Raw genomic sequence first — 57,671 nt, 5'->3', positions numbered from 1 at the left:
GGTTGAACAGATGGAAACTGACGGAATCAAAGAAGCGGTGTCAATCGTATTGGCACCCCATTATTCTTCATTCTCCGTGAAATCATATAATGAACGCGCGAAGGAAGAAGCCGAGAAGCACGGTATTTCCATGACATCGGTCGAAAGCTGGTACAAACAGCCGAAGTTCATCGAATACTGGGCGGATAAGATTCGCAGCACGTATGCAGGTATGAGTGATGCAGAACGTGAAAAAGCATGCCTCGTCGTTTCGGCGCACTCCTTGCCTGAAAAGATCAAGCAATTCGGAGATCCGTATCCGGAACAATTGGATGAGACAGCGAAATTGATTGCGGAAGCGGCAGAAATCGAACAGTACGCAGTCGGCTGGCAAAGTGAAGGGCAGACGGGAGAGCCATGGCTCGGACCTGACGTCCAGGACTTGACGCGCGACTTGCATGAGCAGAAAGGCTATGAAGCATTCGTCTATACACCGGTAGGCTTCGTTTCGGACCATTTGGAAGTCCTATATGATAATGACCACGAATGTAAAGTTGTATGCGACGAAATCGGTGCATCCTATTACCGTCCCGCAATGCCGAATACGGATCCGCTATTCATTACCGCAATGGCGGATGCGGTGCTTGAGCAATTGAAGGAAGCCTGAGGGCAGCTAGGAAGTGATGACATGAGTGGACAAAAGAAAAGAGTCGTCATCGTCGGTGGAGGGATCACCGGGCTTTCCGCAGCATTTTATTTGCAAAAAGCGGCCCGTGAACAGAACTTGCCGATCGAAGTGACACTGATCGAAGCGACGAACCGGCTGGGTGGAAAAATCCAGACGGTCCGCCGTGACGGCTTTGTCATCGAACGGGGACCGGACAGCTTCCTCATCCGAAAGAAAAGCATGGACACATTCGCGAAGGATGTAGGCATTGGCGACGATCTTGTGCGCAATGCGACGGGGCAGGCGTACATCCTCGTGAACGGCCGGCTGCAGCCTATCCCGGGCGGCTCCGTCATGGGCATCCCGACGAAGGTCGGCCCGTTCCTGAAATCTGACCTGTTTTCATTGGCAGGAAAACTGAGGGCGGCAGGGGATTTCGTCCTGCCGCGTTCAGGGGTTGAAGGGGACCAGTCACTCGGCCACTTCTTCCGTCGCCGATTCGGACCGGAAATCGTTGAAAACCTCATCGAGCCGCTATTATCGGGAGTGTATGCAGGCGATATCGATCATATGAGCTTGCAATCGACGTTTCCGCAATTTTACGAAGTGGAAAAGAAACACCGCAGCCTCATCCTCGGCATGAAGAAGACGACGCCGAAGCAAGTTCCTCAGAAGGATGGACATGGCGCCTCCCAAAAAGGGGCGTTCCATTCGCTTCGGAACGGGCTTGAATCAATTGTCGAGGCGGCGGAGCAGAAGTTGGAACCTGGAACAGTACGGAAAGGGATCCGCATCGAAAGCATTTCGAAGCAGGGGAATCAAAACGTCTTGCAGCTGAATACCGGTGAAACGATCGTGGCCGATTCCGTCATCTTGACGACCGGTCATATGGCGGCAAGCCAACTATTCGCCCCACACCGACTACTGCAAGGACTGAAGGAAATCCACACGACATCCGTTGCGACAGTCGCACTCGCATTTCCTGCAGAAGCGGTCGTCCAAGATACGGAAGGGACAGGTTTCCTCGTTTCCCGTAGCAGTGATTACTCCATCACCGCCTGCACATGGGTCTCCCGGAAATGGCCGACGTCGACGCCGGAAGGGAAAGTCTTGCTGCGCGCATTCGTCGGGCGTCCGGGAGAAGATGCGATCGTCGATTTGCCGGATGACGAAATCGAGCGGATCGTCCTCGAAGATTTAGGGAAGATCATAACAATCAAAGGCAAGCCGGACTTCACGGTCATTACACGCTTCAAAGATGACCGGCCGCAATACCGGGTCGGGCATCGCCAACGTATAGATGCCGCCCGTGCAGAACTGAAAAATGCTTTCCCGAACGTCAAATTGGCAGGCGCCTCTTATGACGGAGTCGGACTGCCGGACTGCATCGATCAAGGCAAAGCGGCTGTGGAAGAGGTCATTGCTGATTTGATTACGAAATAAAATCGAAAGAGTCCGCCCCGCGCGGACTTTTTCAATTGGAAGGAAGTATATATGAAAAAACTGCTACTACTACTAAGCACAGCTCTCCTATTATCTGCTTGTTCCATCGGAAATGATTGGGACAATCCAATGCCGGAGGAAGGCTTCCTCATCATTGCGCATCGTGGCGCATCTGCATACGAACCGGAAAATACGTTGCCTTCCTTCGAGCTTGCGGAAGATCTCAATGCGGATTATGTCGAGCTTGACATCCATTTGACGAAGGACGGAGAACTGATCGTCATGCATGACGATGACGTGAAACGGACGACAGAAGCTACCGGAAAAATTAAGGACTTTACATTAGCCGAATTGAAAGAACTCACTGCGAACGAGGAGAAAGGCGAGAAAGTCACCGTCAGCGGCCGAGACGAAGAGGAGGCTTACGAAATTCCGACATTGCGGGAAGTGGTTGAACAGATGAAAGGAGACCTTCGCTTTGTCATCGAATTGAAAGATACAGAGCAATACCCAGGCATCGAGGAGGAATTGGTCCGACTCATGAAGGAGCAGCAGTTGATCGGTTCCGACGCCAAAGGGTATCCGAAAGCGGTCATCCTTTCATTCGATAAGACGGCATTGAAGCAAGTGCATAAGATTGACCCTGAGATTCCGCTGATTCAATTGATTTCCTTCGATGAAGGGGAGGAAGCGGCACTAACGAAGAAGGAATTGAAGGATATTCTATCGTACGCTTCAGGCATCAACGTGAGCTACGAAGCATTGACGCCTCCTTTCGTCAACACAATGCACGGCGAGGGTCTCGCGGTATATGCTTACACGGTGAATGATGCCGAAGCCGCCTTGCGGTTGAAAGCGATGGGCGTCAACGGCATTGCTACGGACGAACCCGATATTTTGGACGAATAAAACAGTCGGTGAGTGATCATAAAAGCCGGTAAGTGATCATAACAGCTGGTGAGTGATCATAAAAGCCGGCGAGTGATCATAAAAGCTGGCGGGTGATCATAAAAGCCGGTGGGTGATCATAAAAGCTGGTAAGTGATCATAAAAGTTGCTTCATACAAAAACAGGACTGCTACGGGAAGGCGATTAATCGACTTTCCGGGCAGTCCTATTTTGTATTATATGATGTTGCACTCATCGCATTTATTGCTGTAGCATTCATGCTGTTCCTCAATCTCTTTTCCGCATTCGGCACAGGTTTTTGCAGGCAGGTTCTTGAAAAACTCAATGACATTCTCTAGCATCGGTATTCCCTCCTGTCTATTTGTACTAATACTGAGTAGGTAATTGGGCTAGTGTGGTATAACAGCATAGGTAAAAAAATTAGACGATATTGCACTCGTCACATTTATTACTGTAGCACTCATGCTGTTCTTCAATTTTCTCTCCACAAACGTCACAGGCTTTAGCAGGCAGGTTTCTGAAAAATTCTACGATACTCTCGACCATTTCATCTTCCTCCTCTTGTTCTATAACTAAATTTGTTAGAATGATTGTATTATAACAGCAGATCAAATGTCAACACTTTTCTGTTCATTTCGGATAAAATAGAAGTGAATTCATTTACATAGGGAGCGATTATTGTGTATTTCGTTGATAATAAAGGCATTACCGATCCGAGGATCAACCTTGCGATCGAGGAGTATGTATTGAAAAACATGGACATCGACAAAGATCCGTTTCTGCTGTTCTATATCAACGAACCGTCAATCATCATCGGGAAGAACCAAAATACTGTCGAGGAAATCAATACCGAGTACGTCGATGCGAACGGCATCCACGTCGTCCGCAGGCTTTCAGGCGGAGGCGCTGTGTATCATGACTTAGGGAACCTCAACTTCAGCTTCATAACGAAAGATGACGGGGAATCGTTCCGCAACTTCAAGAAATTCACCGAGCCGGTCATCAAGGCATTGGGCGAAATGGGTGTCAAGGCGGAATTGCTTGGCCGTAATGACATCCTCGTCGAAGGGCGGAAAGTTTCGGGCAACGCACAATTCGCGACACAAGGGCGCATGTTCACCCACGGGACGTTGATGTTTGATACGGAAATCGAGCGTGTCGTGTCTGCATTGAAAGTGAAGAAGGACAAAATCGAATCGAAAGGGATCAAATCGATCCGCAGCCGTGTCGCAAACATATCGGAGTTCATCGAAGGACCGATGACGATCGAACAGTTCCGCATGGAGATTCTGAAGTCCATTTTTGGCGGCGAAGAGAACGTACAGTATTGGGAACTGACCGACGAAGACTGGGACAACATCCGGGCTTTATCCTCAGAGCGCTACGGCAACTGGGACTGGAACTACGGCAAATCTCCGAAATTCAATATGCAGCATTCTCACCGCTTCCCTGTCGGCGGGATTGATGTGCGCCTGCAAGTCGAAAAAGGGAATATTATTAATGACGTCAACATTTTCGGCGACTTTTTCGGCGTCGGTGATGTGGCGGTAGTCGAAGATAGTCTGAAGGGCGTCCAATACGATCGCGAATCAATTACGAAAGCACTCGACGGGATTGACATTCCGACCGTTCTTGGCGGAATCACGAAAGAGGAATTCATTAATTTAATCTATTAAGTTGAAAACCGGTGCAAAGCCGGTTTTTTCTTATGCCGTAGTATATGCGGAATTGGCTGGAGGGGTGTAGTCATCTCAGTTTTGAACGGAAGTGAGAGTTGAGTGGTGATAACTTCTGTCTGAGTGGTGATAAAGTCTTTCTAAGTGGTGATAACCCTCTCCCAAGTGGTGATAAACTCCGCCTGAGTGGTGATGAATTCGAGAATCGGTGGTAAAGTCGCCCGAATCGGTGGTAATACGTTGAGAATCGGTGGTAAAGTCCCTAGAATCGGTGGTAACGGGCCAAGAATCGGTGGTAAACCCTCGAGAATCGGTGATAAACCATTTTCAAACACCGCCTCCCCGCCCGCCGAGCGTGCATTCCATTTTTGCGATATAATAGTTGGAATAGCGAAGGGGGAATTTGCGATGAGGAACCATCGTATCTTCATTGTTGAGGACGATAAAAAAATTGCGAGGCTGTTGGCGGATACGCTGCGCAAATATCAGTATGACGTAGCGATTGTCGAGGATTTTGATAATGTGGAGGAGGAATGTTCGGCGTTCGATCCGCATTTGATCCTGCTCGATATCAATCTGCCTTCGTATGACGGCTATTATTGGTGCCGGCAGCTTCGGCAGACGACGACGTGCCCGATCATTTTCATCTCCGCGCGTTCAGGCGATATGGACCAAGTGTTTGCGCTCGAGAACGGAGGGGATGATTTCATTACGAAACCTTTCCATTACGAGATCGTCCTTGCGAAGATCAGAAGTCATTTGAGAAGGGCGTTCGGGGAATACGCACCTAGCCAGGGGGAGCGCACGGTGAAGCTCGGTTCACTTGAGCTGTTCATCGAGCGGATGGAGTTGCATTTGCGTGATGAGGAGATACCGCTTCAGAAGAAGGAGTGTGTCATCCTTGAGCTGCTGATGGATGCGTCGCCGAAAGTCGTTTCACGGGAGACGCTGCTCGAAGAATTATGGGACGATCAGTCATTTGTCGATGAAAATACGTTGAACGTGAACATGACACGCGTGCGGAAAAAGCTGACCGATTACGGAGTGCAGTCTGTCATCGAGACGGTCCGCGGGTCAGGCTACCGTTTCCTCGTTGCGCCGGAGGAATCATGAAGCAGATTGTTTTATTCCTGAGAGAGCATTTATCCTGGATCATTTTCGAGGTGATGCTTGTCACTTTCATCCTCGTCCTTTATTGGCTGGACGGCTTCCGCGGGATCAATACGGCGATCTACTCGATCATTATGAGCTTGCTGCTGACGGGGGGCTTCCTCATCGGGAAATTCATCACCAGGCGACCGTATTACGAAGCGATCTTGCGAAAACCCGAGAAGATGGAAGATGCGCTCATCCGCAATATACAGACGACGGAGCAACTCCAATCGACAAAGTTCATGCGCGATTTGTATACATTGTATCAAGCCGAAGTGCAATCACTGTACGCATCGCAGCACCGTCAGTTACAGTTTGTCAATCAATGGGTGCATCAAATGAAGACGCCGATCTCTGTCATCAACTTGCTGTTGCAGGAAGACGGCGAACTCGACAAGCGCAGCCTGCGCGAGGAAGTCGATAAAATCCAGCGCGGACTTGATGTCGTACTCGTCAACGCGCGGCTTGAGACGTTCGAGGAAGACATGCAGATCGAACAAGTCGGCTTGAAGAGTCTCATTCAGCATATCGTGACGGACCATAAGCGGCTGTTCATTACAAATGGCGTCTTTCCGGTCATTTCAATTGATGAATCGCTCATCGTTGCGACCGACGAGAAATGGATGAAAATCGCCATCGGGCAGTTCATTACAAATGCTGTGAAATATACGTTTGAAAAAGGGAAGCGCCTCTATGTGTCGGCGAAACAAACAGCTATCGGCTTCGAGCTGACTATCCGCGATGAAGGTGTCGGCATTCCGGCATCAGATCTGATGCGGGTGACGAAGGCGTTCTTCACAGGTGAAAATGGCCGGCTGACCGGTGAATCGACAGGGATGGGGCTGTACATCGCGGATGAAGTCTGTTTAAAGCTCGGCCATCCATTGACGATTGAATCGGAAGTGGGGCAAGGGACTACTGTCAAGATTCTGTTTACAAATGGAGAGATAGGTGAAACGGATGAAGAACTCGATCGTGAAATTGGAGCAAGTGACGAAGATCTATGAAGGAAAAGTGATGCACCGCGCGCTGAATCGCCTTGACTTCGAGGCGGAAGCGGGGGAATTCATCGCCATCATGGGGCCTTCCGGAAGCGGAAAAACGACTTTGCTGAACATCATTTCGACAATCGACATGCCGACATACGGACGAGTCATGATTGACGGCATCGAGCCCGAGGCGTTGAATGCGAATGAACTGGCGCTGTTCAGGCGGCATAATTTCGGCTTCGTCTTCCAGGACATCAATCTGCTTAAAAGTTTGACAGTGGAAGAGAATCTCGTGCTGCCGCTCACATTGGACGGGCTGCCGATCATGGAAATGCAGAAACGGGTCGACCGGCTGGCGGGGCAATTGAGCCTGCAGGAGATCCTCAACCGTCGTCCGGATGAACTGTCAGGCGGACAAGCTCAACGGACTGCTGTCGGACGGGCGTTGATCCATAACCCGAAGCTCATTCTTGCTGACGAACCGACAGGGAATCTCGATTCGAATTCGGCAAAGGAAGTCCTTGAATTGCTCAGTCTTGTCAATGAAACCGAGCGGACGACGATCATCATGGTGACGCATGACCCGATTGCGGCGAGCTATTGCGACCGCGTGCTGTTCATCAAAGACGGCGAGTTTTTCAATGAAATCTACAAGGATGAGCGGCGCCAGACGTTTTTCCAACGGATTTTGAATGTGCTCAGTCTACTTGGAGGGAATGTCAATGACTTGCGGATGCTGTAACAGGGACATGCGAATAGAGAGGAGAGCATCATGACATTTCGCCAGTTCGCTTTCCGGAATGTCATGCGCAACCGTAGGATTTACGCCGCCTTTTTCATGGCGAGCGTTTTTTCGGTCATGGTGTTTTTCCTTTATTCCATGCTGCTGTTCCATCCGTCGATTGAAGGCAGTGCACTGCAGGACATTGCGGTGCTCGGCATGGGCATCGCCGAAATCATCCTTTACATATTCACGATGTTCTTCCTGTTTTATTCGATGCGGGCGTTCTTGCAAGCGAGGACGAAGGAGTTCGGAATCCTCCTCCATTTAGGGATGGAAAAACGGCAATTGCACCGGCTCATTTTCATCGAAACATTTATTATCGGAGCCGCATCGATCGGGGTAGGTACCTTTTTAGGATATATGTTTTCGAAATTCTTCTTCATGGTCGTAAAGAGGATCATCATGTTGCCCGCGCTTCCCTTGTATTTATCATGGGAACCGTTCGCATTGACGGTCGGCGCGTTCCTGAGTCTGTTCATCATCATTTCATGGGTCGCTCCAGTTTCCATACGGACAGACAACCTTGGTGAACTGATCCGCGGAGATGTCCTTGGCATGGAGTCGCACGGTTTTTCAAAAGTTCGCGGGGTAATCGGCCTCGTACTTCTCGCACTATCCTATACGATGGCCGCTTTCACGTCGAACAGCATCGTCATCGATCTAATCTTTCTGCTGCCGCCGCTTGCTACGCTCGGCACGTATTTCTTTTTCACGGATTCATTACCATTTGTCCTCCATCTGTTCAAAGTGCGGAAAGAGTTCTATTGGCGGCATTTCCGCCTGCTCGCGATTTCCGAAGGCGTCATCCGGCTGAAAGAGAATGCCCGGATGTTTTTCATCGTGACGATCGTATCGACGGTCGCCTTCATGTCGGTCGGCATCCTCGCATCGCTCACGTCATTCGCCTCCCAATACCGGGAAATGAACCCGCTTGGCCTTGTGTACGAAAGCTTTCCGGGCAATGAACTCGAGCAGGAGCACATCAACCGGCTCGGGTATGAACTGAGGAAAAACGAAATCGGATACACATATGTACGGTTTCCGGTGCTGGAACAGCGATCTTCATTGACGGATAATGACGTCATGATCATCAGGCTCTCCAGTGTCAACAGGCTGTCGAAGTCGTTCGGCAATCACGCGTTTGAACTGAAGAAAGGGGAGGCGCTGTTCCTGCCGCCGACCGCTTCCACATTCGAGCAGCTGAACAGGCAATCCGTCGAAACGGTGCTTGAGGAAAGCGGCATTGAGGTGCAAATCAATGGCGCTTATCCGTACCAATTGTTCCCGGCGCATGCAATCGGCACGAACACGATCATTTTGAACGACGCCGACTACGACAAACTGGCATTGCTCGTCGAGCCGTCGTCCGTCTATCACGCATTCGGCATCCCGGAATGGCAAAAGACGAAAAACATCGGACTGACAATCGAGCATTCCGTAACGGAATCGATTATTAAAGGGACGCGCGGGAAACTTCATTTCAACTTCGATAATCCCGGCCTGAACTATTCCGTCATGCGGACGACATTCACATTGCTACTGTTCATCGGCCTATTGCTCGCAGGCGTTTTCCTACTTGCCGCGGGAAGCTTCATCTATTTCCGCCTCTATACATCGCTCGACAGCGACCGCAAGCAATTCGACGTGCTCCGGCGCATGGGCATTACTGACAAGGAATTCAAGAAAATCGTCAACCGGCAGCTCATCCCCCAATTTTTCGTCCCATGGGGCGTCGCGCTCGTCCATAGCTCATTCGCGTTCCTGTCGCTGCAAGTCATCTGGGACGCACTCGCGGAAATTTCCATCGTCCGCGAACTGATCATGGTGCTCGTCGGCTTCACAGCTTTGCAAATCATTTATTTCTACCTTATCCGCTGGCGTTATCTAGCGCATATCCGGACACCGGAGTAGAATTGGAATGAAAAGCGCATAATTGCCTCGAAAAGTCCATAAATCGTTGCAAATACGCATAAATCCCGCCAGAAACGCATAAACGCAAAAAACGACGCATATTACGAAATTTGAATGCCTTCCCTCAACTTTTAGGGGAAGGCATTTTTTTAATGTTTTCGTGAAATAAAAATAGAGCTTCCACCAAATTATGATTACAACAGTTTTCTAAAAGTATTGTGAACTTTTAATTTTTCTTATATAATAATAGTTGGGTTTACTGAATGGTGGTTCATTCAAACAAAAGGGAGGATGTTCAGTATGAATTTGGTTTCACAAGTTTATGAAACATCGAAGCTGCAACCTGGGAAAACGGCTTATCACTTCATGGGGAAAGACACTTCGTATGCCGAGTTCGACCAGTCCGTGTCCATGTTTGCGTCTGCATTGCAAGATTTAGGAATTGAAAAGGGAGATCACATCGCATTGTTGTTGGGGAATACACCGCATTTCCTCATATCGCTCTATGCGACGATGCGGATCGGGGCGACAGCGATTCCGGTTAATCCGATTTATTCGCCTGATGAAATTTCATACATTCTACATAACAGCGATGCCAAAGCGGTCATCGCGATTGACCAATTACTTCCGCTCGTCGAAAAATCCGCGACGCTCTTTCCTTCGATCGAGAACTATATCGTCTGTGAAATGAGCACAGATGTAGGTGAGAGAGTGGCGGCGCTAGCAGATAAAGCAAAAGCGAAAGTCCAACTGTTTTCCGAGCTCATCGCAACAGGCCGGCCGGATCTCGAACCGATTGATGTTGACGGAAATGAAACCGCTATCATTCTCTATACGTCCGGAACGACGGGCCGTCCGAAAGGCGCGATGCTGACGCATGAAAATCTGTACTCGAACGCGAGAGATGTCGGAGACTATTTAAGGTTCTCGGAAAACGACCGTGTTGTTGCGACGTTGCCCGTATTCCACGTGTTCGCACTGACCGTCGTCGTGAACGCGCCGTTGTTGAAAGGTGCGACGATCTTGCTTATTCCGAGATTCAGCCCAGCGGAAGTGTTCGAATCAATCAAAGAACAGAAGGCGACTATATTCGCAGGCGTGCCGACGATGTACAATTTTCTCTATCAATACCCGGAAGGCGATCCGGCCGATTTCAACACAATCCGCATCGCAATTTCGGGTGGTGCATCCCTGCCGGTCGCGTTGCTTCATAACTTCGAGAATAAATTCAATGTACGGATTTCAGAGGGGTACGGCCTGTCCGAAGCGTCCCCGGTCACATGCTTCAACCCGCTGGATCGCGAGCGGGTGCCAGGATCGATCGGTACTAACATCATCAATGTGGAAAATAAAGTCTTCAACGAATATGGCGAGGAAGTGCCAGTCGGCGAAGTCGGCGAACTCGTCGTCCAAGGGCCGAACGTCATGAAAGGCTATTACAAAATGCCCGAAGAAACCGCTGCTGCCATCCGCGACGGCTGGCTGTACACAGGCGACTTGGCTCGGCAGGACGAAGACGGGTACTTCTATATCGTCGACCGCAAGAAAGACATGATCATCGTCGGCGGCTACAACGTCTATCCGCGCGAAGTCGAAGAGGTTTTATTCACCCACGACGACATCGTCGAAGCAGCAGTCATCGGCGTGCCCGACACCGATTTCGGAGAGGAAGTCCAAGCGTTCGTCGTCCTGAAAAAAGGCGCTGTCGCGGATGCTGAAAAGCTGAAGGCATTCTGTGCCAATCGTTTGGCGAGATACAAAGTGCCGAAAACGATTGATTTCCTCGATGAACTGCCTAAGAATACGACCGGCAAAATTTTGCGACGTTCATTGAAAGAACAAGTGAGACTTTAAATAGTAGAGCCCTTCCACGTTACGTGGAAGGGCTTGTTTATTTCCCGCAAGGGCTCAATAAATCTAGCGAATTTGCCTTTTGGAAAAACTGAATGCATGTGTATGAGCGCATTTCGGGGAGAGCTGAGCAACCTCTGTGTAAGAATTTAACTATCACTAAAGTTCACTACGACATCTATTCTAACAAAAGAGAACTTTTGTGTTAACTTGTGTTATAAAGTGTTTGACTTATGTTAAATAATGTTTTACTATGTTAATAGAAACTCTGTTTAGAATTTTTGAACTTCGAATAAGGTGGGATTTTAATAAGAGTATATTATATATTTTCGATAAAATGGTTTCTGACTATCTATGATAACTTGTTGTTTATCTTTGTTAAAACCGATTGACTGTAAAATGAAGTCAAGCCTATAATTAACATTATTAAGATTGGAATATTACCACTTAATAATACTTAGTGATTTGGGCGGTGTGAATACATGCTTTCTTCAGAAAGAAAAATGCTGGTTATTGAGTACATTAATAAGAACGGTACGGTCACAATTCAAGAACTTGCAAGCGAATTTTCTGTGTCAGAAATGACTATTCGTAGGGATTTGGAAGATTTAGATAAACAAAATATTATTAAGCGTATTTACGGTGGAGCTATGAAAATAGAAGAACCGTTTCGCATCAAATTACCGTTTGAAGAACGCAAAGACCAGTTTTTAGAGGAAAAGAGAAGAATTGGGAGAGTAGCCGCTTCACTTGTTATGGATAGGGATACTATATTACTTGACTCAGGTACAACCTGCTTAGAGACTGCCAAACATCTTGGTGACAAAAACAATTTATTTGCCATTACGAACTCAATACCTAATGCGATTGAACTTTCCACTAATAAAAACTGTGATGTCTTTATGATGGGAGGGTTTATCAAAGAATCAAACCAGCTTAATTTAGTGGGGAGTCATGCAATTGATATTCTAGATCAATTTTCCGTTGACAAGTTATTTTTGGGAGCAATGGGAATCCATGAAAAACGGGGTTTGGTTTATTACGAGGTCGAAGAGACTTTAATTCGAAAAAAGATGATAGAAATCGCGAAGAAAGTATACGTAGTTATTGATTCCTCTAAGTTTGGAAGGGATGGACTTTTTTCAATCGGATCTTTTTCTTCTATAAATACAATTATCACAGATGACAAAATATCAGAAGAACAAATTGATTTTGTTACGTCAAAGGGAATTAAATTAATTATTGTAAGTGAAAATGACACCGAGTCGATTTCATAACTTGGATAGTAAACTACAATTTAAAATACTATTCTATCACTTGATAAAACTATTAAAACTCAAGGGGGAACGTCTAAGATGAAATCTTACAAAGCCGCAATTGTTTATGCACCGGGAGACATTCGCTTGGAAGAAATTGAAAAGAGTCCATTGAAATCTGATGAAGTTTTTATCGAAGTACACAAGGCGAATATATGTCCAACAGACTTAAGGGGATACAGAGGGGTTAAACAACTAGATCAACCGGAGAAGGTTGGGCATGAATTTGCGGGTTACATAGTAGAAGTTGGTAGTGATGTGACCCAATTTAAGGTTGGGGACAAAGTGACAGCGTTATCATGGACGCCGTGCTACCATTGCCAAAAGTGTACCCGAGGTAAGTATTCTGCTTGTGAGAATAGAAAGATGAACATGGGTGGATTTGGAGAATATATTGCACTGAAAGAGAGTGTTGTATATAAAATTCCAGAACATATGTCACTAGAATTGGCATCTTGTACGGAACCATTAGCTAGTGTGTTAAAAGCAAATATAGAAGTAACACCTGTACAGGCAGGAGATACAGTAGTTGTATATGGGTTAGGTCCAATGGGGCAACTCCATTTACAAGTAGCAACATTATTAGGAGCTACCAAAGTAATTGGTATTGATTTGCTAACAAACCGTTTAGAAATTGCTTCTAAATTAGGGGCTGATCATGTGATTAATCCTAGTAAAGTAGACCCTATTGAGGAAGTTCTTCGTCTAACTGACGGGGAGGGAGCGGATATAATCATGGTGGCTGTTGGAGGAAGAGCAGAGGCCCCTTGTACAGAAACTGCTATTAAAATGGCCGCATATGGTGGTAAAATTAATATTTTTACAGGTACTTATCCGCACAAAAGTATCGAATTAGATCCAAATTTAGTCCATTATAAAGAATTAATTATTACTGGGACACGCTCATATAACCCAAAGATGTTTGAACTTGCTCTTGATCTATTAGCCAATGGAAAGGTTGACGTAAAGCTTATTAGAGAACCAGAAATTTCATTGGATGATATCAAAACAGGTTTTGAAATTCATGGAACAAAAGATGCAATGAAAGTAGCCGTAAATATACGTTAACTTAGTGAAAAGGTATGAAAATATTTGTTTTATAGGAGTTTCTTTTGTAAATAGGGACAAATGCGTTTCCTATTATCATAATACTTTAAATCTTGGAGGAGTTAAGATATGAGTAAAGAACGTGTGTTTGCAACGTATCACATTGAGACACCTTATGATCTTGAATTTGCAGCGAAAGTCATGGCAGGAGAGCAATCTACAGGTACGTTTATTGCTGTTCCTGGAGAGACAGAAGAACTTAAGGATCAACATGCAGCAAAAGTTGTGTCAGTTGAGGAGTTAGAACAAGTTTCAACTCCATCTTTACCCGGTTCTAAACCACCTAAAGGAGAGGTAGGGCCAATAAAATATCGTAGAGGAAAGGTAGTGTTATCTTTTCCTCTACATAACATTGGGCCATCCATTCCAAACCTATTATCGACTGTAGTGGGGAATCTGTATGAACTTCGCGAAATTAGTGGTTTACGACTTATGGATCTGGAATTACCAATTGCGTTCTTGGAGAAATACAAAGGCCCTAAGTTTGGAATTGAAGGTACAAGGAAATTAGTCAATGTTTATAACCGACCATTAATTGGGACGATTGTAAAGCCGAGTATTGGATTAACACCAGAGGATTTACGCAAAGTTGTAAGAGATTTGGCATTTGCCGGAATTGACTTTATTAAAGACGACGAACTTAATGCGAATCCACCATATGCTCCTTTGAAAGAACGTGTGAAGGCTGTAATGGAGGAAATTGATAGAGTAGCAGATAAAACAGGCAAGAAAGCCATGTATGCCTTTAATATAACTGATGACATAGACCAGCTAGAACGTAACTATGAAACTGTCGTAAATGCAGGTGGAAATTGTGTAATGGTGAGTATTAATAGTATTGGACTCGCTGGGGTTGCCCATTTGAGGAAGTTCAGTGAGGTTCCCATACATGGTCATCGTAACCAATGGGGAGCAATGACGCGCGATCCGTATTTGGGAATGGAATTTACCGCCTATCAAAAAATGTGCCGCTTAGTAGGCGTCGATCATTTGCATTGTAATGGAATTAACAGTAAATTTTACGAGTCAAATGAGTCAGTTATCAAATCAGTTAAGGATTGTATAACACCAATGTTTGATGGCTATACAGCTATGCCTGTTTTGTCCTCTGGTCAATGGGCAGGGACTGCAGAAGTATCATATAAATCAATGGATACTGTTGACGTAATGCATTTAGCTGGTGGAGGCATTATTGGACATCCGGGTGGTACGGAAGCTGGCGTGAAAAGCATGATCCAAGGATGGGAAGCAGCTATTTCAGGAATTTCAATAGAAGAATATGCAAAAACACATGTTGAATTAAAGCAGGCCATTGATAAGTTTTCAAAATAAAAATTTAAATCACGACAGGATTTGTACAGTTTTATTCGGAGATATAGGGGACAGCGAGTTTGTGAAAAAATGAGACTTTGACGTCTTTTAGAACTATCGATATTCTCAATTGGTGATTTTGTTTTTCGGGGAAATTAAAGCGCTTACAAAAGGGGTGGGGTTATGAAGTTAAAAGCAACAATGGAAAAAATACCGGGTGGATTAATGATTGTTCCTATGTTTTTTGCTGCAATACTAAATACATTTGCTCCAGGTTTATTAAGGATTGGGAATTTCACACAAGCCCTATTTGTTGATGGTCTTCTCACTTTAATTGCCCTTTTCTTGCTCTGTTCTGCAGCGCAAATTAATGTCAGAAATGCAGGTCGAGCAGTTGGAAAAGGAGCAACGCTGTTAATTTTAAAATGGGTAATTGGAGCAGCTATAGGTTTAATAGGATTTATTTTTGCTGGACCAAACGGATTATTTCTTGGAATTGCCCCACTAGCTATTGTTGCAGCAATGACAAATAGTAACGGAGCATTATATGTGTCACTTGTGAGTCAATATGGAAAAGAAGATGATAAAGCGGCTTACGGTCTATTAGCACTAAACGATGGTCCATTCTTAACAATGGTTGCTTTGACTATTTTTGGTGCAATGGGATTTGTAGAAGGTCTGTTTTCTATAGTTACATTCATCGCGGTAGTACTGCCAATTGTCCTTGGGTTTGTACTGGGTAATCTAGATGAAGATATGCGTGAGTTTTTGACAAAAGGTAGTGATGTATTAATTCCATTTATGGCATTTGCAGTAGGAATGACAATCAATCTTAAGGTAATTGCTGAAGGTGGATTATCGGGAATATTTCTTGGAATTCTAACAGTTATATTAACTGGAGGCGGCGGTTATTTTGTGTTTAGAGCATTTGGTTGGAATCCGCTTGTTGGTGCTGCAGAAGGATCAACGGCTGGAAATGCAATCGCCACTCCTGCAGTAATCGCAGCAGCAAGTGCATCGTTTGCAAGCACGGCAGAAATTGCTACAGTTCAAGTTGCAGCAAGTACAGTCACTACAGCTATTCTTTTACCAATTTTTATTTCTTTTTTAGCCAAGAGATTAGAGAAAAAGTATGGTGAAGGAGTAATTAATCCAAAAGATATCGTTCAGACTATAGAAAAGTAGAAAGATATTATTGTTAGTGGAGAGGAGGATATGGATGAAAATTGGAATTATAGCAGATGATTTAACGGGCGCAAACGATACAGGTGTAAAATTAGCTCAAAAAGGGATTAAGACATCTGTTGTTTTTCAACTAAACTTGGAGATGATTGGAAGCCTTCATTCCATTGTTTATGATACAGATACTCGATATTCTGATACACAAGATGCATTTAATGCAGTTAAACAAGCTTCAATTTTTTTTAAGAAAAATGGTTTTGAGTTTATATTTAAAAAAATGGATTCCACTATCCGGGGGAATGTTGGGATTGAATTAGATGCTTTATACGAAGTGTTTAAACCTGATTTTATTATAATAGCACCAGGATTTCCGAAAAGTGGAAGGGTATTGAGAGAAGGCCAAATTTACTTAAACGGAATAAGGCTTGATCAATCCGATTATGCAGAAAGTCCAACGGATGGAGCTTTTGACTATGATTTAGTACAGAAACTAAAAAGACAATCAAAATATAAAACTGCTTTGTTTACAACAGATGACTTAAATGAGGATATCTATGACAAATTAAATAAGAAATTCAAGGAGCAAATTCCATTTCTCGTGTTTGATTCGGAAGAAGAGAATGATTTAAAAGAGATTGCAGAATATATTAGTCAAAGTCATTACAATGTTATTTGGTGCGGTTCATCAGGTTTAATAAATTATTTGCCAGAGGCTTATAATTTTAAAACAAAGAATGAGCAATCGCTACCAATATCACGCAATGGTAAATCTCCTACACTAACAATTATAGGAAGTTTTAATGATGTTACTTTAAAGCAATTGAAGATATTATTAAAAGAATCAAATACCCGAGGCTTTAAAATTGATGTTCCGCGTCTCCTTGAAAACAGCATTGAAAAAGAAAATGAAATAAATAGAATTGCAATAGATTGTCTGAAAAAGGCCGAAGAAGGTTATAACATTGTAATCTATGCATCTAGTGATAAATCAGAGGTAGTACAAGCGTTAGAGCTAGGAAGAACAAGCGGCAAAAACGCTGCAGAAATTTGTTCAGAGATTGCCGATGCTCTGGGTAGGATCACTCTACAGTTAACTAGTAAGAAAAAATTTTCTGGCTTGGTTATGACAGGTGGGGATACAGCGAAAAAAGTCTCAAATCATTTAAATGCAATAGGCATTGAGCTAATAGACGAATTATCCTCCGCTATCCCAATAGGTAGAATCATAGGGAAACAAAACATTAGCACAATTACAAAAGGCGGAAGCATAGGAGATGAAAATTCTCTAGTCTCCTCTGTTGAATTTCTTCGAGGGAACAAAACAATATATAAGTGAGTAAAGGTTGCACGAACATAATTATGAAAAAGTCTGGACTTGAAAGAGTCCAGACTTTTTCATAAGCAGCTTAAAATTTCAGTGGTTTATTGGCGGGAACCCTATGAGCGTGTTAGTAATTTATATTATTTATCCAGATATATGAACGCCACTACCCAAAATAATAAGCCGAAATCTCCCGAATGAAGTCCTCCTCCAATTCACCTTTCTTTTTCACAAGAATAAACGTCGAAACAGTAGGCAACTGGAACAAATCAAAATGCGGTCGCATAAGCCGGCCTTCCGTCAGTTCGCGCCGGACGATCGAGTGGGGGAGGAACGAGACGCCGAGCCCTTCCTGGATGAACCGTTTCGCAATATGCGCCTGTGTCACCTTCATCGTGCGTACGCCCGGCACATGCTTACGCAAAACGACAAGCAAATCCTCCCAATAGACCGGATGATGATGCGTCAGCAAATAATTCCCGATCAGCATCTCCTCCACATCAACCGGCGGGCCACTTTCCTCGTCGTAACTATCCGTCGGTGTAATGAAAACAATCGGATCGTCATAGATTCGGATTGACTCGATGCCTTTCAGAGCTGCGTCCAACGCCGAAATTCCCAAATGGACTTCGCCAGCATCAACGAGACGCTCAATCTTCTCGGATTCCTCGACCCGTATCGTCAGCTCCACATCGGCATGCTTTTCCATGAACGTTCGTAATAAATAAGGCAAAATGGTTTCCGCCATAAGCGGCGAAATGGCGATTGTCCACATTCGGCGGTAGCCTTGCGCGAATGCGTGCATCCGATTCACACTATCATCCAACCCCGCCAACAATTTCGCAGCCTCCGCATAAAACAATCTACCCGTATCTGTCAACGTGACCCGATTATTGATCCTATCGAAAAGCCGGACGCCTACATGATCTTCAAGCAGCTTGATATGTACCGTGACGGTTGGCTGCGACAACAACAATTTTTCTGAAGCCTTCCTGAAATTCAATGTCTCCGCCGCCACGACGAACGTACGTAACCATTGCGTGTCCACCGCCGCACCCCCTCTTGATTAATAAAACTAATCAAATCATTCAAAAACATTTAATTTACCTAATTATACCTCCCGCTTATACTAAAAGAAAAGGAGGAATGGTCATGTTTCAAAAAGGCTTGAAAGATGTCGTTGCAGTACACACAAAAATTGCATCCGTAGAAGGGGATATCGGCGAACTCCGATACCGCGGGATCCAGGTCGGCGAGCTGATTGCCGAGCATTCATTCGAGGAAATTGCGCACTTCCTCTGGAACGGAAAATTTCCGGACGAAACCGAATCAAATACTCTTCACGAAGGAAGGGATTTGCCTGCTCACGTAAAACTGATCATCGACGCCCTCCCGCCCGAAACACCGGTAATGGACGCGATGCGCACTGCAATATCCGCATATGCTCACTACAATTTCACGAATCAAACAATCAAACAGCAAGCGCACCATCTGACCGCGGCACTTCCATCGCTTATCGCGAGACACTACCGCAATGTGAAGGGTCTTCCGGTCATCGAACCCGACAAGAACCTAGCACACACTGCCAACTACTTATGGATGCTCACAGGAACAAAACCCTCCAACGTCCACGTCGAAGCGCTCGAAACCTACTTGAAACTGACGATGGAGCACGGCATGAACGCCTCCACATTTGCAGCGCGTGTCACGATTTCAACAGAATCGGATCTAACAGCGGCGGTCACTTCTGCGCTCGGTACAATGAAAGGCCCTTTGCATGGCGGCGCCCCTTCAGCGGTAATTGAACTGCTCGAAGAAATCGGCACGCTAGAAAACATCCGACCCGTCATCCAGCAGAAGCTGCAAAACGGCGAGCGGATCATGGGGTTCGGCCATCGCATCTACAAAACCGAAGACCCCCGATCGATTTTATTACGAGACAATTGCGAAAAGCTCGCAGGACAAGACGGATGGCTGGACCTCGCGACAGCAGCCGAAACAGAAATCATCTCACTGCTGGAAACATTCAAGCCAGGCCGCAAACTGTACACAAACGTCGAATATTACGCAGCTGCGATCATGCGGGCAATCGATATGCCGCCCGAACTTTTCACTCCGACATTCAGCGTGGCAAGAATGGTCGGTTGGACAGCCCACGCGATCGAACAACTGAGCGACAACACAATCTTCCGCCCGCAATCCGTCTATATCGAAAAAAATCATGAAATAAAAAGGGGAAGCTCCTTAGGGTGTCGAAATATGTAGAATAGATAATTGAAGGGGGAATTCCTATGAGAAACCTACAAACAGATGATTTATTCAAACTGCAATCCGTCACGAACCCGCAACTATCGCCTGACGGAAAAGAAGCGCTGTTCATCAAAACGCATATCGACAAAGAGGAAAACAAATATATCGCAAACCTGTACCATATCGACCTCGAGACGAAAGAAACTTCACAATGGACATACGGAACACACCGCATCAGCTCGCCAAAATGGTCGGCGGACGGCAAGCAGATCGCTTTTTTGTCGAATCGCGACGATAAAAACCAGCTGTACATCCTTTCCGCCCGCGGAGGCGAAGCGAAGAAACTTACATCGTTCGATAACGGAGTATCCAACTTCGAATGGTCGGCATGCGGCAAGAAAATCTGGTTTGACGCTTCGGTGAAGGAAGGCAAGACGTTCACGGATAAAGAGGAGAAGGATGAAAAGAAGAAGCCGGAACCTGTCCGTGTGACGAAGATGAAGTATAAAATGGACGGCATCGGTTTATTGCCGCAGGATTCATTCAAGCAAATCGGTGTCATCGACCTTGAAACTCAAGAAGTAACGCAGTTTACGGAAGGGAATCACCAGCATACGCTACAGGCGGTTTCGCATGACGGCAGCAAGCTTGTCATCGGCGTGAACCGGGATGAGGATTTGGACTGGGCATTCCGTCAGCCGCTCCATTTGGTCGATGTGGAATCGAAGGAAGAGACAGTCATCGTCGATGAGGAAGGCTATTATGGCGGCGCGAGATTTTCGTTAGACAACAATTATATCGCATTTATCGGCTCGGATCGTACGTTCCAAAACGCTACACATAGCAATTTGTATGTGTACGATACGCCACGCGGCAATACGATCAACATTACGGAAAGCGTTGATGCTCCGGTCGGCGACTATACGGTTGCAGACCACCAGCAAGGGGCAAGCGCGCCGAGTGTAGTTTGGACGAAGGACAATGACCTGTACTTCCAGCTCTCCGCAATGGGTGACGTCCGCCTTTATTTCGCAACGCTCGAAGGGGAGCTGTACCCGGCATCCCAGGAAAATGAGCATGTGTATGGCTATGACGTGAACCGGGAAGGCGATTACGCATTAGTCGCAGCGAGCGACCCTATAAATCCGGGCGAAATTTATCAATTGACGATTGCGACAGGCGAAAGGAAAGCCGTCACTTCATTCAATAAAGACTATTTGCAAGAAGTCAAACTCGTAGAACCGGAATCAATCTTCTTCAAAGGGGCTAAGGATTGGGACGTGCACGGCTGGCTCATGAAACCGGCTGACTTCAAGGAGGGGGAGAAGTATCCGCTCATCGTCGACATCCATGGCGGTCCACACGCGATGTTCGGCAACACATTCTTCCATGAAATGCAGCTGCTTGCCGCAAAAGGATACGGAGTGCTTTACATCAATCCGCGCGGCAGCCACGGCTACAGCCAGGAATTCGTCGATGCCGTCCGAGGAGATTATGGCGGAGGCGACTATGAAGACATCATGGCGTCAGTTGACCATGTGTTGGCGGAAAATGAATGGATCGATGAAGATCGCCTCGGCGTAACTGGCGGCAGCTATGGCGGGTTCATGACGAACTGGATCGTCGGCCATACGAACCGCTTCAAAGCGGCTGTCACACAGCGTTCGATCTGCAACTGGATCAGCTTCTTCGGCGTATCGGACATCGGCTACTACTTCAGCGACTGGCAAATTGCCGCCGACATGAAAGACGTCGAAACGCTCTGGAAGCATTCTCCGTTGAAGTATGCAGAGAACGTGGAGACGCCACTGTTGATTCTCCACTCGGAAAAAGACTTCCGCTGCCCGATCGAGCAGGCGGAGCAGTTATATATTACATTGAAGAGCATGGGGAAAGAGACAGAATTTGTCCGCTTCCCGGATGCAGACCACAACCTATCGCGGACCGGCGCACCGAATCTGCGTATTGAACGATTGAACGAGATTACGGGCTGGTTCGCTAAGTATTTATAAGAACCGGAGGAGTTTGTTTGACTTATACACGAGACGGCGTAACAATTCGCCCGATAAAAGAAGAAGATTTGCACCGCATGTGGGAATTGACGTTCAAAGAGGAAAATCCCGAATGGAAGAAATGGGACGCCCCGTACTACCCGCATAAAACAATAACGTATGAAGCGTTCCTCGAACGGAAAGACAATATCGTCGCAAAGGACGATTACTGGGGAATTGAAGTGGGCGGCGAGCTCATCGGCATGGTGAGTTACTATTGGGAGCACAAGCCGTCCCTTTGGCTTGAGATGGGCATCCTCATCTACGAGCCGAAATACTGGAGCGGCGGCTACGGAACGAAGGCACTCACGATGTGGATCGATCATTTATTCAATGAAATGCCGCTCGTCCGCGTCGGCCTCACGACATGGTCCGGCAACGAGCGCATGATCCGCGTCGCCGAAAAGCTAGGCATGACGATGGAAGCGCGTATACGTAAAGTCCGATACTGGAACGGCGTCTATTACGACTCCATCCGCATGGGCATGCTGCGTGAGGAATGGGAAGCGCAGAAAGCTAAATGTGATGGTCGAAATTGAAACAATTGGCGAAAGGATTTCTAAGTGAACGGCTTAGAGGGCGAATCGAATACAATTGGGTTATCATCGAATAAGCCACGACCAAACCGGGACGTTCCGTGTCACTTGACGGCAAGGAGATTTTTCGAGCATCCGATATCCCTTACGACATTGCTGCCACAACTCGAGTTCAGGAATTAACTGAGGAGAGGGCACTCTCGTTAAAATGGGATTCCAATTGGCGGAAAATGTGGGAATCCAATGAGCTTAAGCAACTTCACGCCGCCTATGATGACGCAGAAATCGAAGTGAAAGAATCCGATGTGTATCCGGCAAGTGAACTAACGGGGCTTCTGTTTGATTACATCCATCTGCCGTTTGAAAAAGCACTTACCCATGAGCACCCTTTTATCCGAGCAATTGCCTTGATTGATAGAAGGCTCGGGAAGAGAAGATGGAAGACCATTGATGTTACGAATGAAGCAGGGCTTGTCAAAAGTTTCTACGGGGTTCGAATTAATTGGAATAATGAAAGTGAAAAGAACAAAACTTCCCCTGGATTGGGCTAACGGGTTCGTTTGATGGGGAGAAGATATTAAAAAAACATTGAGTTCAGGGACACAATTCACATATGAATTGGTGTCCCTGTTTTTGTTGTTGCATCTACATTTAGATGCTTTATATTGATAAATTGGTACCACAATTGCCAAAGGAATTAGCAGCAGCGCACAAATTTATGTGCCTTTGTTATTACCGTTGTTAAAACACTTGCTAATTGGATAATGGAAAGAAAAAAATAGAAGGAAGATGAGAAAACTATGCTAAAATATATTAAAGATTGCGAAATAATGTTCTTCAGCTAACGAAGAAAGTTTAGGTTAATATGGTGTTTGTTTTATCATTAAACAATATAAATAGATGACCAAAGAAAAGAAGTAATACAATTTAATAGTAGTTTTGAGAACCGTATTATAAGTAAATGAGGTTCTCTCTTCGCTTAAACTAGGCTTTTTAATTTAGAGAAGAACTACTTGCATGTTCACTTTGTAGGTTGGTTTATTAATTCCTCATAAATTAATAAAAATGATTATCATAGGAACAATGTTTTTGAGTCAACTTGAAATAACGACATTTTTATAATAGTTTGATGTGGTTATTTGGATTTTTAAAGAAATAAAACTGGTTTTCAAATACAAGGTTGAAGTTAATTTTGGCATTAAAACTACCACGATTATTGTTGAAGTTTCGTACAAAAGGTTTTTACATATACTTTGAAATGAGGTTTATAGAGTGATACAACATATTCATATTCAAGGATTTAAATCACTGAAAGATATTTATGTGAATGGAACAGATAATATTCAAAGCTTTATAGGGAAAAATGGGTCCGGTAAATCTAATTTCTTTAAAGCCATTCAATATTTCTTTGAGAACTTAATTGAAGAAAATTACTCAGAGGATTATTATGATCAAAACAACCCGTTCAATTATGAAATGAAAATTGAAATTCGGTTTAATTTAAATGGATTGATTAATTCAAATAAAAGGGTTGCTGAGAATAAATATATCGGTAAGATTAATAAATCCTTAACTGAATTGATGGAAGAAGATTCAATAACTTTGATATTAACTCAAACTAAAAGGAAAGGTCTAATATGGAATCTACCGTATAAATATAGATACTTAATTCATAACTCACACCCATTTTATTTCATAAGTACCCATGAAACAGATTTTCAGAAATGGGATTTCGTGTGGGAAATCATTGGTAGTTTGGGGAATATATTTGATTATGAAGAATCAACTAGTTTTGACAAAGTATTTAGTGGAAGGGCAGCAGAGAATTTCGGGGAAAATATAAACTATATTGAAGAGGTGTTTGAAAGGTCGGGGTATAGCTTACAAAAGGAATCAAATCGATCTCAATTATCCTCCCTTTATAAATTAGCTTTAAGAGGCTCTAAAGTGAATCAACATGGTTTTGAATTGAAATATTTTTCTTCTGGAACTAATTCTTTAAATTACTTAAAGCTAATGATTACACTGGTAGAAAAATTAGAAAAGGAGAAGTTGAAAAGTCCAATTATTATTATTGACGAACCGGAATTGGGTTTGCATGCTCAATATATAGATGAATTGAAAGAGCTACTCTTTTCGACAGAAGGAATCCAATTTTTTGTTAGTACACACTCAGCACGTTATTTGGCTGAAGCAATGAGGAATGAAAAATCGGTTTACAAGTTTTACTTTGAAAACGAATATTCGGGATTGATTAAAATACCGAAACTGACGGATTCTAGATCGAGAATAATTTTTTCTGAAAATGAAGCAAGCCTTTATCTTTCAAGTTTTATACTATTTGTAGAAGGTCAAAGTGAGTTGGAGGTCTTTAGTAATCCACGAATTAGAGCGTTATTCCCGATTTTGAAAAAGGTAGGCGTTTCACAAACATTAACAAATTCTGTTTTGCTTCAGTCTCTAAATCCAACTAAAATGAACTTGCCAATTCCTTTTTTATTAGTGGCAGATATAGACAAGGTGTTAGGAAATAAAAATCATCAGGATCAAGAAAAGAAAGAGACTTTTAAAGTACTAATTAAGAAAAAAGAAGAATATAGCCCCTTAAATAAGGACTACAAAAGAAATTTAATATTAAATTTCATAAGCAATAGATGGCTATTTGATATAATTCATAAAAGAATTTTATCTTACGAGAATAATGAATTTCAAATAGATGTAGAGTTAGGTACTATAAATGAGCAATCAAGGGAGCAATATGAAAAAATGATTCAAGACTTAAAGAGGTATTATGAATACTTCGGTGTTTATTTAATGTTTCCGACATTAGAAGCAGCATTGATAAATGAAAAAAATATGCAAGACTTTATAAGCGTTTTTAGTATAGATATTTCTGATCAGGAAATCCCTGAAAGAGAATTACTATTTAAACTACGTCAACTAGTTGGTGGAAACTCAGAAGACTTGAAAAATCGGAAATTAATTAAAAGTAACCATAGTTTTTCTAAGACAAGTGGTTGGATTACAGTATTCATTAATGCAGTTTTTGATGATATTGAGAAAGAAAAATCAACAAAAGATAAAAGAAGTAAATTCAAAGAGAAATTTCCAGATATTTATGGTATTATTAATAAGATTGATAAGATGATTTAGAATGAGTAGCCATTAGCTTGTTGAGGGACAATCAAAAAGCCTAACAAACTCTTTGAGCATCAGTCTGGACTCCAAGCAGATAAATTTTCACTTTTGCGCATGTTAACGCGCTTCACGTTTAGTTGCGCTATCGCGCGGAATTATTTTCAGACGTACTCATTCTAATCTATCTTTTAAGGGTGACGATTATGGAGAAAAGTGTTTATAGCAAGCAGGACTTTGTTGGAAGTGTATTAAATAAAAGTAATCAAGAACTATCTGCTATAGATCATTCAGGGTATATTCCAGTCAAATTGAAACAAAGCAATGGGAAAGTAAGACTTATCTATAGACTTCCTGATAATAATATATTAGCTAATATTCAAGAAAAATTAAACCAGAACTTCTTCAACACTTTTTATTTTAGTAATGCGGCGCACGGTTTTGTTAAAGGGAAAAGTTACCGTACCTTTCTAGAGCCCCACAAAGCTGACCCTTATGAGCAAAAAGATAAGTTGTTTTTGAAATTGGACATCAAAGATTTTTTTCCGAGTATTACTAAAGATCTTATTAAGGGGAGTCTAGCCGAGTATATTAAAATAGAAGATACAGGACAGAAAGAAGAAGTATTAAATTGGACAGTTAATGCAATAACTTTAGGTGGAAAACTTCCAATGGGTGCAAGAACATCGCCCGTAATATCCAACTTAGTTTTTCGCCGGATAGACGCTAGGATTCAAAAGTACTGCTTTGATACAAATATTACATATACACGTTATGCAGACGACTTATTGTTTTCAAGCTATCAAGATATCTGTCATAATGAAAGATTTATTAATTTAATTATTGGGATTCTAAGAGAATATAATATGGAATTAAACTTCAACAAGATTCGCCGAGGTGTTGGAACCTTTTCAACTAACGGTTTTGTTATTTCAGATACGTTAAGATTGTCACGTAAAAAATTAGAGGAAATTAGAAGAGTACTTTTTGTTTTGGATGTTTTATTAAATAATAGAATAACTCAAAAGACTCTTTTAGAACAAATAAATGAAGAACTAATTAAAAATTCATCGACAAAGCGTTTTTATTCACTATCGCATATAAATAATTTTTTGGCAGGACAACGAGCATTTTTGATTGCCTGGATTCCTAATCAAAACTCGAAATTTCAAACTCAATCTAAAAAGTTGATTAAAAGAATAGATAGTCACTTAGAAGGACTATCCGAATATAATGAATTAAATTTATAGTAGCATAGATTAAAGCTATAAATTCGTCAACGCGATTCACCCAAAGACGGTCCAATACACGTTTAAATTAATTTAAATTTTAAAATATATTAAACTCGATCAATAATTCTAATTTTTATTTTTCGCCTATTTTATTTGGAACTTATTGAGGTAGACGATATAGAGTTAGAAAAACAGAGTGGCGGCCTTACGTCCTTAAAGTGCATACAGTAGCAAAGAAAGCATTTCTTTAAGAAATGCTTTCTTTGCATTTGGTCAAAATATCGACTAAATGATTGTAAAGTGATTTTGACCTGTTGAATTAACTAGTGAAATTAACATTTGACTTGTCTTCTTTCACTGCCGAATTTTCCATCCTAGTTCTTTACTATGCTTAAATTGTTTTCTCGATATCCACTGAAAGTTATTGCGGGGACTTGTTTGATTATATTTTTGGAAATTGAACTTTCGAATGGCTTTTCATTCAGTCAACTATATTGGAGCGATTCTAATACATTACATAACGAGCAATTGAAAACGATGAAGTAGAGGAAGTTATTAACTATGAACTATCAAATTTGAATAATTAATACCAATCCCGTTTTTGTAATTAATAGTCCATCCAACTATTAGAATTAGCGTAAGCTAATTCCGTAGCTCTTTCAATATCTTAAAGAGGAATAGTAGGGGGATTTGAGATGAAAGCGATCATCTCTGAAACATATGGAACACCGAATACGCTTAAAATAAGCGAGGTAGCAACACCGACGCCTAAGTCAAATGAAGTGCTAATTCGAGTTCATGCATCGTCACTTAATTTTGGTAATATTGTCTTAATAACAGGGAAGCCCCTGCCAGTCCGACTGGCATTCGGCATAACTAAACCGAAATACCGTATTCCTGGTGGGGATATGGCTGGAATTGTGGAGACTATAGGTGCGAATGTCACTCGAATTCAAGTAGGGAATGAAGTATATGGAGACTTATCCGGCAGTGGATGGGGTGCTTTTGCAGAATATGTAGCTGTCGACGAAAAGGTATTGGCATTGAAACCTCGTAACCATTCGTTTGCAGAAGCGGCCGCCGTGCCCATGGCAGCAACTACAGCGTTGCAAGCAATCAGAGATAAAGGAATGGTACGAGCTGAACAAAAAGTGTTGATTCATGGGGCTTCAGGTGGTGTAGGAACATTTGCCGTTCAAATTGCGAAAGCATTCGGAGCTGAAGTGACAGCAGTGGTAAGTACTCGAAACGTAGATATTGCGCGGTCCCTTGGTGCTGACCATGTAATTGATTACAAAACAGTGGACTTTACTAAAGATGATCAGACCTATGATGTGATCCTCAGAGTGACTGGATCGCATTCGATCTCCACATATAATAGAAAGCTGAAGAGGAATGGAGTATTTATTAATGTTGGCGGCGATAGTAATCAAATGTTTCAAACCATGCTCAATCAACGTGGTTCTCTATGATTGGAAAAAAGAAATTCATCATCTTTTTGCAAAGGGCCAATCAACAGGATTTACTGGCGCTGAACGAGCTGATTGAAGAAGGGAAAGTAAAGCCGGTTATTGATAGAACCTATTCAATAGAAGAGGTTCAGGAGGCATTTCAGTATTTTGAAGAGGGCCATTCACAAGGAAAAGTGATTATTACAATTTAATATAGGGTGGGGAGGCACAGAGTGTTTCCCTCTTTTTTTAGTAAGGCCGGCTTAGATTGTGTTGCGCTTCGCGTTGATTTCGTTGCTCACTTCATTGGTTGTGTTACATTCGCGAATGGTTTCTTTGCCCATAAAACAATAATGAGTGATTACTCACTCCCCAACGGTCACTTCTTAGAGTATAATAAAGTGAGTAATCACTCACTACTAAAGAAGAGGTGACAATCGATGAACGAACGCGAAGTATGCGTCTCCATCCGCAACGTCTCAAAAAGCTTCGGCAAGCATCAAGTCCTTGAAGACATCAACCTCGACATTTACGAAGGCGAGATCTTCGGCTTGCTCGGACCTTCCGGAGCGGGAAAAACGACGTTGGTAAAGGAGTTGGCGGGACTTGATGAGCCGTCGGAAGGGGAGAATCATTTATTCAACGCGAAAATGCCTTCTTTGAATCTCATTAAACGGATCGGGTATATGGCGCAATCGGACGCTTTATACGAGGACTTGTCAGCGAAAGAAAATCTCCAATTCTTCTCTGAACTGTACGGATTGAAAGGGCAGAAACAAGCGCAGCGCATCAAAGAGGTAATGGAGCTCGTCCAACTTTCCGGCGATATGACAAAACTCGTATCGAACTACTCCGGTGGAATGAAAAGACGCCTCTCCCTCGCCATCGCACTTCTCCACGAACCCGAACTGCTCATCCTCGACGAGCCGACCGTCGGAATCGATCCAGTTCTACGAAAAAGCATTTGGAATGCATTCACGGATTTGAAGGCGCAAGGGAAAACGCTTATCGTCACGACCCACGTCATGGACGAAGCCGATAAATGCGACCGGCTCGGACTGATCCGCGATGGAAGACTGATTGCAGTCGGCACGCCAGCCGAACTGAAAGAACAGACAGCTTCGACAACAATCGAGGAAGCATTCCTCGTCTTCGGAGGTGTGGAACGATGAGAGTGATGGCATTGGTGAAACGGATCCTCCGTCAACTCGTCAGGGACAAACGGACAATCGGCCTCCTCATCTTCGCGCCGATCCTCGTGCTGACGATGCTCTATTTCGTCTTCAACGGCGACGACTATACACCGCAAATTGGGTTGGTAGATGTGCCGGAAATGCTCGCCGACCAACTCGATACGGAAGGGGCACGAGTGACGATCTTCCAAACAGAAGCGGAGGCGAAGAAGAAGCTTGCTGCACAGGAGCTTGACGGCTATCTAAAAATCGAAGGCAACAAACCGTCCATCGTCCTTGAAGGAAGTGATCCGAGCGTAACAGGTGCCACGATGAAATGGCTGCAAAATGCCTTGCCGAAAGCGACGCAAGCCGTCGACTTACCAGAACCGAAAATCGACTACTTGCACGGATCAAGCGAAATGGGGCAGTTCGATTATTTCGGTCCGGTCCTGCTCGGATTTTTCGTGTTCTTTTTCGTCTTCCTAATTGCTGGTGTTTCATTCCTGCGTGAACGGACGACAGGAACACTCGAACGGCTACTCGCAAGCCCTTTGCGCAAAGGGGAAATCGTCGCCGGTTACGTCCTCGGCTTTGGACTTTTCACGACGATCCAGTCTACAATCATTACAGCGTACGCGATTTATGTGCTTGGTATGGTCATGGAAGGAGCCTTCATCTATGTACTCCTTATCATCCTCATCCTTGCGTTGACTGCACTGACGCTCGGCATCCTACTTTCATCATTCGCACATAACGAGCTGCAGATGATGCAATTCATCCCGATCGTCGTCGTGCCGCAAATCTTCTTTTCGGGCTTGTTCAACTTAGAGACGATTGCCGAGTGGCTCAGCTGGATGAGCCACTTGACGCCTCTCTATTACGCCGCCGAAGCATTGCGGGATGTAATGGTGAGGGGCGCCGGATTTGGCGATATTATGATAAACGTGCTTATACTTGCAGGATTCTGCCTGCTGTTCATTGCAATAAACATCGCCGTGCTAAGCAAGTATCGCCGAATATAAGGAGGGCATAATGACAGACGAAAACAATCTGCTCGACGAAATGCTTCAGGAAGACGACAACCTGACAGAAAAACAAAGACAAATTCTCGTCGCAGCAACAGAAATGTTCGCGGAAAAAGGATTCGCCTCCACATCGACGAATGAAATCGCAAAAAAAGCGGGCGTCGCGGAAGGCACCATCTTCCGCCACTACAAGACGAAAAAGGAACTGCTGTTATCCATCGTCACCCCGATGATGGTCAAAATGCTCGGTCCCATCATCATCAAAGACTTGAACAAAGTGCTCGACAAAGACTTCGAGCATTTCGAAGACTTCGTGCGTGCAATGATCAAAAACCGCCAGGAATTCCTCGAGAAAAACTTGAAAGTCGTTCAGATCTTTCTCCAGGAAATCCCGTTCCACTCTGAACTACGTGACCAATTCATCGAACACATCGGAAAAAAGGTGATCAGCCGCCTCATCCAAATCGTCGAGCACTATCAATCGAAAGGCCAGATTGTTCAACTGCCAGCAACGACTGTCATCCGGCTAACCGCCTCGACAATCATGGGCTACTTCGCCACCAAGTACATCATCGACCCGAAGTGGAACGACGACGAGGAAATCGATCACATGATACATTTCCTTAAAAAAGGCCTCACTCCTGAGGAATGAAAAAGAAGGTCCCGCACCTTCTTTTTTTGTTTGAATTAAACCGAAACGCGCATAAATCCGCTAAATCATGCATAACCGCTCCCACGTACGCATAACTTCATTTCGAATCGTGTCTACATATCCCTATTCAACATTATTTTAACTAATATCAATAATTATTTATTGATATTCGATAAAACATGAGCTATAATCAAATCATACTAAACATGTGAGGTGCTTTTGATGAAACGAGGATCAACATTATTTTTAAGGATGGCAGTTTTCCTAATTGGAGCTCCAGTTCTTGCTTTAGCTATATTCGGGATCTATTATTTATTGAAAAATCCAGCCAACCCGGACTATGCACATATACTCTATCCAATCGTGATCGGCATGTATATCTCTGTCATACCTTTTTTCGGAGCGTTGTTACAGGCTTTCAAACTGCTCAGCTACATCGACAAGAACCAGGCTTTCTCAGAGCTTTCGGTTACAGCTCTTAAAAAAATTAAACTCTTTGCAATTACGATCAGCGGTGTGTATGTGATTGTACTGCCATTTATGGCAATGGTAGCGGAGCTGGATGATGCGCCAGGCCTCATCATCATCTCAATGGTTCCTATTTTTGCTCCGTTTGTAATCGCGGTCTTTGCTGCTCTCCTTCAAAGACTGCTGCAGGAAGCTATTACGATAAAATCTGAAAATGATTTAACGGTCTGAGGTGAAGATAATGGGGATTATAATAAATATTGACGTAATGCTGGCCAAAAGGAAAATGAGCGTAACAGAACTTACGGAGAAGGTCGGAATCACAATGGCGAACCTCTCCATATTGAAAAATGGAAAGGCAAAAGCGATCCGATTTTCAACGCTAGAGGCGATTTGCAAGGCGTTGGACTGTCAGCCTGGAGACATTTTAGAATACAGAAACGATGAAGACACAGAAGAATAATCAACTTACAAAAAGTCGGTTCCTACAATAAGGGGATTCGGCTTTTTGTTATGAAAAAGAATCACGCATAAACGCCAACATCCACTCATAAATCGCCGCAACTACTCATAAAGTCCCGTCACAATAATGCTCCTTTCCTACAATTCGCATATTTTACCATCGGTGTTACAATGAATGGAAATTAATTCTTCACAAAAGGGGGTACGAAACATGCCAGTATACAACGTAATGGAAGAAGTCGTTCATAACGTACTCCAACAATACGAAAACGACCTCCGTCTCACATGCCATTGTGAACGATGCAAAGACGACATCATGGCCATCGCGCTCAACGAAATCAAGCCGCGCTACATCGTGAACGATAAACTAAATCCAGTCATCCGCGTAGAACACGTCGCAGACCGGCAAAGCGCCACGAACATCCTCTCCACCGTCGTGAAGGCTGCCCGCATCGTCTCCGCATCACCCCGCTGCGAAAACGCAAAAAAAGAGTAGGCCGGGAAAACTCCCAAAGCCTACTCACTTCGATAGAAATACGGTCCCCCGCGTCCACTCCCAACATCACTTCCCTTTGAACTCCGGTTTCCGCTTCTCCGCAAATGCCGCTAGCGCCTCCAACCGGTCCTCCGTCGGAATCGTCAGCTCATACGCCTTCCGCTCAATCGCAAGCCCCGTCTGCAAATCGGCGTTCATGCCATGCTTAATTGCAAATTTCGCCTGCTGCAGCGCTATCGGTCCATTCGCAAGCAGCTCCCCGACAAAACGGTCCACCACTTCCAATAAAAAGTTTGCGGGAGCGACGCCGGTCAACATCCCGTACAATTGCGCATCTTCAGCCTTCAGCCGTCTCGCCGTCAATATAAGCTCCATAGCCTTCGATTCCCCTATCAGCCTAGGCAGCCGCTGCGTACCGCCGGCGCCCGGAATGATGGCAAGTCCCGTCTCCGTCAGCCCCATGACCGCCGAATCCGCCGCGAACCGGAAATCACATGCAAGCGCAAGCTCCATTCCGCCGCCGAACGCATAGCCATTCAACACCGCAATTGTCGGTTGCGGTAGATTTTCCACCATCGTGAACACTTCGCCGATCTTGTAAATATTCCGCCTCACTTGCGAATCGGACAGCATCCTCCGCTCCTTCAGGTCAGCCCCCACGCTGAATGCACGGTCCCCAGCTCCCGTAAAGACGACAACTCGGATATCCGGATTAATTCGGATTGACTCGATGACTTGTCCTAGTTCCGACAGCATATCGTAATTGAATGCATTCATCGCTTCCGGGCGGTGCAATGTTACCTTTGCGATATGCCCCTTTTGTTCAAACATAAGTGTTTCCATCATAATTCCTCCCAATTCCTATGACTTTCTTCCAACATATCATTTTCCCTAACTCCTAGCTATTAAAATAGTTAGAAAATTTATAGTAAAAGAGAACCACTTTTGGTATACTGTTTGCATTGAGAGGTGAGAAAATGGAGTACCTTATATTTGTAGGCAGACAGCCCATATTGGATAAGGAAGAGAGCATTTTTGGCTACGAACTGCTTTACCGTAATAGTGAACAGAACAGCTTCCCGAACATCGACCCCGAACAGGCGACCATCCAATTGCTCGTCAACACGTTCCTGTCGATCGGCGTAGATCAGATTTCAGGAAAATCCAAGTCATTCATCAATTTCACCGGCGAGCTGCTCATTAAGGACATCTTTTCAAGCTTGGAGCCGGATAGCGTCGTCATCGAGATTTTGGAGGACGTTGAAATCACCCCGGTACTCATTTCGAGAATCAGGGAAATTAAGCAGGACGGGTTTCAACTTGCGCTCGACGACTTCATTGTACAAGACCAATATGCCTTACATACAGAACTATTCGAGCTGATCGATTACGTAAAAGTGGACTTCCTTGCCGTGGACGACAACGGTAGGCGGGGCATCGAGAGGTTCATTAAAAAATATCCGCATATCAGGATGCTTGCGGAAAAGATTGAGACCGAAGAGCAGTTCCAAATTGCCAAGAATAGCGGATATGATCTGTTCCAAGGGTATTTTTTCGCAAAGCCCGAAATCATCAAAGGCGTCGAAATCCCATCGAACCTCAATCTGCATATGCAAATAATCAGCAAGCTGAATGACAGCGACCCTAACATCGATGAAATTGCCAATCTCATACTCCATGACATCTCACTGACATACAAACTGCTGCGCTTAATCAACACGATGAATTTCAACGCCCCGAAAAGCGTTGGTTCCGTCAAACAGGCAATCGTCCTGATCGGCTTGCGCGAGCTGAAGAAATGGATGCGGATATTGATGCTGCTGGATATTAGCGACCATTCATCGAGCGGCCGCGTCAAAGCACTTGTTTCCTACTCGATGTCACGAGCGAAAATGTGCGCGCTCGTCGCAATCCGTACGGGGTATCCGAATGGCGACGAACACTTCTTTGTCGGCCTGTTTTCGTTGCTTGACGCCATCATGAAGCGCACTTGGGACGACATCCTGCCGATGTTCCCGTTTTCCGAGGAAGTAGCGGAAACGTTGCAGGGCAAAAATACCGACATGACGCCGTACTTGGAACTTGCGATCGCGACGGAGCGTTTTGATATGGAGAATATCAATAAAATCAGCAAGCGATTCGGCTTGTCGAAAGAGGAGATTATTGCGTTCTCCAATAAAGCGAACCATTGGGCGAGGCAGCTTGAAAGATGAACCGAAAGGGATTTTCTTTTCACCTGCATTTCCAGTAGAATATGATGCAGGAGTTGATTAGTAGTGAAAACAGCAATTGTAACGGATAGTACGGCATATTTGCCGCCTTATATAGTGGAGGAACTTGATATCCACGTTATCCCGTTGACCGTAACGATCGATGGAAAAGCCTACGAAGAGGAAGTCGACCTGAAGTCGGCAGAGTTCTACGAGAAAGTGCGCGGCGAAGGTCCGTTGCCGAAAACATCCCAGCCGCCGGTCGGAAAATTCGTCGAGCTGTTCGAATCATTGAAAGCGGATCATGACACGGTCATTTCAATCCACCTATCGAGCGGCATAAGCGGTACATACGCAGGCGCAGTCCAAGCGGGGGAAATGGTGGAAGGCATCGACGTCCGCGAGTTCGACTCGGAACTGTCCTGCTATATCCAAGGATTTTACGTCATCCGGGCAGCCGAAATGGCGAAACAAGGAGCCGCTCCAGACGAAATCATGGCGGAGCTCGCGGAAATGAAAAAGACGATGCGCGCCTATTTCATGGTCGACGATCTCACGCATCTGCAGCGTGGCGGCAGACTATCGAGCGCACAAGCATTGATCGGCGGCCTGCTGCAAGTGAAGCCGATCCTTCATTTCCACGACAAAGTGATTGTCCCCTTCGAAAAGATCCGTACACGCAAAAAAGCGATGAAACGAATTGCGGACATGCTCGCGGAAGACGCCGAAAACATGCCGCTTGAAGCCGCTATTATCCACGCCAACCAGCCTGAGGAAGCGCAGATTTGGAAAGCGGAACTCTCCGAGCGCCTGCCGGACGTCAAGTTTTCGATCAGCCATTTCGGTCCGGTGATTGGCACACATTTAGGCGAGGGATCGATGGGGCTTGGATGGGTGAAGCGGAGATCGTAAGGGGTATAGCGCCCATAATTTACATGAAGTGATCATAAAACCGTCCAGGCGCTCATAAAACCTTCCAGGCGCTCATATAACGTAATAGGTGATCATAAATTTGTTTACGCGCTCATAAAACGCTGCAAGTGATCATAAATGCCATTCGCGCGCTCATAAACCGTGATAAGCGATCATAAACGCCGCCTCCGCGCTCATAAATGACGCAACCGTTAGTTGGTCAAAGGCATTATGCGCGGTATTATGCGTGAATCAACAGAAATCTAACCGCGTACTACTACAACAAAACAAAATTGGGGGTGTGTTCATGACAAAACCATTCAATCCGGCTATCCGGGATTTCCTGGACGGCCGAATTTGGCTGCGCATGCACACCCCTTTTCCGTGCGAAGAAATCGATGCGCTACTCGATGCGGGTGATATTCAAGTTATCAAAGGTATCGAATCGAAACCTTCCTTCCTGAATCAAAAACGCCACCTATGCAATCGGTGTGAAAACGAAGACAGCACACGTTTCACGACATTCAATTGCGCCAAATGCGAAGGACCTTGTACTTATTGCCGACAGTGCCTCAAAATGGGGCGCGTCTCATCTTGCACTGAACTCATCATCTGGAAAGGCGAGAAACCGGAATATCCAACGAACCATACAATTGCCTGGCAAGGTACACTCACACCGCATCAGCAAAAAGCATCTGATGAACTGATCGAAAGCCAAAACAAACGGGCTTCCCATCTCATCTACGCAGTCTGCGGATCTGGAAAAACCGAAATCCTGTTCCCACCCATACATAAGCTGCTCACTGAAGGTAAACGAGTCTGCATCGCCGCGCCCCGCGTCGACGTTATACTCGAACTGGAACCTCGCCTCCGCGCAGCATTTCCGGATACAAAAATAGAAGCGTTATACGGTGGCGCAAAACCAACGATGGAAGCATCCCAGCTTGTACTAGCGACAACCCATCAGCTGTACAGATTCCGGCACGCATTCGACGCCGTCTTCGTCGACGAAGCGGACGCCTTCCCATACAAGGCGGATGCGACGTTACAAAAGGCTGTCCAAAAAGCAGTCAAACCGGGCAGCCCTGTCCATTACGTCACCGCTACCCCATCAGATAAGCTTTTATCGGAAATGAAAAAGACGGGGTTCGTCTCGATCATAAACCGTCGCTACCACGGCCATCCATTGCCCGTCCCGAAATTCATTCCGTTATGGAATTATGAAAAGCAGATCCGAAAAGGGAAGCTGCCACAAAAGCTCATCGATTGGACTGAGAACCGACTCGCCAGAAAAGAACCGTTTCTCATCTTCTTCCACCATATCGGCTTGATGGAGGAGGCGGAGCCTTTATTCCAGCTTATTGATCCGCGCATACGCTCCGTCCATGCGTCGCACCCGGAGCGGAAAGAGCATGTTCAAGCACTGAGGAATAAAGAATTGCCTGGCTTGCTCACGACGACAATCCTCGAACGCGGCATCACAATTCCGAACGTCCAAGTTGCTGTCGTCGGTGCAGAACAGCAAATCTTCGACAAAGGTGCCCTCATCCAGATTGGCGGTCGTGTAGGACGTTCTGCGGATTATCCAACAGGCGAATTCATCCTTTTCCATAACGGCATCACATACGCGATGGACGAGGCAAAGGCCGAAATCGATAAATTGAATAAAGGAGGCGTCCGTACATGAACTGCCTCCTTTGCGAACAGAAACTCGCCTCCAGTCCAAGTTGGCAATTATTGCTTGCCATCGAAAATACATCATTAATTTGTGAAGACTGTTCAAAAAGCTTTGAACGTGTCGACATAAAAGAGGAAGACGATGTGGTCGATCAAGTCACTTCCATCTATACATACAACGAACCGATGCGCGAATATCTACACCAATTCAAATTTCTGCAGGACGTTGCGCTCGCCGGTGTCTTTGCGAATGAACTGCGTACGGAGCTTGCCAGGAAAGATGACATCATCGTGCCCATTCCGATGCATCCGCAGAAGAAGATCGAGCGTACATTCGCACACGTCGAGGAAATGCTGACGGCGGCGCGCATTCCATTTGAGGATCTCCTCATCAAGAAGAACACCGAAGTGATGGGGGAGAAGACGAGGGAAGAACGGCTTGCCATGCGCAATTTATTTTCAATCAAACCAGGAAGCGACGTGAAAAATAAGACCTACATACTCATCGATGACATTTACACAACAGGCACGACGCTCCGCCACGCCGCAACCGTACTAAAGGAAGCAGGCGCTGAACGGGTGGAAGCGGTCACGCTCATTCGTGCAGAAAGATAGGAGGAACCAAAAATTATGGCAGAAATAAGAAATTGTCCGTCCTGTGATGGAATTTTTAACTACACGGGACTTCGAGATGTATGTCCACTCTGTGCGCGGGAAGAGGAAGAAATATACGATAAAGTGCATAAGTTTTTAAGAAGACGGGAAAATCGTTCTGCAACAGTTGAAAGGATTGTACAAGAAACGGGAGTATCTACAAGGCTGCTCTTTACATGGGTCCGCAAAGGCCATCTTCACCCCGCAAAATTCCCGAATCTCTGCTACCCATGCGACAATTGCGGAAATTTAATCACGTCAGGGAAAATATGCGACAAATGCACAAACCACCTTAAAAAGGATTTGGACATCGTAGAGGCGGCAGAGGATACAATTGTAAGGAATGAAACCTATATGGCACATGGAAAGATGAGAAATGAAATAAAATCCAACTCATAATCGCTCCAAAAACGCATACATCATTTCAGAAGTCCATAAATCTCACAAGATACGCATAAATCATTCCAGAGAAGCATAAACCGACTTGCAAAGGTCGGTTTTTTCCTATTTTTAAGGGGACAATAAGCAGGAATACCCAAGGAAAATAGCTCACTTCTTGTTTTCCTTCAAAAGACCCTAAACGTTGTCACAAATCTGCCGAAATAAGCAGTAAGAGTAAATTGAAACATCGAAAGGAGCGAGAGAAATGAAAATCAATAAAATCAACATCCCGGCGATCAATCCGTATAAGACGAACCAACTGAAAGCGGAGCAGGCAAAAGAACAGGCGAAAATCAAAACGGATAAACTCGAAATCTCATCCGCAGCGAAGCAGCTCTCCGAAACGTCACCGATTACAACGGAACGGAACGAACGCGTGCAACAGCTGAAAGCTCAAATCGAATCAGGGAACTACAAAGTGGAGCCTGAAACACTCGCTGCCAACCTGATCAAGTACTACAAAAAATAATGAAGACGAAGGCAGGAGGGCATATCCATGTCAATCGAAACAATTCTATCCATCCTCGACAACTTGGAAAAACTGCATAAGAGCCTGCTTCGCATTGCAAACGAAAAAACAGCGCTCATTAAAAACGGCGATATCCATGGTATCGATCAGCTGATGAAAGACGAACAAGCACATCTTGCAGCGATCGTTCAAATGGATAACGACCGGCAAAAAGCGGTCATCGCATACCTCAAGGGACAAGGACGTCCTGTGCCGATGAACCCGACACTCGCCAACTTGATCGAAGCAACACCACTTCCTGAAAGCAACAAACTTACGGAGGCGAAGGACCGTCTCCTGCATGCGATTCATGAATTGAAATGGCAAAATGAGTTGAACCAAAAACTAACCTACCAATCTCTTCAATTTGTGAATCTGTCGCTGGACATGGTTCGACCAAGTACGGAATCGCCAACCTACTCAAAAACAGGCATTAACGGCAAAAAAGAGACGAGGAATATACCGAACTTCGACTCGCAAGCATAGGAGGAACAACATGCGCTCCACATTCATGGGACTTGAAACAAATAAACGCGGACTCTACGCACAACAATCCGGCCTTTACACGACCGGCAATAACATAAGCAACGCCAACACACTCGGCTACACACGCCAACGAGTCAATATGCAGGCAACAACTGGCCTCGCATCGCAACCAGGACTATTAGGGACCGGTGTACAAGCAAGCTCCATCCAACGTATCCGGGATTCCTTCGTTGACAATCAATTCAGACAAGAATCCAACAAACTCGGCTACTGGGAATCAAGATCAAAAGCCATTTCACAACTAGAAGATATAGTAGGAGAACCGTCGGAATATGGTTTGCAAAAATCACTAAGTGAATTTTGGTCATCCCTACAAAATCTTTCAACAAACCCGTCAGACAGCGGGGCAAGAGCAGTCGTCGTTCAACGCGGGCAGAATGTAGCAGAAGCCTTTAACCATATACACAGTTCATTGACAGAAGCTCAGGCAAATGTAGGGAAAGAAATAAGCTTTGCAACAAAGAACATAAACTCCTTATTGAAGCAAATTGGCGACATGAATGGCGAAATTTCTAGAGTCGAAGCAAGCGGTTATTTGCCGAATGAGTTATATGATCAGAGAGACTTGTTGCTAGACGAGTTGTCTACTTATTTGCCGATTGAAACGACATATGAAAAAAACGGTGGAAATGCTTCTTCGATTTCTGAAGGTATGGTTACCGTATCTTTAAAATTGAAAGACGGTAACAAAATTGAGCTGGTGAAAGGTAAAGAGCCTTCTGGAACAGACTCTATGGATCCTATTAAACTCATTTATTCGGAAAAAAATTTAATACAAGGTATTAAGATAAATGTTGCGGGTGAGATCAAGGCTACTGACGAGACTGACGAGACTGATGAAGTTGCCGAGTCTGTAATTAGTCATTCTGACTTCTTGAATTCAGGAAAATTAAAATCTTTAATGGATTCATATGGTACTGCTGATGGAAACGGACTTTATCCGGAAATGATTAATGACTTGAACAAAATGGCAAAGGCATTTGCATTTAAGTTTAATGAAGCACATATCGATGGAGTGGATCTTGATAATACTCAAGGAAAGCCATTTTTCATTGCGAAAGAAAATGAAGAAATCACTGCGGGGAATATATCTGTATATCAATCAATTATTGACGATCCAAGAAAGATTGCAGCATCCAATTCAGTGGGCGAAATAGGAAACGCAGAAAACGTAAAAGACCTTTTAGAGACTCTTTCCTTTCCAATGAACGATTTGAAAGTTATTATCGGAACACTTGGGGCAAGCGGTCAACAAGCCGAACGCATGGCTATTAATACCGCAACTCTCCAAGGGGCTGCATCCAATCGCCGCGACTCCATTAGTTCCATTTCATTGGACGAGGAAATGACAGACATGATCAGATTCCAACAAGCCTACAATGCATCCGCGCGTATGATTACGGTGATCGATGAAACACTCGACAAAATTATTAACGGAATGGGCATCGCTGGTAGATAATAAGGGGGGACGCAAGCAATGCGCGTAACACAATCAATGCTCTCAAACAATACAATGCGGAACTTGATGACAGGCTATACGAATATGGCCAAGCTTCAAGAACAGGTGTCTTCTGGAAAAAGAATCAAACGACCGTCCGATGACCCTGAAGCTGCCGCCAAAAGCATAGGCTTCCGCAACCAAGTAGACAATATAGAACAATACAAGAAAAACCTTATCGAAGTGAACAACTGGCTCGACAGTTCCGACGAAGCACTCGACGGTGTAGGTCAAGTATTGCATCGTGCAAAAGAGCTTGTTACGAACGCCGCAAATACTGGGGCAATGAATCCCGAAGAACGCGAATTTATTAAAATTGAACTGAGGCAACTTCAAGAACGAGTTCAAGACTTGGCAAACACAAAAGTAATGGACAAGTATATTTTCAGCGGGACTAATACTAATAAACCTTTATCTCCTTTATTTGACACAGCAAAAGGTGTGCTTCTACCGGATCCGGGATTTTCGAAAGACGTTGAAATCGAAGTATTCAATGGCGTGAACTTAAAGGTAAATACGAATGCGATGGAGTTATTCAAAGGGATAGATGATTTCTTTAATGGAATTACAGAGGCTGGGGACGAAGTCAAATTTAATGAAGCCATGAAGGATCTTGATTCACAAATGAACAAGGTCCTTGAGCAACGTATAGAAATCGGCGGCCGCATGAACCGATCAGAACTTATGCAAAACCGTCTCGATCTGCAAGAACAAACAGCTAAGAAATTGCAATCCGAAAACGAAGACATCGACTTTGAAAAAGTAATAACAGAAATGCTTACCCAGGAAGCCGTCTATCGTGCATCCCTTTCAGTAGGCGCAAGAGTTATCCAACCATCATTAGTCGACTTTCTAAGATAAAAAGGACGTCCATACGTTCTTTTTTTATGCAAATCAATAAAAGAAAAAGGAGCGATCACCAAAATGCAAATCCAAACAAAATTCCACGGCGAAATTTCAATACAACAAGACCAACTTTGGAACTTCCCGAAAGGCATCCCAGGCTTCGAAAGCGAAAAAGAATTCGCGTTGCTAACAATCGAAGGAAACCAAATGTTCCAAGTATTACAATCAAAAACAACAAAGACAGTAGCATTCATCGTCACAAACCCTTATGCACTTGTCGAAGATTATTCATTCGATATCGACGAACCAACAATCGAACTGCTCAACATCGAAAAACCAGAAGACGTATTCGTGTTAGCCATCCTAACACTCAAACAACCATTCGAAACGTCAACCATCAATTTACAAGCACCACTTATCTTCCAACTAAACAACAAAACAGCAAAACAAATGATCATAAACGACAACCGTTTCAAAACTCGCCACATCATCGGGCAAGTCAAGGAGGAAGTCTAATATGCTAGTCCTCTCACGCAAACCGAACGAAACAATTAAAATCGGCGATGACATCGAGATCCGTATCCTCGAAGTAAAAGGAGACACAATCCGCATCGGCATCGAAGCACCAAAAACAGTAGACATCCTTCGCGGTGAACTCGTCCAATCCATTACCGAAACAAACACAGAAGCACTTACATTAGACACAAAGCTTTTTTCACAGCTTACAATAAAAGAATAAAAAACTTTTCCTAAACACGGCCTGGCTCGCTTTTAAAGTAGCACCAGGCCTTCCGCTTAAATAAATCCGCTATTTTTCCACTAATTCAATCAAAATCCCACAAAATCTTTTAGAAAACACTAAACACCTTACCAACTGAACCGATATTATCAATGTAAGCGACAGTAACGAGTTCGGCCGGCTCTTACTTAGCAAGCAAAACAACGGTTCACAAGGACGTGAACCAAAAACACACTCAAGGAGGAAAATAATCATGAAAATTAACCACAACATTGCAGCACTAAACACATTTAACCAATTAGGTGCTAACCAAACAAACGCATCTAAAAACTTAGAGAAACTATCTTCAGGTCTTAGAATTAACCGCGCAGGAGATGACGCAGCAGGTCTTTCAATCTCTGAAAAAATGCGGGCGCAAATCCGTGGGCTGGACATGGCTGCTAAGAATGCGCAAGATGGAATCTCATTAATTCAAACTGCTGAAGGTGGATTGAATGAGACTCATGCAATTCTACAACGTATGCGCGAACTTACTGTCCAAGCTGGAAACACAGGAACACAACAAGACACAGATCTACAAACTATTCAAGATGAGCTTGATGAATTGATTCTTGAAATTGGCGGTATTTCTGAGCGTACTGAATTTAACGGTAAAAAATTGTTGGATGGAGAGGAAACTGATGGATTTACTTTCCAAATTGGTGCGAATGCAAAACAACAACTTACTATAACAATTGGAAGTATGGCTGCCGATACACTCGGCTCTGCTGCAGATGCGACTGTTGATTCTGTAGATGTAACAGCTTGGACTGCAAAAGAAGATTTTGATGCTGACCTAGCAAAAATTGATGGAGCAATCAATATGGTTTCAGCTCAAAGATCAGGATTAGGTGCTTCACAAAACCGCTTAGAACACACAATCAACAACCTTGGCACATCTGCCGAAAACCTAACTGCTGCGGAATCACGTATCCGCGACGTTGATATGGCGAAAGAAATGATGGAGTTCACAAAGAACAACATCCTTACTCAAGCAGCACAAGCTATGTTGGCTCAATCACAGCAATCCGCACAGGGAGTATTACAACTTCTTCGGTAATCTGTGACCGGGCGTCTTATCTGGTAACGGGTAAGAGTACCACTGGGTGAATTGCTGGAACCTCCTTAGAGCTCTTCTGTCACAGCGGAACTGGAAACGGTAAACGCGATGGCTTGAAAAACGAAGAGATTGGACAATCAGCAGCGAAGCCCCTGTCGGGAAACCGTGGGGAACGTTCAACGACTAGGATATACCGTCTAAGGTCTCCTTGATTATGACGATGAAATCCGTAGGGTGTTACGAGTCGTAACATTCGAAGTGCCCAGCCCCTACAAGGCAACTTGAGGGTGAAGATATAGTCTATTCTGTAATCGAAAGATACAGTCGCAAAGCAAGCGAACCAACAACCTCAAGGAGTTCTACAACTTCTTCGTTAATCTGGTTAATAAAACGCGGTCCGGAGTTTTTCCGGCCGCGTTTTTGTTATTATCTACGTATAAAGGTTATAACAACGATTTCTTCCTTAGCTCTCTAATTTTATACACAACTGACCAATATGTTCTACCTAATTCATCGGCTATGGATAAATCTGTAAAATAAGCCTGTTTCAATTTAATTAGGAGTTCTATCTCTTCGGAAGTATAAGTTTTATATCTATCGGAAGAACTTATTACTATATTAACGTTCCGTCCGTATTTCTTATAAATATGCTCGGTTTTATGTTTGATATTTGTCTTAATATTTGTTTTGTATTCCATTGAAGGGATATTTTTAACATAGGGGGCGATGATATTTAATAGATGTATGACTTCACGCTCTTTATTGATTTTCAACAAGCTTTTATGACCATGGGGATGACCAGAAACAACAAAATTCGTACCAAATGTATTATTTAAATGATCGGCCAACAATTTGTTTTCGGCAATTGGTAGATTCAAGGTATATAATATAATACTCGGGTGGCAGTAGACGGTCTTACTTCGCTCATTAAATGAATAGGAGATTGATAAACTACCATCATCCAAATAGAGAGTAGCTAAAAATAGTGGATGCGTACACTGTGAAATAAATTGCTTGCTTAACGATTTAATACCATTTGGATATAACGAGGAGCGAAGATTCTTGAAATATGGATGACTAGCAGAACGTAAAAAATTTCCTGAAATCTTGAATTGCAAATTGTTTAACTGAGATAATTTCCATTCCCTGTACTCCCTTTGATTTTCCCCAAAATGTTCCTGATAATAATAATTAACACTTCTTTGTGGCCCTGTACTGATATATCCATCTCCAAGTAAGCTACCAAATATAATTTGCTCCTGAAAATGCGTGGGCTCAAATATGGGGATATTTTCTTCATACCACTTTTTTCTGTCTATCACAAGTTGCTTTTTTAGTTCTTCCTTATATAATTTACATTTTGTCACGTTGTGTTTTTTGGCTAATGTCCGAACTTGATTTATACTTAAATTTAATGATTCAGCAACAATTCTTGTCGCAGTGTTAGGGTAGAATTTCTTTACATATGAAACAACATCATCCTTTTCCATTATAATTCTCCTTTCTTTGGTAAAACCGAGAACTAAAGAATCCGCACAAGAAGATATTAAACTATATTTTAACCCTCTCTTTTAAAGAACATATATTCTTATTATATCACCGGTAACAGAATTATCAATTACTTATAACGGTTTATTTATTTTTGTATCGTCTTTTTGTATCGTTTATTTTAACCCAGATATATACTGAAAAAAGTCCCATACTAACCGATATAATAGTGATAACGCAAATCTAAAAATGTTGGAGGAAATCCTAATGAAATTAATTATCGGAGAACAGCAAATTGAGTATACAGAAATGCCATCAGTAGACGAAGTGATTGAACGGATCAATGATAGCGTGACTGAAGGGCATTATTTCAGCCATTTTATTGCCGATGGCCAAGAAGTTTACGATGAACATGAGGAGTATTTGGAGCATAAGTTGGATACGATCGAGGAGCTTGAGGTTGTCATAAAGACAGAAAAGGAATTCATGAATGACGTTATTCTGTCCGCGGAAGAGTACCTTCAGCGTGCGATTCCTGAGGCAAGAACACTTGCTGATGACTTCGGCCGTGTTCCGACAAATGAAACATGGGACAGATTCGATATGTTGGTTGGCGGGATGGAATGGCTGAATGATATGTTGAAGCTTGTTAGCAATAGCACGGAACGCCCTTCGGACTGGAAAACGTATCATCAGTTGATGTCACACATGCAAGCTGAGGTATCCAAGCTTGGTAAAGCGGTTGAAAAGAGGAAGAAGGGTGAAATTTCTACGATCATCAAGAATGGCCTACTACCTGTTTTCGAACAAATGGAGAAAGAATTCGGAACAACAATCGATTCAGAGTTTGTTCGTAAGGATTTAAATTAACTAAGCTAATGCCTACCTGGTAACGGGATAGGCATTTTTTGTGTTTTCATTTACCAGTGAAACATCATGCATGCAGGCAATCCATCACTATAGGGGTTTTCCCCTATACACCGCCTTAGTCTTGTCCTCTATTAATTAGTGGGTTGATTGTTTTAATAATTCTTTTAACCCACGAATATCATTTATCGTTCTAGGGTGAGACGCCAAAAACAATTTGACAAACCGGGCTATCGTATTCACTCCTTAAAGTGCGTACGATAGCCCGTTTTTTTATTTGGACACGAAGTTATCGAGTCGCTTGATTTTGATGAAAAGTCTAACACTTTCCGTTATGAAAATTCATATTGACAATCCAAATTCAATAGAATACACTTTTTAAGAAATGTGTTACACTATTTGCATCTTAGACTCATTAGAGTAACCTTTTGAGAACCGTGCACCGTTTTGTGGTACCGGTTACACATCGAGGAAGTATTTGGACATAAGTGTTCATGTCATGGAAAAAGGGATAAACAACAGGTTGCCATATTTTTTTACAGAAAATGTGTAACCGGTTACCTATTTTTCTGAAAACTGAGGAGGATTTTGAGAATGAGTATACTATGGGGGATCTTCGGATGTGCAGTCATTATCTTTATTGCATATCTAATGTCCGAAAACAAAAAGATCATTAATGTTCGAACGGCGCTCGTTGGGTTCTTTGCGCAAGTCCTATTAGGATTTATCGTCCTGAAATGGGGAGCCGGGATCGCAGTCGTGGAGTTTGTCTCTGACGGTGTCAATAAAGTTATGGGTTATGGGATGGAAGGTCTCTCCTTTGTATTCGGATCATTAGCAGATAAAAATGGCCCGGTTGGATCTATATTTGCAATTAATGTATTGACGATTATGGTTTTCCTATCTGCCCTTATCTCTCTATTATATTATTTTGGCATCATGCAATTTATTGTCAAAGTAATGGGCGGATTAATTTCAAAGTTTATGAAAACAGGTTATGTAGAATCAACGAATGCTGCAATGAATATCTTTTTGGGTATGACACAATCGGCTATTTCCGTTAAACCGTATATTAGCCGGATGTCCAGGTCGCAAATCTTTGCCATCATGGTTGGTGGATTGGCTTCCGTTTCCGGGGCGGTCTTAATCGGGTTGGCAGCAATGGGCATTCCAATTGAATATTTGCTTTCTGCAGCGATTATGTCCGCGCCCGCAGGCTTAATGCTTGCGAAGCTCATTATTCCTGAAACAGAACCGCTCAATCCGGATGAATGGAAAGAGATGGACGACTACATGGGTGAATCTAAAAAAGATACCAATATAATGGATGTCATTATTAATGGCTCTAGAGAAGGGTTAAACCTCGCTGTCAATGCAGGGATTATCTTGATTTCTATTATTGGGCTTGTTGCATTGTTGAACGGAATATTGGGCGGAGTCGGATCACTAGTCGGATTGCCTGAGCTTTCATTTGAAACGATCATGGGGTATATCTTTGCGCCGGTCGCGCTCATCATCGGTATTCCTTGGAGTGAAGCGTTAGCTGCAGGGAACTTGCTTGGACAAAAGATGATTTTGAATGAATTCGTTGCTTTTACATCGCTATCAACAATGATGGAGCAGTTCTCCGAAAAATCGATTGCAATTTTGACATTTGCATTATCAGGTTTTGCGAATATCGGATCAATCGGAATCATTCTCGGAATCATGATCGGTGTAGCACCGACTCGTAAAAAGGATATTCAAGCGATGGCTCTTAAAGCATTGATTGCTGCTACTTTAGCTAACTTGCTAAATGGAGCGATTGTAGGTTTGTTCTTCTTCTAAACAATATACTAATAGATAATCTTGACTCACAACCTTTTGTCATGCAAACTATCTGTAACCGGTTACCGATAATTACCAATGGGGTGATTTGTAATGGCTTCGATTAGAGATGTTGCAAAATACGCAAGCGTATCCGTTGCAACCGTGTCACGGGTGTTGAATGACAAAGGGTATGTGGGTGCAGAAACACGGAAGAAAGTGGAGGCCGCCATCGCGGAACTGAACTATCGACCGAATGAAGTTGCAAGAAGCTTGTTTAAAAAGCAGTCGAAGACAATCGGATTAATTCTGCCGGATATTATGAATCCATTCTTTCCTGAATTAGCCCGGGCGATTGAAGATACTGCATCCAAGCTTGGGTATACCGTGATTTTATGTAATTCCGATGAAGACGAGGAAAAAGCACAGCGGTATATAGACGTTTTGCTTCAGAAATATGTAGATGGCATCATCATCTCCTCCAACACAATACTGGAGAAGACGATTCGCGAGCTGAATATACCTGTCGTTTGCATAGACAGGGAAATCAGTAAAGATATCCCAACTATTGTCGTAGATAACAAAAAAGGCGCGCGAATGGCTACCCGTTTTTTAAAAGAAAAAGGGCGCAGGAAGATCGCTCATATTAGAGGACCGATTGATATCGTAAACGCCAATGAGCGCTGCGAAGGCTATCGAGAAGTAGTGTCAGGCGAACAATGGTTCAATGAAAGTTATATCGTCAATGGAAACTACCGTATGGAAACGGCAACAGAGGTTGTGCTGGAGCTTTTACGGCAACATCCCGAGATTGATGGGATCTTTGCTGCAAATGATACGATGGCAATTGGCGCGATGAAAGCGGCGTATCAGCATGGATTGAAGGTTCCGGAAGAGATTTCGATCATTGGATTTGACGGCATCGCTTTAGGGAAGGCGTCAATCCCAGAACTGACAACAATCGAACAGCCTCTGTATAAGTTAGGGCAGACGGCGGCGAAGGTACTCATCAAGCTTATAAAAGGGCAGGACATCGAAAAAACATTTTATCAGTTTGATGTTCAATTAGTGGAAAGAGATTCAACGTAAGGAGGGTGAAATCATCATGGGACAAGCCCCTAAAATAACAATCGTCGGAAGTATCAATATGGACATCGTGACGATTACCGATCAACTGCCTAAAATGGGTGAAACGATACTCGGTCAGCAGTTTCAAATGAATCCTGGCGGAAAGGGTGCAAACCAAGCGGTCGCGTCCGCGAGACTAGGCGCTGCCGTTCAAATGATCGGCTGTGTAGGAGAAGATCTATTCGGTAATGAGTTGATCGCACATCTTAACAGCGAAGGCGTTGACGTGAGCAATGTGGAACAAGTTGCTACGCAGACTGGAACTGCTTCCATCACCGTTTCCAATAAAGATAATAATATTATTGTTGTACCAGGTGCGAATAATTATGTGACGGCTTCATTCGTGGAAGCTAAGAGAGATGTAATTGCAACTAGCGACATTCTAATTCTGCAGCTTGAGATACCGTTGGAAGGTGTCCAAAAGGCAGTTGAAATTGCGAAGGATAATGGCGTGATTGTCATCTTGAATCCGGCTCCTATCCGTGAGCTGCCAGCTGATCTACTTAACAGTGTCGATTATTTAACACCGAACGAACATGAAATCAAGCATTTGACGAATGAGGAAAATCATGCGGAGCTCATTGAGAAAGTGATCCTAACTAAAGGCAGTGAGGGTGTTTCTTATTTCCAGGACGGCAAGGAGATGAACATCCCGGCTTATACCATTGGCGTTGTAGATACTACGGGTGCTGGCGATTCATTCAATGCCGGGTTTGCTGTGGCATTGGGGCAGGGTCTATCTGTAGAAGCTGCCTGTCAATATGGCAATGCAGTAGCTGCTCTATCGACGACTAAGCTCGGCGCACAAACGGGAATGCCAACTGCTCCTGAGGTTCAGGAGTTTCTAATCAGTAAAAACTAAGTAATAGGAGTGAGTGGTTTGAAAAAGGTCATTTTAGACGTGGATACGGGTGTAGATGATGCACTCGCCATCCTTTATGCAGTCAATAGTAAACAACTAGATATTCTTGGGATTACAGCAGTATCTGGTAATGTCCCGCTCGAGCAAGTGAATATCAACACCAATAGGATTGTGAAGCTATTGGGAGTGGAAGACCGAATCAACGTGTATAAAGGTGCAGACCGTCCACTCTTAAAACAGCCTTATCACGAGTTCAGAGTACACGGAAATGACGGTGTCGGCGGAGCGCTTGACGATATTGCGATCGATTTTCCTGAACATGATGTCTTTGCTCCGGACTTTATTATTGAGCAAGCGAAAAAGCATAAAGGTGAACTTACACTAATTGCAGTCGGGCCGCTTACAAACGTTGCGTTGGCTGTACGTAAAGAGCCGAGATTGGCTGAATGGCTGAAAGAAGTCATCATTATGGGAGGCCTCGTCCAATCAGCGGGAAGAGGAAATACGATTCCGACATCTGAATTCAATATATATGCGGATGCAGAAGCGGCAAAAATCGTTTTCCATTCAGGAATGAACATTACGTTAGTTAGTTTAGACGTAACGAGACAAGTGTTGCTGACAGAAGAGCATATCGAAGAATTAAAAGGTACGAAGTATTACGATTTCGTTAAGCAAAGCACTGTCGATTACAGACAATTTTCGATTAACCTGTACGGCATAAACGGTTGCGCGTTGCACGATCCGTTATCGGTCGGTGTCGCTCTAGATCCGACATTCGTCCAAACAGAAAAATATTATGTCGATGTAGAAACACAATCCGAACTCAGCTACGGTCAAACGATCTGTGACTTCAGAAACATCCTGAAGAAAGAACCGAACGTCAACATCTGCGTCGGTGTAGACAGTGAAAGATTCCTGCAAGATTTCTTGGAGTACTTAAAGAGATAATGAAACAAAAAGTCCCGCTGGGCGTTATGCTTACGGCGGGATTTTCAGCAGTTTGCTCAGCTATTCAAGATCAGCTTTCATGCGAGTGGTTATCTCGTTTGAATAGCTGATTTTTATGTTATACTGGGTTGCTTGCAGTATTGAATATAATGAAGTTGAGGAATGCATATGTCGAATGAACAATTGAAAAAAGGGAGTCTTTTGGCGTTTTTGCCGCTTATTGTCTTTGTTGTCCTGTTTATCGGCTCAGGGATTGTGACAAAAGACTTTTATAATATGCCTTTGAACGTGGCGATGCTGGTCGCAGCGGCTGTGGCGCTTACGATGAATCGTCGGGAGACGTTCAGCAACAAGGTCGATGTCTTCATGAAACATGCGGGGCATCCGAATATCATTTTAATGGCTGTCATTTTTCTTTTGGCGGGTGCCTTCGCGGGCGTGGCGAAAGGGATGGGGGCCGTTGAATCGACGGTAAATTTAGGTTTGTCGTTGCTGCCTGCGAATCTGCTCATTGTCGGCTTGTTTGTCATCGGCTGTTTCATATCGATTTCGATGGGGACATCGATGGGCACGATTGTCGCTTTGGCGCCGATCGGTGTAGGGATTGCCGCACAAACGGACGTACCAGTAGCACTCGCGATGGCAACGGTCATTGGCGGCGCGATGTTCGGTGATAATTTGTCGATGATTTCGGATACAACGATTGCGGCGGTCCGAACGCAGCATACAAAAATGAAGGACAAGTTCAAAGTGAACTTCTTCATTGTCCTTCCGGGTGCGATTGTGACGATGGTTCTTCTCGCAGTGTTGACGCATGGCAATTCAGCGGAGCTTACTGGTGAATACCCGTTTGAATTGATTAAAATCTTGCCGTATGTGGCTGTGTTAGTGGCGGCATTGCTCGGTGCGCATGTATTGGTCGTGCTCGTCGGTGGCACGATTTTTGCGGGTGTCATTGGACTGCTGGATGGTTCCTACGATCTGGCTAGTTTCTTGCAGACGGCTTCAGCTGGAATTATGTCCATGGAGGATTTAGCGATTGTTTCCATTTTGATTGGCGGAATCGTCGGGATCATTCAGCATAATGGGGGCCTTGATTATTTACTGCGTGTCATCACAAGCAAAATCAAATCGAAAAAAGGCGCCGAATTTGGCATTGCAGGGTTAGTGAGTGCGGCAGATATTGCAACTGCCAATAATACAATCGCAATTATCATTACGGGACCGGTCGCGAAGCGCATCGCGGATGAGTACGGCATCGATCCCCGGAAGTCGGCCAGTTTGCTTGATACATTCTCAAGCGTCTGGCAAGGCGTCTTGCCGTACGGTGTCCAAGTGTTGGCGGCTGCGGGACTAGCGGCGATTTCACCGTTAAGCATCATCGTCTATTCGTTCTACCCTGTACTGATGGGGATTTGCTGTGTTATTGCGATCTTGATTGGGTACCAGCGGTTTAAAAGAGAAGCATAATAGAAATCCCGCTTGGCACATAGCCAGTGCGGGATTTTTTAATTCACATCTTGAATCGGTCGATGATGTTTTTGGTGCCTGTGTAAGAAACTATTCAGACTATGCGCTACAATTGTATAACCACAACCAATAAGTCAGCTGTATCAACTGATGGTTGATAGATAGCTGTATTTTTATGAGTTTAGATGAATTGTCATAAATGTGTGATGCACAGGCACCGAAAATGGGCACCGGAAACGGTCGAAAACTGAATAATGAACAAGTTTTCTAAAATTTTCATCCATTCGCTTGAAAGTATCGTATAATAGAAGAAAAAATGGGGGAATAACAAATGGATTACCTATATAACCCATACACGACAACGCGTCACACCGTATTTGCTCGGAAAGGGATGGTGGCGACGTCGCAACCGCTGGCGGCTCAGGCGGGCATTGAAGTGATGCAGAAGGGCGGAAATGCGGTCGATGCGGCGATTGCCACTGCCGCTGCGCTCACTGTCGTCGAGCCTACGACGAACGGAATGGGCGGCGATGCGTTTGCGATTGTATGGATGAAGGACAAGCTATATGGCTTGAATGCGTCCGGGCCTGCGCCGGAAGCGTTGACGCTTGAGGCGATGAAAGAGGCAGGGCATGAAAAGATTCCTGCAATGGGTTATGCGCCAATTACGGTGCCCGGGGTTCCGTCTGCTTGGGCAGAGCTATCGAAAAGATTCGGCAAGCTGCCTTTGATCGAGTCGCTTGCTCCGGCAATCCGCTATGCGGAGGAAGGGTACCCGCTCACGCCGATTTTAGGGAAATATTGGCGCATTGCATACAAGAAATTCGTAGAGCTTGATTCCGATAAATTCGATGAATGGTTCAGAGTGTTCGCGCCGGATGGTCGGGCTCCCGAAATTGGGGAAATGTGGAAGTCGCCGGATCATGCGAAGACGCTGCGTGCAATCGGTGAAACGAATGCGGAGTCGTTCTATAGAGGAGAGCTTGCGGATTTGATTGATGCGCATGTAGCGACTAACAATGGGTATCTCCGTAAATCCGACTTGGAGAAGTATAAAGCGGAATGGGTGGACCCGATTTCAACGAATTACAAAGGCTATGACGTATGGGAAATTCCGCCGAACGGGCAAGGCGTCGTGACGCTCATGGCGCTCAATATTTTTTCGGAAATGAATCCAGCGGCAATAAACGACGTACAGTCGCTGCACGAACAGATTGAGGCGATGAAGTTGGCGTTTACCGACGGAAAAGCATTCATCACTGAAGAAAAGGATATGCCGATTGACATCGAGCACTTGCTGTCGAAGGAATATGCAAAGAAGCGGGCTGCTACAATTACAGAGCGGGCATCAGTTCCGGAGCCGTACGACTTGCCGAGAAGCGGGACAATCTATTTGGCGACTGCAGATGAAGAGGGCAATATGGTTTCATTCATCCAATCGAATTATATGGGCTTCGGATCGGGTGTTGTCGTGCCGGGAACGGGCATCACGCTTCAAAACCGCGGCATGGATTTTTCACTGGATCCGACACATCCGAACGTATTGAAGCCAGGCAAACGTTCCTACAACACGATCATCCCTGGATTCCTGACGAAGGATGGACAAGCTGTCGGTCCGTTCGGAATCATGGGCGGTTTCATGCAGCCGCAAGGCCATTTCCAAGTCATCGTCAACACGGTCGATTATCATCTGAATCCGCAAGCGACGTTGGACGCACCGCGCTGGCAATGGATCGAGGGGAATAAAGTGCACGTCGAACCAAACTTCCCGAACCATATCGCACAGGCACTCACCCGATTGGGGCATCAGATTGTACCGACATTGGACAGCGGATCATTCGGTCGTGGCCAGATCATCTGGCGCAATCCGGAAACAGGCGTCCTATCAGGTGGAACAGAATCAAGGACGGATGGGACGATTGTGGCTTGGTGAGATATAAATACTGACAAAACACCTCCTTCTCGGTTCCAGACGAATCGATACAGGAGGTTTTTTATTTTTAACCACAAGTGTCAACCAATTCAGAACCTTCTTGTGATAAAATAGTTAGAAAGAGACACCAGGGTAGGTGAGAATCGATGAAGACAAAGCCCATTTTACTATCCAAGCTGATGCCGCCGACGCCGTCCGCCACGTATATGCGGAGAGCTTTGTTCGTCAAAAAGATGAAAATGGCGGACCGGGTGAGGCTGACGTTGTTGCATAGCGGGGCGGGGTATGGGAAGAGTTCGGGGCTTTCTGCGTATTTTCATGACACGAAAGCTGTGTATAGCTGGTATTCGGTGACAGGGGAAGACGACGACGTCCTTCCATTCATCACCTATCTGACGCAAAGCATTCGCCGTGTCGTGCCGGAGTTCGGTGCATCGTTATCCGAATGGGACAGGCCGAATTTGCATCCAAAGGAATTGGATCCCGAACGATGGCTCGCCCTTTTCATCAATGAGCTTTGTGAAATCGATACACCTCTCTTCATTGTGATAGATGATTTCCATCACGTCGACCATGTATTTTTAGTGAATTATCTTGTTGAAAAGATGGTTGATTCATTACCTCCCAACACCCGCCTAATCGTCGCAACGAGGAACCGTCCGCGTTGGGCAAGCCTCGTAAAGTTGAAAGTTACGGGGCAGCTAAACGAACTGTCGGAAGAGGACTTTCTGTTTTCGGAAGAGGAAGTAGCCGTCTTCTATGAGGATTATTTTGATCAAACACTTACCGATGCAGAGGCAGCTTCTGTCATCCGGTTGACAGAAGGATGGGCGATTGCCGTCAATCTGCTTGCACTCCATCTCGCCGGTGGTGAAATCCATTTGCCGACTGCAATGAAACCCGCCTTGCATGACTTGTTTGCCTATCTTTCCGAGGAAGTTTTCAATCGGATGGGGGAAGAAGAAAAGGAATGGTTGCTGGCCTTTTCGATCTTCCCAACGTTTTCCTTGGAGATAGTCGAAAGGTTTTATGGGAATGAAGCGGCAAACACACTCCGGCAGCTTGCGGAACGCCATGTGTTCATCCAACCGCTAGGGGAAGGGACATACCGGTATCACGCGCTGTTCCAACAATTTTTGGAACGGAAATGGCAAGCTGTCAATTCCGACCAGTTTTATTCAACCCAAAAACAGGCGGCGGAATTTTATCTTCGGCAATCAAACCCGATTCAAGCGATATCCCATGCCGTAAAAAGCATGGACACATCTTTCATCGGACAAATTATCGTCGACAACGGCGTTGCCCTGATTAAAGCCGGCCAGTTCGAGTGGCTGCTTGAAATCATCAAAGGCTTATCGCCGGACGTTTTCGCACAGTTCTACCCTCTCTATTTCTTCGAAGGGGAGGCGCATCGGTACCGTGCTTTTTACGAGAAAGCACGAGTGGCATATTCGGCATGCATCGAAGCGGCCGAAAAACGGGGGGACGATTATTTTGCGGGGCGTGCACATGCCGGCATCGCTAATATTTATCTAGATACAATCCAACCAGGATTGGCGGATCCATATTTAATGAACGCAATCCTTTTCGCCGAGAAAAGCGATAGGACGAGCGTATTGGAAATGGAATTGTTGAAACGGCAATTCGCGGAAAATCTCGTCAACCTGGGGAAGGCATCGGATGCTGCAAAATGGGTGGAGCAGGAAATCCATGATAAAAGCATCCTACGCGAAGGGAATTTGGATGCGAGGATTGCGTTGCGCACGGGAAAGTTACGGGAGGCGCAGGCGTACTTGTCGGAACGGGTGGACAGTTTGACGCTGCCTGATGCACACCGGGAAACGGATATCCTCCTATCCTTGATCTACTCGATGACCGGCGAGAATGAACTTGCTTTGGAGAGTGCTGAGAGGGGGATACAGCTTGGTCGGAAGGAGAAATCGGGCTTTATCGAAGCGGTCGGGCTCATCCGTATGGGGCATGCGGAAATTATAGCCGATCGGGGCGATGTGGCGATTGCCAAAGATCATTATATCCGGGCGATTGAGCGGATGGATGAGCTGAACGTTTCGCGTGGTAATGCAGAGCCGTATATGGGTTTGTCTATCGTGGCTGCACGGCAAGGGGATTTTGCAGAAGCAATCCGGTACGGGGAAGCAGGCTTGCGGGAGACGGAGCGCGTCAATGATGGCTGGTTGTCTGCATTGATCCATATCGGACTTGCAATAGTACATTTTTACGCGAACAACGAAACGGATATGGAACAGCATCTGAATGAGGCGGGGCGGCTTTTCGGGGAGTGCGGTGATTTGTACGGGGAAATGGTGACAGCGTTTTGGTCGATGAATTTGTATGACCGGACAAAAGCGGACCAGCATTATTCAGAGCATGCGGAACGTTTTTTCACGCATTGCCGAGACTACCCTTTCTTTTTGATGACCGACACAATTTTCGGCCCGTTCGACCGTCAGTCCATTCATCCTTTAGTACTTAAAGCTGCCCATATCCATAAAGAAAACGCCGACATTCAGCACGCAATCCACCTACTTGGTTTAGAGGACACCGCTTCACATCCCGGATATAAAATGGAAGTGCAATTATTAGGGCCATTCGCGATTCATCTCGGGCTTGAAGAAGTGGCCGACCGGAAATGGCAGCGGGACAAGTCGAAGGAGATCTTTCTTTATTTGCTGTTGAATAAAAATCGATACGTCCCGAAAGAGGAAATTATGCAGGCGCTGTGGGAAGATGCCAACGACAAAAGTGCCGACCGCGATTTCAAAGTGGCATTGAATGCTTTGCTGAAAGTGATCGAGCCGAATCGCAGTGCGCGGGAAAACCCGTTTTTCATTCTCCGGAAGCAGACGATGTACCGGCTGAATCCGAAAGCGGATATCAGGACAGATCTTGAGCGGTTCAAAAGGCATGTGAAAACGGGCCTGTCGGAGAAGACCGCCGAAAAAGCGGTTGACCACCTATTGAAAGCAGCTGCGCTTTACAAAGGGAAACTGTTCGAGGAGAAGCTGTCCGTCGATTGGATTGCTCAAGAGCGTGAACGTGTCGAGCAGCTGTACATCCAAGCACTCGAACGCCTCGCCCAGTCATATACGAGATTGCAAGACTATGGCAAAACGATCGAGTGGGCCGAGAAGCTTTTGCGGATTGACCAGACGTGGGAGGAAGCATACCGTCTGCTCATGTACGCCCACTATCAATTGCAAAACCGCCCGCAATCGATCAAATGGTATCGGAAATGCAAATCAGTTTTACAAGAAGAGCTCTCCATTGAACCGATGGAAACGACAGAGCAGATGTATAAGATGATTATGAATGAATTATAGAGACGGTCCCGGATTTCGGGCCGTCTTTGCGTTCATATGAGTCAAGTCCATTATCTTGTGTAAATTCCCTGTCAATGCTTTCACAAAGTATTACAAAAAATATATTTGGCAATAAACAATATGCCTAGGATCCACTTGCTCGCAACTTTACTTGGAGAGGCGGG

The 57,671-nt window shown here is 44.5% G+C and carries 53 protein-coding genes (1 of these 53 running past the window's edge); 48 read left to right on the top strand and 5 right to left on the bottom strand.

From position 1 onward, the window contains the following. The 3 genes in view from hemH to M3191_RS14305 are tightly spaced (at most 51 nt apart) and all read left to right on the top strand, a layout consistent with a single transcriptional unit that may run on beyond the window. On the top strand, positions 1–646 hold the 3' portion of the coding sequence (gene hemH, locus M3191_RS14315) for a ferrochelatase (protein ID WP_251701056.1). It extends 287 nt beyond the left edge of the window; the window shows 646 of its 933 coding nt (coding positions 288–933); its start codon lies beyond the left edge, outside the window; its stop codon occupies positions 644–646. Between the two features lie 21 nt (positions 647–667). Beyond that, positions 668–2,089 (top strand): protoporphyrinogen oxidase, encoded by a 1,422-nt coding sequence (hemY, locus tag M3191_RS14310; RefSeq protein WP_251701055.1) that lies wholly within the window; start codon positions 668–670, stop codon positions 2,087–2,089. Between the two features lie 51 nt (positions 2,090–2,140). Continuing rightward, positions 2,141–2,998 carry a glycerophosphodiester phosphodiesterase gene (locus M3191_RS14305; RefSeq protein ID WP_251701054.1) on the top strand — a complete coding sequence of 286 codons (858 nt, stop codon included), beginning with the start codon at positions 2,141–2,143 and terminating at the stop codon, positions 2,996–2,998. Between the two features lie 215 nt (positions 2,999–3,213). Here M3191_RS14305 and yhfH (M3191_RS14300) read toward each other — a convergent pair whose 3' ends face one another. Then, positions 3,214–3,339, bottom strand: coding sequence for a protein YhfH (yhfH, locus tag M3191_RS14300; RefSeq protein ID WP_082713641.1), 126 nt, complete (start codon positions 3,337–3,339; stop codon positions 3,214–3,216). Between the two features lie 79 nt (positions 3,340–3,418). Further along, complete coding sequence (yhfH, locus tag M3191_RS14295) at positions 3,419–3,544, bottom strand: protein YhfH (RefSeq protein ID WP_251701053.1); 126 nt, start codon at positions 3,542–3,544, stop codon at positions 3,419–3,421. 134 nt (positions 3,545–3,678) lie between these two features. On the opposite strand from yhfH (M3191_RS14295), the gene M3191_RS14290 reads away from it, so the two are divergent. From M3191_RS14290 to M3191_RS14240, 11 genes are all read left to right on the top strand, one after another. Continuing rightward, positions 3,679–4,674, top strand: a complete 996-nt coding sequence (locus M3191_RS14290) for a lipoate--protein ligase (protein ID WP_251701052.1) — start codon at positions 3,679–3,681, stop codon at positions 4,672–4,674. Between the two features lie 408 nt (positions 4,675–5,082). Next, positions 5,083–5,787: a response regulator transcription factor gene (locus M3191_RS14285; RefSeq protein WP_251701051.1), complete on the top strand. Its 705-nt coding sequence runs from the start codon at positions 5,083–5,085 to the stop codon at positions 5,785–5,787. Next, positions 5,784–6,833: a sensor histidine kinase gene (locus M3191_RS14280; protein WP_251701050.1), complete on the top strand. Its 1,050-nt coding sequence runs from the start codon at positions 5,784–5,786 to the stop codon at positions 6,831–6,833. The genes M3191_RS14285 and M3191_RS14280 overlap by 4 nt, the downstream gene beginning before the upstream one ends. Beyond that, on the top strand, positions 6,787–7,557 hold the full coding sequence (locus M3191_RS14275) for an ABC transporter ATP-binding protein (protein ID WP_251701049.1): 771 nt from the start codon (positions 6,787–6,789) through the stop codon (positions 7,555–7,557). The genes M3191_RS14280 and M3191_RS14275 overlap by 47 nt, the downstream gene beginning before the upstream one ends. Before the next feature lie 30 nt (positions 7,558–7,587). After that, complete coding sequence (locus M3191_RS14270) at positions 7,588–9,510, top strand: FtsX-like permease family protein (RefSeq protein WP_251701048.1); 1,923 nt, start codon at positions 7,588–7,590, stop codon at positions 9,508–9,510. Positions 9,511–9,810: 300 nt separating this feature from the next. Beyond that, positions 9,811–11,364, top strand: coding sequence for a fatty acid--CoA ligase family protein (locus M3191_RS14265; RefSeq protein ID WP_251701047.1), 1,554 nt, complete (start codon positions 9,811–9,813; stop codon positions 11,362–11,364). A gap of 479 nt (positions 11,365–11,843) precedes the next feature. Further along, positions 11,844–12,638: a DeoR/GlpR family DNA-binding transcription regulator gene (locus M3191_RS14260; RefSeq protein WP_251701046.1), complete on the top strand. Its 795-nt coding sequence runs from the start codon at positions 11,844–11,846 to the stop codon at positions 12,636–12,638. A 78-nt stretch (positions 12,639–12,716) separates the two neighbouring features. Further along, positions 12,717–13,745 (top strand): alcohol dehydrogenase catalytic domain-containing protein, encoded by a 1,029-nt coding sequence (locus M3191_RS14255; protein ID WP_251701045.1) that lies wholly within the window; start codon positions 12,717–12,719, stop codon positions 13,743–13,745. Between the two features lie 108 nt (positions 13,746–13,853). Further along, complete coding sequence (locus M3191_RS14250) at positions 13,854–15,116, top strand: ribulose-bisphosphate carboxylase large subunit family protein (protein WP_251701044.1); 1,263 nt, start codon at positions 13,854–13,856, stop codon at positions 15,114–15,116. A gap of 162 nt (positions 15,117–15,278) precedes the next feature. Continuing rightward, positions 15,279–16,280, top strand: coding sequence for a 2-keto-3-deoxygluconate permease (locus M3191_RS14245; RefSeq protein ID WP_251701043.1), 1,002 nt, complete (start codon positions 15,279–15,281; stop codon positions 16,278–16,280). A gap of 34 nt (positions 16,281–16,314) precedes the next feature. Continuing rightward, positions 16,315–17,613: a four-carbon acid sugar kinase family protein gene (locus M3191_RS14240; protein ID WP_251701042.1), complete on the top strand. Its 1,299-nt coding sequence runs from the start codon at positions 16,315–16,317 to the stop codon at positions 17,611–17,613. Positions 17,614–17,764: 151 nt separating this feature from the next. Here the strand turns inward: M3191_RS14240 and M3191_RS14235 are convergent, their stop codons facing one another. Then, positions 17,765–18,646, bottom strand: a complete 882-nt coding sequence (locus M3191_RS14235; protein ID WP_251701041.1) for a LysR family transcriptional regulator — start codon at positions 18,644–18,646, stop codon at positions 17,765–17,767. Between the two features lie 104 nt (positions 18,647–18,750). Between M3191_RS14235 and M3191_RS14230 the strand changes: the two genes are divergently transcribed. The 14 genes from M3191_RS14230 (at position 18,751) to M3191_RS14170 (ending at position 32,531) form a co-directional block, all read left to right on the top strand. Next, positions 18,751–19,863 (top strand): citrate synthase/methylcitrate synthase, encoded by a 1,113-nt coding sequence (locus tag M3191_RS14230; protein ID WP_251701040.1) that lies wholly within the window; start codon positions 18,751–18,753, stop codon positions 19,861–19,863. 26 nt (positions 19,864–19,889) lie between these two features. Next, positions 19,890–21,860, top strand: a complete 1,971-nt coding sequence (locus tag M3191_RS14225; protein WP_251701039.1) for a S9 family peptidase — start codon at positions 19,890–19,892, stop codon at positions 21,858–21,860. A gap of 17 nt (positions 21,861–21,877) precedes the next feature. Further along, the gene (locus tag M3191_RS14220; RefSeq protein WP_285853387.1) at positions 21,878–22,438 is read left to right on the top strand and encodes a GNAT family N-acetyltransferase; all 561 of its coding nucleotides are present in this window, start codon (positions 21,878–21,880) and stop codon (positions 22,436–22,438) included. Positions 22,439–22,536: 98 nt separating this feature from the next. After that, positions 22,537–22,986: an SF0329 family protein gene (locus M3191_RS14215; RefSeq protein WP_251701038.1), complete on the top strand. Its 450-nt coding sequence runs from the start codon at positions 22,537–22,539 to the stop codon at positions 22,984–22,986. 721 nt (positions 22,987–23,707) lie between these two features. Next, a complete protein-coding gene (locus tag M3191_RS14210) occupies positions 23,708–25,588 on the top strand; it encodes a retron Eco8 family effector endonuclease (protein ID WP_251701037.1) in 1,881 nt (626 codons plus the stop codon). A gap of 188 nt (positions 25,589–25,776) precedes the next feature. Continuing rightward, the gene (locus M3191_RS14205) at positions 25,777–26,820 is read left to right on the top strand and encodes a reverse transcriptase family protein (RefSeq protein WP_251701036.1); all 1,044 of its coding nucleotides are present in this window, start codon (positions 25,777–25,779) and stop codon (positions 26,818–26,820) included. 677 nt (positions 26,821–27,497) lie between these two features. After that, positions 27,498–28,274 carry an NAD(P)-dependent alcohol dehydrogenase gene (locus M3191_RS14200; RefSeq protein WP_353056534.1) on the top strand — a complete coding sequence of 259 codons (777 nt, stop codon included), beginning with the start codon at positions 27,498–27,500 and terminating at the stop codon, positions 28,272–28,274. Then, positions 28,271–28,465, top strand: a complete 195-nt coding sequence (locus M3191_RS18720; protein ID WP_353056533.1) for a zinc-binding dehydrogenase — start codon at positions 28,271–28,273, stop codon at positions 28,463–28,465. Before M3191_RS14200 ends, M3191_RS18720 begins: the two co-directional genes overlap by 4 nt. Positions 28,466–28,693: 228 nt before the next feature. Then, positions 28,694–29,425: an ABC transporter ATP-binding protein gene (locus M3191_RS14195; RefSeq protein WP_251701035.1), complete on the top strand. Its 732-nt coding sequence runs from the start codon at positions 28,694–28,696 to the stop codon at positions 29,423–29,425. Then, a complete protein-coding gene (locus tag M3191_RS14190) occupies positions 29,422–30,450 on the top strand; it encodes an ABC transporter permease (protein WP_251701034.1) in 1,029 nt (342 codons plus the stop codon). Before M3191_RS14195 ends, M3191_RS14190 begins: the two co-directional genes overlap by 4 nt. Positions 30,451–30,460: 10 nt before the next feature. Then, positions 30,461–31,105 carry a TetR/AcrR family transcriptional regulator gene (locus M3191_RS14185; protein ID WP_251701033.1) on the top strand — a complete coding sequence of 215 codons (645 nt, stop codon included), beginning with the start codon at positions 30,461–30,463 and terminating at the stop codon, positions 31,103–31,105. Between the two features lie 222 nt (positions 31,106–31,327). Then, positions 31,328–31,804 (top strand): DUF2975 domain-containing protein, encoded by a 477-nt coding sequence (locus tag M3191_RS14180; RefSeq protein ID WP_251701032.1) that lies wholly within the window; start codon positions 31,328–31,330, stop codon positions 31,802–31,804. A 10-nt stretch (positions 31,805–31,814) separates the two neighbouring features. Further along, positions 31,815–32,036, top strand: a complete 222-nt coding sequence (locus M3191_RS14175) for a helix-turn-helix domain-containing protein (protein WP_251701031.1) — start codon at positions 31,815–31,817, stop codon at positions 32,034–32,036. A gap of 210 nt (positions 32,037–32,246) precedes the next feature. Further along, on the top strand, positions 32,247–32,531 hold the full coding sequence (locus M3191_RS14170) for a late competence development ComFB family protein (protein WP_251701030.1): 285 nt from the start codon (positions 32,247–32,249) through the stop codon (positions 32,529–32,531). A 66-nt stretch (positions 32,532–32,597) separates the two neighbouring features. Here the strand turns inward: M3191_RS14170 and M3191_RS14165 are convergent, their stop codons facing one another. Continuing rightward, positions 32,598–33,374 carry an enoyl-CoA hydratase-related protein gene (locus M3191_RS14165; RefSeq protein WP_251701029.1) on the bottom strand — a complete coding sequence of 259 codons (777 nt, stop codon included), beginning with the start codon at positions 33,372–33,374 and terminating at the stop codon, positions 32,598–32,600. A gap of 134 nt (positions 33,375–33,508) precedes the next feature. Between M3191_RS14165 and M3191_RS14160 the strand changes: the two genes are divergently transcribed. The 12 genes from M3191_RS14160 (at position 33,509) to hag (ending at position 43,661) form a co-directional block, all read left to right on the top strand. Continuing rightward, complete coding sequence (locus M3191_RS14160; protein ID WP_251701028.1) at positions 33,509–34,744, top strand: EAL and HDOD domain-containing protein; 1,236 nt, start codon at positions 33,509–33,511, stop codon at positions 34,742–34,744. A gap of 63 nt (positions 34,745–34,807) precedes the next feature. Continuing rightward, entirely contained in the window at positions 34,808–35,653 is an 846-nt protein-coding gene (locus M3191_RS14155) for a DegV family protein (protein WP_251701027.1), read from the top strand. Positions 35,654–35,960: 307 nt separating this feature from the next. Continuing rightward, positions 35,961–37,340, top strand: a complete 1,380-nt coding sequence (locus tag M3191_RS14150) for a DEAD/DEAH box helicase (protein WP_251701026.1) — start codon at positions 35,961–35,963, stop codon at positions 37,338–37,340. Next, a complete protein-coding gene (locus M3191_RS14145) occupies positions 37,337–37,945 on the top strand; it encodes a ComF family protein (protein ID WP_251701025.1) in 609 nt (202 codons plus the stop codon). Before M3191_RS14150 ends, M3191_RS14145 begins: the two co-directional genes overlap by 4 nt. A gap of 15 nt (positions 37,946–37,960) precedes the next feature. Further along, a complete protein-coding gene (locus M3191_RS14140) occupies positions 37,961–38,383 on the top strand; it encodes a TIGR03826 family flagellar region protein (protein WP_251701024.1) in 423 nt (140 codons plus the stop codon). Positions 38,384–38,630: 247 nt separating this feature from the next. Next, positions 38,631–38,894: a flagellar biosynthesis anti-sigma factor FlgM gene (gene flgM / locus M3191_RS14135; RefSeq protein ID WP_251701023.1), complete on the top strand. Its 264-nt coding sequence runs from the start codon at positions 38,631–38,633 to the stop codon at positions 38,892–38,894. Between the two features lie 27 nt (positions 38,895–38,921). Further along, positions 38,922–39,419, top strand: coding sequence for a flagellar protein FlgN (locus tag M3191_RS14130; RefSeq protein ID WP_251701022.1), 498 nt, complete (start codon positions 38,922–38,924; stop codon positions 39,417–39,419). Between the two features lie 10 nt (positions 39,420–39,429). Continuing rightward, positions 39,430–40,938 carry a flagellar hook-associated protein FlgK gene (gene flgK / locus M3191_RS14125; RefSeq protein ID WP_251701021.1) on the top strand — a complete coding sequence of 503 codons (1,509 nt, stop codon included), beginning with the start codon at positions 39,430–39,432 and terminating at the stop codon, positions 40,936–40,938. Positions 40,939–40,956: 18 nt separating this feature from the next. After that, positions 40,957–41,838: a flagellar hook-associated protein FlgL gene (gene flgL / locus M3191_RS14120; RefSeq protein ID WP_251701020.1), complete on the top strand. Its 882-nt coding sequence runs from the start codon at positions 40,957–40,959 to the stop codon at positions 41,836–41,838. A gap of 63 nt (positions 41,839–41,901) precedes the next feature. Beyond that, on the top strand, positions 41,902–42,339 hold the full coding sequence (gene fliW / locus M3191_RS14115; protein ID WP_251701019.1) for a flagellar assembly protein FliW: 438 nt from the start codon (positions 41,902–41,904) through the stop codon (positions 42,337–42,339). Between the two features lies 1 nt (position 42,340). Further along, the gene (csrA, locus tag M3191_RS14110; protein WP_251701018.1) at positions 42,341–42,562 is read left to right on the top strand and encodes a carbon storage regulator CsrA; all 222 of its coding nucleotides are present in this window, start codon (positions 42,341–42,343) and stop codon (positions 42,560–42,562) included. 253 nt (positions 42,563–42,815) lie between these two features. Continuing rightward, positions 42,816–43,661 carry a flagellin Hag gene (gene hag, locus M3191_RS14105; RefSeq protein ID WP_251701017.1) on the top strand — a complete coding sequence of 282 codons (846 nt, stop codon included), beginning with the start codon at positions 42,816–42,818 and terminating at the stop codon, positions 43,659–43,661. 443 nt (positions 43,662–44,104) lie between these two features. On the opposite strand, the gene M3191_RS14100 is transcribed toward hag, so the two are convergent. Beyond that, entirely contained in the window at positions 44,105–45,151 is a 1,047-nt protein-coding gene (locus tag M3191_RS14100; RefSeq protein ID WP_251701016.1) for a hypothetical protein, read from the bottom strand. 265 nt (positions 45,152–45,416) lie between these two features. On the opposite strand from M3191_RS14100, the gene M3191_RS14095 reads away from it, so the two are divergent. From M3191_RS14095 to M3191_RS14060, 8 genes are all read left to right on the top strand, one after another. Next, on the top strand, positions 45,417–46,019 hold the full coding sequence (locus M3191_RS14095; protein WP_251701015.1) for a hypothetical protein: 603 nt from the start codon (positions 45,417–45,419) through the stop codon (positions 46,017–46,019). A 591-nt stretch (positions 46,020–46,610) separates the two neighbouring features. Next, the gene (locus M3191_RS14090) at positions 46,611–47,843 is read left to right on the top strand and encodes a NupC/NupG family nucleoside CNT transporter (protein WP_251701014.1); all 1,233 of its coding nucleotides are present in this window, start codon (positions 46,611–46,613) and stop codon (positions 47,841–47,843) included. Positions 47,844–47,936: 93 nt separating this feature from the next. Next, positions 47,937–48,911: a LacI family DNA-binding transcriptional regulator gene (locus M3191_RS14085; protein ID WP_251701013.1), complete on the top strand. Its 975-nt coding sequence runs from the start codon at positions 47,937–47,939 to the stop codon at positions 48,909–48,911. A gap of 16 nt (positions 48,912–48,927) precedes the next feature. Further along, positions 48,928–49,812 (top strand): ribokinase, encoded by an 885-nt coding sequence (rbsK, locus tag M3191_RS14080; protein ID WP_251701012.1) that lies wholly within the window; start codon positions 48,928–48,930, stop codon positions 49,810–49,812. 18 nt (positions 49,813–49,830) lie between these two features. Beyond that, positions 49,831–50,763, top strand: coding sequence for a nucleoside hydrolase (locus M3191_RS14075; protein WP_251701011.1), 933 nt, complete (start codon positions 49,831–49,833; stop codon positions 50,761–50,763). Positions 50,764–50,931: 168 nt separating this feature from the next. Then, positions 50,932–52,233 carry a Na+/H+ antiporter NhaC family protein gene (locus M3191_RS14070; protein WP_251701010.1) on the top strand — a complete coding sequence of 434 codons (1,302 nt, stop codon included), beginning with the start codon at positions 50,932–50,934 and terminating at the stop codon, positions 52,231–52,233. Positions 52,234–52,564: 331 nt separating this feature from the next. Next, the gene (locus M3191_RS14065) at positions 52,565–54,166 is read left to right on the top strand and encodes a gamma-glutamyltransferase family protein (RefSeq protein ID WP_251701009.1); all 1,602 of its coding nucleotides are present in this window, start codon (positions 52,565–52,567) and stop codon (positions 54,164–54,166) included. Between the two features lie 146 nt (positions 54,167–54,312). Beyond that, positions 54,313–57,507, top strand: a complete 3,195-nt coding sequence (locus M3191_RS14060; RefSeq protein WP_251701008.1) for a BTAD domain-containing putative transcriptional regulator — start codon at positions 54,313–54,315, stop codon at positions 57,505–57,507. Positions 57,508–57,671: the final 164 nt, after the last annotated feature.

It is taken from the genome of Sporosarcina luteola (assembly GCF_023715535.1).
In the GTDB taxonomy this organism is placed as follows: Bacteria; Bacillota; Bacilli; order Bacillales_A; family Planococcaceae; genus Sporosarcina; species Sporosarcina luteola_B.
Note: the sequence above shows the minus strand (reverse complement) of the source record. Positions and strands in the feature narration are given on the sequence as shown.

What these genes read in the sequence shown, in the direction of transcription:
- hemY (WP_251701055.1), top strand. Translation starts at nt 668, where the DNA reads ATGAGTGGACAAAAGAAAAGAGTCGTCATCGTCGGTGGAGGGATCACC.
- M3191_RS14305 (WP_251701054.1), top strand. Translation starts at nt 2,141, where the DNA reads ATGAAAAAACTGCTACTACTACTAAGCACAGCTCTCCTATTATCTGCT.
- yhfH (WP_082713641.1), bottom strand. Translation starts at nt 3,339, where the DNA reads ATGCTAGAGAATGTCATTGAGTTTTTCAAGAACCTGCCTGCAAAAACC.
- yhfH (WP_251701053.1), bottom strand. Translation starts at nt 3,544, where the DNA reads ATGGTCGAGAGTATCGTAGAATTTTTCAGAAACCTGCCTGCTAAAGCC.
- M3191_RS14285 (WP_251701051.1), top strand. Translation starts at nt 5,083, where the DNA reads ATGAGGAACCATCGTATCTTCATTGTTGAGGACGATAAAAAAATTGCG.
- M3191_RS14280 (WP_251701050.1), top strand. Translation starts at nt 5,784, where the DNA reads ATGAAGCAGATTGTTTTATTCCTGAGAGAGCATTTATCCTGGATCATT.
- M3191_RS14275 (WP_251701049.1), top strand. Translation starts at nt 6,787, where the DNA reads ATGAAGAACTCGATCGTGAAATTGGAGCAAGTGACGAAGATCTATGAA.
- M3191_RS14270 (WP_251701048.1), top strand. Translation starts at nt 7,588, where the DNA reads ATGACATTTCGCCAGTTCGCTTTCCGGAATGTCATGCGCAACCGTAGG.
- M3191_RS14265 (WP_251701047.1), top strand. Translation starts at nt 9,811, where the DNA reads ATGAATTTGGTTTCACAAGTTTATGAAACATCGAAGCTGCAACCTGGG.
- M3191_RS14260 (WP_251701046.1), top strand. Translation starts at nt 11,844, where the DNA reads ATGCTTTCTTCAGAAAGAAAAATGCTGGTTATTGAGTACATTAATAAG.
- M3191_RS14255 (WP_251701045.1), top strand. Translation starts at nt 12,717, where the DNA reads ATGAAATCTTACAAAGCCGCAATTGTTTATGCACCGGGAGACATTCGC.
- M3191_RS14250 (WP_251701044.1), top strand. Translation starts at nt 13,854, where the DNA reads ATGAGTAAAGAACGTGTGTTTGCAACGTATCACATTGAGACACCTTAT.
- M3191_RS14245 (WP_251701043.1), top strand. Translation starts at nt 15,279, where the DNA reads ATGAAGTTAAAAGCAACAATGGAAAAAATACCGGGTGGATTAATGATT.
- M3191_RS14240 (WP_251701042.1), top strand. Translation starts at nt 16,315, where the DNA reads ATGAAAATTGGAATTATAGCAGATGATTTAACGGGCGCAAACGATACA.
- M3191_RS14230 (WP_251701040.1), top strand. Translation starts at nt 18,751, where the DNA reads ATGTTTCAAAAAGGCTTGAAAGATGTCGTTGCAGTACACACAAAAATT.
- M3191_RS14225 (WP_251701039.1), top strand. Translation starts at nt 19,890, where the DNA reads ATGAGAAACCTACAAACAGATGATTTATTCAAACTGCAATCCGTCACG.
- M3191_RS14205 (WP_251701036.1), top strand. Translation starts at nt 25,777, where the DNA reads ATGGAGAAAAGTGTTTATAGCAAGCAGGACTTTGTTGGAAGTGTATTA.
- M3191_RS14200 (WP_353056534.1), top strand. Translation starts at nt 27,498, where the DNA reads ATGAAAGCGATCATCTCTGAAACATATGGAACACCGAATACGCTTAAA.
- M3191_RS18720 (WP_353056533.1), top strand. Translation starts at nt 28,271, where the DNA reads ATGATTGGAAAAAAGAAATTCATCATCTTTTTGCAAAGGGCCAATCAA.
- M3191_RS14195 (WP_251701035.1), top strand. Translation starts at nt 28,694, where the DNA reads ATGAACGAACGCGAAGTATGCGTCTCCATCCGCAACGTCTCAAAAAGC.
- M3191_RS14190 (WP_251701034.1), top strand. Translation starts at nt 29,422, where the DNA reads ATGAGAGTGATGGCATTGGTGAAACGGATCCTCCGTCAACTCGTCAGG.
- M3191_RS14185 (WP_251701033.1), top strand. Translation starts at nt 30,461, where the DNA reads ATGACAGACGAAAACAATCTGCTCGACGAAATGCTTCAGGAAGACGAC.
- M3191_RS14180 (WP_251701032.1), top strand. Translation starts at nt 31,328, where the DNA reads ATGAAACGAGGATCAACATTATTTTTAAGGATGGCAGTTTTCCTAATT.
- M3191_RS14175 (WP_251701031.1), top strand. Translation starts at nt 31,815, where the DNA reads ATGGGGATTATAATAAATATTGACGTAATGCTGGCCAAAAGGAAAATG.
- M3191_RS14170 (WP_251701030.1), top strand. Translation starts at nt 32,247, where the DNA reads ATGCCAGTATACAACGTAATGGAAGAAGTCGTTCATAACGTACTCCAA.
- M3191_RS14165 (WP_251701029.1), bottom strand. Translation starts at nt 33,374, where the DNA reads ATGGAAACACTTATGTTTGAACAAAAGGGGCATATCGCAAAGGTAACA.
- M3191_RS14160 (WP_251701028.1), top strand. Translation starts at nt 33,509, where the DNA reads ATGGAGTACCTTATATTTGTAGGCAGACAGCCCATATTGGATAAGGAA.
- M3191_RS14150 (WP_251701026.1), top strand. Translation starts at nt 35,961, where the DNA reads ATGACAAAACCATTCAATCCGGCTATCCGGGATTTCCTGGACGGCCGA.
- M3191_RS14145 (WP_251701025.1), top strand. Translation starts at nt 37,337, where the DNA reads ATGAACTGCCTCCTTTGCGAACAGAAACTCGCCTCCAGTCCAAGTTGG.
- M3191_RS14140 (WP_251701024.1), top strand. Translation starts at nt 37,961, where the DNA reads ATGGCAGAAATAAGAAATTGTCCGTCCTGTGATGGAATTTTTAACTAC.
- flgM (WP_251701023.1), top strand. Translation starts at nt 38,631, where the DNA reads ATGAAAATCAATAAAATCAACATCCCGGCGATCAATCCGTATAAGACG.
- M3191_RS14130 (WP_251701022.1), top strand. Translation starts at nt 38,922, where the DNA reads ATGTCAATCGAAACAATTCTATCCATCCTCGACAACTTGGAAAAACTG.
- flgK (WP_251701021.1), top strand. Translation starts at nt 39,430, where the DNA reads ATGCGCTCCACATTCATGGGACTTGAAACAAATAAACGCGGACTCTAC.
- flgL (WP_251701020.1), top strand. Translation starts at nt 40,957, where the DNA reads ATGCGCGTAACACAATCAATGCTCTCAAACAATACAATGCGGAACTTG.
- fliW (WP_251701019.1), top strand. Translation starts at nt 41,902, where the DNA reads ATGCAAATCCAAACAAAATTCCACGGCGAAATTTCAATACAACAAGAC.
- csrA (WP_251701018.1), top strand. Translation starts at nt 42,341, where the DNA reads ATGCTAGTCCTCTCACGCAAACCGAACGAAACAATTAAAATCGGCGAT.
- hag (WP_251701017.1), top strand. Translation starts at nt 42,816, where the DNA reads ATGAAAATTAACCACAACATTGCAGCACTAAACACATTTAACCAATTA.
- M3191_RS14100 (WP_251701016.1), bottom strand. Translation starts at nt 45,151, where the DNA reads ATGGAAAAGGATGATGTTGTTTCATATGTAAAGAAATTCTACCCTAAC.
- M3191_RS14095 (WP_251701015.1), top strand. Translation starts at nt 45,417, where the DNA reads ATGAAATTAATTATCGGAGAACAGCAAATTGAGTATACAGAAATGCCA.
- M3191_RS14090 (WP_251701014.1), top strand. Translation starts at nt 46,611, where the DNA reads ATGAGTATACTATGGGGGATCTTCGGATGTGCAGTCATTATCTTTATT.
- M3191_RS14085 (WP_251701013.1), top strand. Translation starts at nt 47,937, where the DNA reads ATGGCTTCGATTAGAGATGTTGCAAAATACGCAAGCGTATCCGTTGCA.
- rbsK (WP_251701012.1), top strand. Translation starts at nt 48,928, where the DNA reads ATGGGACAAGCCCCTAAAATAACAATCGTCGGAAGTATCAATATGGAC.
- M3191_RS14070 (WP_251701010.1), top strand. Translation starts at nt 50,932, where the DNA reads ATGTCGAATGAACAATTGAAAAAAGGGAGTCTTTTGGCGTTTTTGCCG.
- M3191_RS14065 (WP_251701009.1), top strand. Translation starts at nt 52,565, where the DNA reads ATGGATTACCTATATAACCCATACACGACAACGCGTCACACCGTATTT.
- M3191_RS14060 (WP_251701008.1), top strand. Translation starts at nt 54,313, where the DNA reads ATGAAGACAAAGCCCATTTTACTATCCAAGCTGATGCCGCCGACGCCG.